The sequence below is a fragment of the Rhizobium yanglingense genome (genome assembly GCF_977109285.1).
The window spans coordinates 171042-215725 of record NZ_CDSAWY010000001.1 but is presented as its reverse complement, the minus strand read 5'-3'; the positions used below and the strand labels follow the sequence as shown (position 1 = coordinate 215725).

The window sequence follows — 44684 nt, the reverse complement described above, 5'->3', positions numbered from 1 at the left end:
GTGTTGCGCGCCTTTGCTTCCTTCCACACGAGGAACAGGACGCCGCCGAAATAGCCCAACTGTAGTAGAACGGCACAGATCACCGTGTCTATCAGTGTCGTTGTCAGTGAGCCGTTCAGCCAAATAAGTCGCAACCGCAAAAACGGCCAAAGCGCCGATCATGCTTACGAAAACGCGAGGTGCATACATAACCGTGCCTCCCTTGGGGAGGTTCGTTCAATGAACAGTCATTGAATCGGGCGTCCCTCCCTAAGGTCCCTTTATTTATATATTTTAGAAGGCCTTTTGTTTCAACCGAACGAGGGCATTCTTTTTCATCCGTCGTCTGTTTATCTACAGTATTCGGTTTAAGGTTTCCTTCCGGCTTTGGGTAAAATCGACGAAGCCTCGTTAAGGAATGCCGTGACGGGGATTCGGGTGCAAATGTGTCGATTTTACTTCAGGTTGTACTAATTATGACATTGCACGTGGAACTTTGCGTCACATTTGCCGACCCAACGAACGCATGAAAGCCAAATGCGTTCAACTTTTATTACAAAGTTTTCATCTAAATCGATTTGAGTGTGCAGCGCAAAATTGATGGTGCGATGCAATAAATTCCGCGATAAGACAATATAGTTGACCTACTCTCTGCAGTGCCCGCATGGCTTAGCCAAATGTCACCCGAAGGCGTAGAAAGATTTATTCTTCAATCTTTTTCGCGATGTGTAAACACCAAGACCTTTAGTGCGCCGCACAGAGTTTATTCAAAAACATTGCATGCTTTGCATATGTAGTTTAGAGAACCCTTAAAAAAGAAATGTGATAAAGACACGTCGGAAACGGGCCGTTACACAATCGCCATGAAATTGTGGCTTAAAAAAACAAATTCCGCCCATACACTCCTCATTCGTCAGCGCTAGCTTAGCGGCCTGGGCTTACCGACCAAACGGCAAACATAAGTGGAGTTAACTCTATGAAGTCTGCGACGAGATCGGACAGTACGCCATTTTTTGGCGTGGTTCATGCGAATGTGTTTCCGCCGACTGGCGGGATCATGAAGCGGGCATTCGATATCACGGCTGCCTCGCTCGGGCTCCTTTTCCTGAGCCCGATTTTTTTGATGGTGATGCTGCTTGTAAAGCTCTCCGACAAGGGGCCGGCTTTTTATGGGCATCGCCGTATCGGCCACAACGGCCAGGAGTTCCGTTGCCTGAAGTTCCGGACCATGGTCGTCAACGGCGACAAGGTCCTGCAGGAGCACCTGCGCAACAATCCAAAGGCGATGGAAGAATGGCGTGCAACGCGAAAACTGCAAGACGATCCGCGGGTCACCACGGTCGGGAAGGGCTTCGCAAGCTCAGCCTTGATGAACTGCCACAGCTCATCAACATCCTTCGCGGCGAAATGAGCGTTGTCGGGCCGCGGCCCGTCGTTCTTGATGAACTGGAACTCTACGAGTTTTGGCCCGTCATGATTACAGGCGCGTCCGGGTCTTACCGGACTTTGGCAGATCAGCGGCCGCAACGACGTGTCCTATGCTGCCCGCGTGGCTTTCGACACCCACTACGTCGAAAACTGGTCGCTTATCCGCGATGTGAATACTATTGCACAGACGATCCCCGCCGTCTGCATGCAGCGTGGTAGCTACTGACAAGCCGCTTCCATATACGCCAAGTAACGTACGGTACTGCTTTTGGCTTGCCGTGCCGATCTACGAGGAAGACTGAATGAGAGAAATCCTGTCGCGCGGCAACCTGCTTGGAAATTCCTTTATGCACGGCCTCGCTTTCGTTGCGGGGCTTAGCATATTCGTATCCGGGCTCCGGCTTCGCCCGGGCTGCCGACTACCAGCTCGGCACCATGGACAAGCTGCGCATCCGCGTTGCCGAATGGCAAACGGCGGAAGGCGCGATCCGCGACTGGTCAGTGGTGAGCGGCGATTACACGATCGGCCCCTCAGGCAGTCTCTCACTGCCGTTCGTCGGCGACCTCCCGGCCTCCGGAAAGACGACGGATGCAATCGCCAAGGAAATCGGCGTCGCGCTGCAGAAGCAGTTCGGCCTCAAGGACCGGCCGTCGGCGTCCGTCGAACTTGCTCAGTTCGGCGGCTTTCTGACCGGCGATGTGGAAAACCCCGGCGAGTATCCCTTCGCACCCAATTTGACAGTCGTGAAGGCCGTCAGCATCGCTGGCGGCCTGCGGCGGGCTGATGCCGGCCAGCGCTTTGCCCGCGATTTCATAAACGCCAAGGGCGACGCCGTCGTCTATACGACGGAGCGCAACCGGCTCATTGCCCGCAAGGCGCGGCTGCAGGCGGAAACCTCCAAGAGCGATACGATCGAAATGCCGCAGGAGCTCAAGGAGCTGCCCGAGGCAAAAGCCCTGCTCGCCAGCGAAATGGCGTTGATGAACACGCGTAAGAAGCGGCTCACGCTGCAGCTTCAGGCGCTCGACGACCTGAAATCGCTGTTGCAGGCCGAAATCGAATCTCTCGGCAAGAAGACCGAGACACAGACGCGCCAGCTCGAGCTTGCCAAGCAGGACGACAAGGTCGAAAACCTGGCCGAGAAGGGCCTTGCGCTCAGCGCCCGAAAAATGGCCGCCGAACAGCGCGCCGCTGATACCGAGGCTACCCTTCTCGATATCGATACCAACATCTTGAAGGCCAAGCAGGACATCAGCCAGGCCAATCAGGACGAGATCACCCTGCGCAACGACTGGGACGCCAAGCTGTCGCAGGAACTGCAGGACACCGAATCCGAACTCGACACGCTCAACCTGAAGATTTCCACCAGCGATGCGCTGATGTCGGAAGCATTGGCGCAATCGAACGATGCCGCGCGTTTCGACCCTCAGAATGCCGCCAGCATCAGCTATTCCATCGTGCGTGAGGTTGACGGCCAGCAGAAGGAAGTTCCGGCCACGGAAAATAGCACATTGCAACCGGGCGACCTGATCAGGGTCACGGCCGGGGTTGCGATGAGATAGCGGAGACCCGCATGCGGATCGCCAAATCGGTGCTGATAAAGCCAGGTGAGAACGAGCTTTACGCCATTCCGGCGGTTGCGCTTTCTCTCTTCTGCTTTGCTTACTCGATCCGCTTCGGGCAGGTGGCGATCCTGTTTTACTATGCCTTGTGGCTGCCGCTCGTCGCCGTCAATTATCGCAAGGTGCTCGGCAGCTACAGCCGCTTCATCTGGCTGTTCGCCTTCGCCGTTTTCGCCTTCCTCTCCGTCTTCTGGTCCGCCGTGCCGAGCGTGTCGCTGAGGGCGAGCATCCAGTATCTGACGCAGGTGATCTGCGCGCTGATTGCCGTGCGCGTGCTTGATGTCCGGACCCTGACGCTCGGGGTCGTGGCAGGCGCGGCGGTCGTGCTGCTTTTTTCGATCCTCTTCGGCTACTACGAATATGACGTTCTGGACGGGACCTACAGTTTCGTTGGCGCCTTCGCGTCGAAGAACCAGCTCGGCTTTTTATGCGTCCCTGGGCATCATCTTCGCCTTTGCCGCCGTCTTCATTTACGGCGAGCGCCGTTTCTGGATGATGACGTCGGGCACGGTTGGCCTTATGGCGGCCTATCGCCTGCTTGCCTCGCAATCCGCCACCTCGGTCATCACGACGGCGGCGATCGTTGCCCTGTTGATAGGGTTTCGCGTCGTGCTCATGCTGTCGCCGCAACAACGCAAGCTGCTGGTGGTCGGCGGCGGCGTCGCGGCTGTCATCCTGGTGGGGGTGGTGGGGGCGTCTATTTAGGCGCTGTCGACGCGGTCTTGGGCATCTTCGGCAAGGATTCGACCCTGACGGGCCGCACCTATCTCTGGCAACAGGGTATTGAGGCTGCGGCGCAGAACCCGGCCATCGGCATCGGCTATCAGGCTTATTGGGTTCAGGGCTTCGCAGAGCCTGAGCGGCTATGGAAGGAATTCTTCATCGCCTCGCGAGCCGGTTTCCATTTTCACAATACCTACATCGAGACGGCCGTGGAACTCGGTCTGATCGGCGTGCTCATCCTTGCTGTTACGTTCATCGCGACGCTTTGGGGGCATCTGCGCCGGCTGATCGAGGATGTGCGCAATGATGAATCCTATTTCCTTTTCGGCATCACCGTGCTGCTTCTGATCCGTTCTTTCGTGGAGATCGACGTTTTGACGCCCTATAACGTCGGTTCCTTCCTTCTTTATTTTTTCCGCAGGCAAGCTTGTCGGCGCGCGCCAGCGCTCGGCGATGGCCGGCCTGCACCATTACCAATCTGCTAAGCCTGTTCGTTCCTGATTTTTTTCACGTACGCCGCAAAGAAGCGGAGCAACCGAGGATATGCATGAAGACCCCCTTTACGGGATCCAATATTTGCGTGCCTTTGCGGCACTGGCCGTCGTCGTTTTCCATGCGGCAGAAAGAAGTGGCGGGCACTTCACGATCCGCGCTGCCGGCGTCGACGTCTTCTTCGTCATCAGCGGCTTCATCATGTGGGTGATTAGCGACCGCAAGCCGCTGACGCCGCATCGCTTCCTTGTTGACCGCATCCGCCGCATCGCACCCTCATACTGGCTGGTGACGCTCATCATGATCGGTGGAGCGATGGCAGGATTGTTTCCGAACCTGCAGCTCGACGCAGGCCACGTCCTGGCCTCGTTCGTCTTTGTTCCTGTGCACTCGCCGAGCACCGGCGAGATTTGGCCGATCCTGGTCCAGGGCTGGACGCTCAATTTCGAGATGTTCTTCTATGTCCTATTTGCCGGCGCCTTGTTCCTGCCGCGCCAATGGCGGCTGCCTTTCCTCTCCGTTGCGTTCGGCTTCTTCTTCGTGGCCGGCCTGATCTGGAAGCCGTCTTCGCCGATGCTCGCCACCTATACGCGGCCAATGATCCTGGAGTTCCTCGGCGGCGTCTTCATTGCCGAACTGTGGTTGCGGCGCTGGACCGCCGGCAATAGTCTCGGGCTTGGCTGCGTCGGCGCCGCACTCTGCGGTTTTGCGGCGATTCACCTGATGGGTGCCGGGTTCGACGAATTCATATGCGGACCGCTGGCGATGGCGCTGGTGTTCGGCATGGTCTCGCTGGAGGCCGACGGCAGCATCGGCCGCGTGCCGCTGCTGACCTATCTCGGTGATGCATCCTATTCCATCTATCTGTGGCATACGCTTGCGGTATCGGTTGCCATCAAGGCTGCAGGAATCCTCGGAATTCCGGGCGGCGTTGCCGTCGTTGCGGCCATTTTTGGTGGAACGTTGCTCGGGATTGCGGCCTATGAGATGGTCGAGAAGCCGCTGCGCAAGCTCCTGTCCAACGAAGCACCCAACCGCCGCCCGCTTGAGCAGCGCCCTTCGTAAAGATCAAGCTGTTTCTTCGACCGGTTGCCCTTTCGGCGCGACTTTGCGGCGGCGCGCGCGCAGCACGACGTAGAAGGTCAGGGGTGAAGATCAGGCCGAACGATCGTAACGCCGAGCATGCCCGAAGAAGACCGCGGTGCCGAGCGCCTGGCGCAGCTCCGCGCCCGGCCCCGCTCGCGATCATCAGCGGCACGCACGCCGAGGATGAAGGCGAATGCTGGTCATCAGGATCGGGCGCAGGCGCAGATGCGCGCGGCCTCGACCGCCGCCTCGACCGGCGTCTGACCGTCCTCTTCCTCGGCCTGCCTTGGCGAATTCGACGATCAGGATCGCGTTCTTTGCCGCAAGGCCGATCAGCACGATGAGGCCGATCTGGGTCAGGATGTTGTTGTCCATCCCGCGCAAGATGCACGCCCGAGCATCGCCGCAAGCAGGCGCGATCGGCACGATCAGGATGATCGCAAGCGGCAGCACCCAGGCTTTCATATTGCGCCGACGAGCACCAGGAAGACGAAGACCACCGCGAGCGCGAAGACGATACCGGCCGTGTTCGCCGGTGCCGCGCTTCTGCTGGAAGGCGATGCCCGGTCCAGTTCGAAGTGCCGTATCCCGCGGGCAGCAGTTCGAACCCGCGAGCTTCTCCATCGCTCGTCGAGCGGCGGCGCCCGGTCGACGACACCCGCCGCCGGATGTCGCCATCGATCGCGTACCGAGGCATACAGGTTGTAGCGCTGTGACAAGCGCCGGACCGCTCCGGTCCTGGACTTCGATGAGGGTTCCCGAACGGCACGAGCGCGCCCGTCGCCGAACCGGACGCGTCCGCAGGGTCAAGCGATGTCGGCCACGCTCGAGGCGGATAGGGCTGCATCGGCCTGCGCCCGCGACGCTGATAGGCCCGGCCGAGCAGCGTTGAAGTCGTTGACGATACGCCGTGCCCAGATAGACCTGCAGAGCGCTATCGAACACACGCTCGGGTCGGGACGTCCAGCATGCGTCGCCTTTGCCGCGGTCGATATCGGCAATAAACGCGCGGGCTCGATCGGGTCGAAGGACGTGAAGACGCTCGCGTCAGACCCGGGCGTCTGGTTGGCGGTACCCGATCAGATCTGCTCGGCACGGGCGCAGAGCCCGCCGCATGTCGCCGCTTCCCGCCGCGATCCATCAGCTGCATCATCCGGTAGCCGCCCGCCGAATTGCCGATACCCCTGGACCGAGCGGCGGCGGGATGGCAATGACGATCTGCGCCTCCGGTGATGCTCGGCAGGTGTTTGGCACGCGCCTGACTCGATGATCCGGCCGGCGCAATCAGACGCCGAGCTTCCCGCCTGTGTCCTCGAAGGATGTCGAGCGGGAAGCGAAGACGGCGGCCTTGATTCGGACGCGTAGCGTCTGACGGCGGCGCCGCTCGAAGCCCGCGAATGCATCACCGCGTCCGAGGACGCCGGGCGTGATGCGGCATGCACGCGGCCCGCCGACCTGCTGCACGCACGCGCATCGGTGCGGTTCGACCGAGGCGCCCTGCGGGCAGCTTGGCGGACGACGAGAGCATAGCCCTGGTCCATGCGCCGGGATGAAGCCGCTCGGGACGATCGACCCATGTAACAGTCGATCCCAGCGGTCCCGGCAGATACCAGCAGCGCCACAGGTGATCAGGGCGGTCTTCTTCGGACGCGCGCGCCGGCCGGACGGTGAGCCGCGCAGTAGCCGTTGCTCAGCTTCGGTCGAAAGCCGCGATTGAAGCCGTTCGCGCGGCGCGGCGGCCGCAGTCGCCGTCAACCGGATTTCGCGTCTTCTTCGCATGTTCTTCATGCGGCCTGCAGCACGAGCGCAGCGATGCGCTGGCGACAATGTCAACGAGTTGACCGCGCGAGATTGACCGTTGCGACCGAGATCGTCACCGCAAACTGCCGGTAGAACTGCGCCGGTACATGCCTGGTGATGAAGGTTGTCGGGACGAACACGGCGCATGAGTACCAGGGACGATCGCGATGACCGCCGTTCCGACACTTCGTCCATGGTCACATGCGCCGCTTCCCTCGGCGCTCATGCCCTTGCGCCAGGTTTCGCTCGACGTTCTCGACGACGACGATCGCATCGTCTACCACGATGCCGATAGCGAGCACGAGCCCGAAGAGCGTCAGCATGTTGAGGCTGAGAAGCCGAAGGCGAGCAGGACAAGCGAAAGTGCCGATCAGCGACACCGGGATCGCGACGCATCGGGATGATCGCCGTGCGCCAAGATCTGCAAGAAAGACCAGCACCACGATTGACGACCAGCACGGCCGCTTCGAACAATGGTCTTGTAGCACCTCTGATCGATCGACTCGGAAATGAACTCGGTCGGATTGTAGACGATGTCGATAAGCCAGGCCCTGGGGGAAAGTCCTTGGCGATGCTGTTGCCATGTTCGGCCTTGATTTCGGCTGTGCGGTAGCGAGCGCGTTCGTACCCGGACGCTGAGAAGATCGCCGAGCGCCACCGCCGGCTTGCCCGTCGAGGTAGCTGTTGGTGACGTATAGTCCTTGGCGCCAAGCTCGATGCGGGCGATGTCCTGACACGCTGTACGAGGCGGCCGTCGGCATCTGTCGCTGTTCACAATGACGTAGCGGAACTGCCTTGCGCATCGGAGAACCTGTCCCTGCGTCGTCGACGGTGTAGTTGGAATGCGTTGCTGCCGTCGAAGCGCGGCGGCCCGCCGATCGAGCCACCCGACAACCTGCACGTTTTGTTCGCCGCAAGCGCAGCCACAACATCGTTCGGGGTCATGCTATCGAGCGCGCCAGCGCTGTTGCGGATCGAGCCAGATGCGAAGGGCATATTCGCGGCTCGCCGAAGATGGTGCAGGTCTCCGACGCCGTCGAGACGCACCAGGCACATCGCGGATGCGGCTGCGGGCGTAGTTTGAGACGTAAAGCTGATCGTAGCGGCTTGTTCGGACGACAGGGTATGCACGACCATCATCAGGTCGGGTGAACTCTTCGCGCGTCGTGACCCCGAGTCGGCGCACCTCATCGGGCATGCGCGGTTCGGCGATCGCGACCCGGTTCTGCGACCGAGAACCTGCGCCGTATCCGAGATCGGTGCCGAGCTTGAAGGTCGATTGTCAGCGACGATCGACCCGTCGTCGGTCGAGTAGGCGGATCATGTAGAGCATGTTCTCGACGCCGTTGATTTCCTGCTCGATCGGCGTTGCGACCGTGTCGGCGACCGTCTGGGCGTCTGCGCCGGGATAGTTGGTGCGCACGACGATGGTGGGCGGTGCTATTTCGGGAAACTGCGCCACCGGCAACTGGAAATAGGCGAGGCCGCCGAGAATGAGCAGAACTATGGAGAGGACGGACGCGAAGATCGGCCGGTCGACGAAGAAATGCGCGAACCTCATTGCGCGAACTCCATGCCTGCGGCTTCCGGCGGGATGTCCTCGCGGCTCTGCGGCAGCTCGGTCATCTGCGGCGTGATCTTGGCTCCGGGGCGAGCCCGCATCAAACCGTTGATGACGATGGTTTCCTTGCCGTCCATGCCTTCTCGGATGGCGCGGTAGCCGTAAAGCCGCGGGCCGGGGCGCACGGGCTTGGTGGAAACCGTGCCGTCTTCGCCGACGACATAAACGACGCGCTGGTTCTGGTCGGTGCCGATAGCCTCGTCCGGCACCAAAATGGCTTTGTAGACGTTGGACGCCTCCACCTGCACACGGCCGAAAAGGCCCGGCTGGAGCACGAAGCCCGGGTTGTCGAAGCGGGCGCGGACCCGCATCGTGCCGGTCTGGCTGTCGACCCGGTTTTCGGCGAAATCGAGCTTGCCTGTGAACGGCTTTTCGTTTGCATCCGTGATGCGGACCTGCACCTCAAGACCGCCGCCGCCCTGCTGAAGGTCGCTGCCGCGCGCACGCGCCGTCTGCGCGAAGTTCAACAGCCGGCGCTCGTCGACGTCGAAATAGAAGTCGATCGGATCGAGCGAAACGATCGTCGTCAGCACCGACTGGTCGGCTTGCACAAGGTTGCCGGCCGAGATCAGCCGCCGCCGGTCGATGCGGCCGCTGATCGGGGCGGTAATCCTCGTATATGTCGAGATCGAGCGTGGCCCGGTCTGCCGTTGCCTGGGCGCCGCGGACATTGGCCTGAGCGGAAACCCACTCGCGGCGCCGGTCATCGAGCGTCGAAACCGACTGGCTGCCGCTGGTGGCGAGTGATTTTGCGCGTTTGAAGCTGCGCTTCAGCGTAGATCAGTGTCGATTTCGCGACTCTCAAGCGCAGCGGTTGCTTCATTGAACGCAGTAACAAAAGGGCGCTGATCGATAACGAAGAGCAAGTCGCCTTTCTTGACCATCGCGCCATCGGTGAAATGTACTTCCTGCAGGTAGCCGCCGACGCGCGATCGCACGGAGACCTCGTCGACTGCCGCGAAGCGGCCGATGAACTCGTCGCTGTCCACGACATCGCGAACAACGGGCTTTGCAACCGTGACGGGCGGAGCAGGCGGAGCGTCCTGGGCAATGACGACTGCGGGAAAAAGGACAAGGTAAGTAAGAGCAAGGGCTTTACGAAGAGAGTAAGGCATAACGATCCCCCATTCTGGGCGGCCGGTATGCCGCCAAACTTATGCGGTAACGATGCGATTTATGTCTGCTGTCGAACCCGGCTTTCCCGCCTTCGCCTTGCTGCTCTTGTCACGCACCCAGCCTGTTGGCAGGGGTGCCAGCTTGGCCTCGCCAGGCGTTCTGCTCCGGTAACTCTATGAAATCGGACTATAAACGTCAGTAGGCAAAAATTGCAAACGCCAATCGCCGGGAGCTTGAGAATTTGACCCGGATCAGGGGCTTCGACTGTAGAGTTCTTGCCAGACGTGCTTCCAATCCGAAAATTTCTGGTTCTGAAAGCCGGTCGTAACCGCGCCCTGCGGCATTTTGGCCGCCACTGCTAAAATCTGCCGGCCGATGCCCTTGTGCAGTTGCACATGCTCACTATACTCTACCGATATTATAAGCACGCTTATAAATAGCTGGTCACAGGCTTTCATGAGCGCCCACTCCGACCCTCGGTTTCCTTCTCCACGACGTCGCCCGGCTGCTGCGCAAGCGGTTCGAGCAGCGGGCGAAGTCCCTTGGGCTGACCCGCTCGCAATGGCAGACGCTTGCCTATCTCGCGAACAACGAGGGTATCCACCAGGGCGGCCTCGCCGAGATCCTCGAAGTCGAGCCGATCACGTCTGGTGCGCATTCTCGAGCAAGCTCGCCGAACGCGGGCTTGATCGAGCGCCGCCAGCACCCGGCCGACCGGCGCGTCTGGCTTGCTTTACATGCGCGACGAGGCGTCGCCCGCTGCTTGCACGAAATGCGCGGTGCTCGGCGACAGCCGCCCGCGCGCGAAGCCCTGCGACGGCGTCTCGCGCCGAGCAGCGCGAACAGCTCTTTCCACATCCTATCCGCTGATGAAGACGAACCTGGTGCAGGCGTGCCGCAGCACCGGCCGCCGGGAATGAGCACGAACCATGGCTGAACAATCCCCCCTCCGCGTCGTTGCCGACGCCAACGCCAAGAAGCCGACCGATAGACGAAGAATCCGATCGAAGTCTCCGAAACCGCAGGAAACGGTAGCCGAAGCGCCTTCATCCAATTCAGCGCCGGCCGCCGCCGTGGCTGCGTCCTGGCGGCAACAAGGTCCGCCGCCGGCGCAGCCTCACCCGCCCCGTCCTGTTTGCGCTTGCTGCCGGTGGCCCTCGTCGCCGGCGGCTATTATCTACGTCAATGGCGGCCAGGTCATGTCGACCGACAATGCCTATATCCAGGCGGATATGGTCGGCCTGACGACGGATGTTTCGGGCATCGTCGACCAGATCAACGTTCACGAGAACGAAACGGTCAAGGCCGGGCAGGTGCTCTTCAGCCTGAAGATCCGACAGCTTCAGGATCGCGCTCGACGGCGCAAAGGCCGCAACTCGGCGTCCAGCGCAACCAGATCGATAAACCTCAAGGCCAGCTACCGGCAGTCGCTTGCGGAAATCACGCAGGCGCAGGCCGACATGCCCGTATTATCCAGGCGCAGTTCGACCGTCAGCAGAGCCTCGTCAACAGTTCGGCAGCGCGACGCAGTGCGGCCTACGACGAAGCCAAGCACGACCTTGACGCTGCCCAGCAGAAGGTGGCTGTCGCCAAGGCGGAAGCCGCCGACCACCCTGCGCGCAACTCGGCGACGATGCCGAACCAGCCGGTCGAACAGAACCCGCTCCTATCTGCAGGCGCAGTCGGCGGTAGACAATGCCGAGCGCGACCTCGATCGCATGCATTGTGCAGGGCGCCGTTCGACGGCATCGTCACCAATGTGAGTGCGCTGCAGGTCGGCGCCTACCTTCAGGCTTCGCAATCAGGCCTTCTAGCCGTTGTGTCCACGACCCACATGTGGATCGCCGCGAGCCCGAAAGAAACCGAACTCACCTATGTCACGCGAGGGCCAGCCGGTCGCCATCAGCGTCGACACCTATCCGGGTGTCGAGTGGAAAGGCAAAGTTTCCAGCATCAGTCCGGCCTCCGGCTCCAGTTTCTCGCTGCTTCCGGCGCAGAACACCACAGGGAACTGGGTCAAGGTGGTCCAGCGCATTCCGATGCTCGTCAGCATTGATGACATGGCGGATAAGCCTCCGCTTGCGCATCGGCATGAGCGTGACTGTCGGTGTCGATACCGGCCATGCCGTCGCAGTTCCAGGCGCCGCACCGGTTATTGCCAATCGTGGAGCAATAACGGCCTGCGTCATCCTTGCGGTGATCATGCAGGCGCTCGATACGACGATCGCCAATGTGGCCCTGCCCTACATTCAGGGCAGCGTCTCGGCAAGCGCCGACCAGATCAACTGGGTGCTCACCTCCTACATCGTCGCCGCGGCGATCATGACGCCACCGTCTGGCTTCCTCGCCGCTCGGTTCGGCCGCAAGAACGTGCTCCTCACCGCCATCGTCGGCTTCGTCGTCGCGTCCGTCCTGTGCGGCCTTGCACAATCGCTGCTGCAGATCGTCATCTTCCGTCTGATGCAGGGTCTGTTCGGCGCTTCGCTTGTTCCCCTGTCTCAGGGCATTCTGCTTGACATCTATGCAGTGGAAGAGCGCGGCAAGGCCATGGCGCTTTTCGGCGTCTCAGTCATGGTCGGACCTGTTCTGGGGCCAGTCATAGGCGGCTGGCTCACCGACAACATCAGCTGGCGCTGGGTATTCTATATCAACGTGCCTATCGGAATGCTGGCATTCTTTGGCATCGTGGCCTTCGTCTCGGAAACTACGCGCCAGGTAAGCGCAAAACTCGACTGGTTCGGCTTCGGCATGCTCAGCCTTGCTATCGCAACGCTGCAGCTTTTCCTCGACCGCGGCGAGCAGCTCGACTGGTTCTCCTCCACCGAGATTCATGATCGAAGCGTTGATCTGCGCCAGCTCGTTCTATCTTTCCATACGGTCACTGCGAAGAATTCGTTCGTCAATCCGCGGTTGTTCCTCGACCGCAACTTCTCCGTGAGCATGTTCTTCATCTTCGTCATCGGCGTGACTTATCTGGCGTCGCTTGCCCTGATGACCCCCTATTTGCAGACGCTCACGGGCTATTCCGGTCATCACGGCCGGCATCGTCATGGGGCCGCGTGGCATCGGCACCATGGCTTTGCATGTTCATCGTCGGCCGGATTGATCGGCAAGGTCGACACCCGCAGCGCTGCTTGATCTTCGGTCTCGGCCTGACCGCCTGGGCAATGTACGACATGACCGGCTGGATGCCGGACGTCTCGCAGTGGACGATCGTCTCCGTCGGCTTCGTCCAGGGTGCCGGGCTCGGCTTCCTGTTCGTGCCGCTGACGACCATCGCCTTCGCCACCCTGCCGGCCCATATGCGCGGCGACGGCACCGGCCTCTACAATCTTGTCGCGCAACATCGGCTCGAGCGTCGGCATCGCCGATCGTCACCGGCTCTGATCGCCGAGAATATCGCAGAGCAATCACGCGTCGATCGCGGCCTATGTCACGCCGTTCAACCGGGCCTTTGATGGCGCCGCCGCGCAGTCGCTCAGCCCGCTCACCGCGGCAGGCCGGGCGTCGCTCAACGAGCTCATTACGCTGCAATCGACGATCATCGCTTACATGGACGACTTCAAGCTCCTGATGCTGATGTCGCTTGCGGTGATGCCGCTGGCGCTCATCTTGCGCAAACCCAAGGCGGCGCCCGCATCAACGGATCACAGCGCCGTCATGGAGTGATCAGCGGAACGGCTTGCTCAGATATCGCGAGCCCTGAATGCCGAAGCGCCATGGAACTTCGGCATTCTTCGTTATGCCGATCCGCGTGCCCGAGGCGATCGCAACCGGCGCCGAGGGAAAGATCGCAAATGGCGGGCGGTCGAGCAGGCGGTCGTTGATCGCGATATCGATATCGAGCGCCTGGCAGAGCTTGCCGGGACCGCTGCAGAGCCGGGTGAGCACATCGGTGCCGCGGCGCTCGATCATTCCAGCGATACCGCTTTGCGGCTCCAGCGCGCGGATGAGGACGGCCGAGCCCGGCGTGCAGACGAAGTTCAGGCACCAGTACATGCCGTAGATGCGGTAGATATAGACGTTGCCCGGCGGGCCGAACATCGCGCCGTTGCGCCTGGTTGGCCCGCGGAAACTGTGCGAGGCCTCGTCGTGCGGGAAATAGGCCTCCGTCTCGGTGATGCGCCCGCCCGCATCGTTGACGAGCAGGTGGCAGCCGACGAGATCGCGCGCGACGGCGATCGCATCGCGCTCGAAGAAGCCTCGAAGGTCACTCCCGGTCAAGGGAGCGTTTCCAATGGCACTTGTGTTCGTCATTCAAGTTCCCGTCGTTTGATTCCGGCCGATATCATCGCGCGTCAAATGCGACTACCCGAAACTTGCCCGCTGTTGCCCAAAGAGCTTCACCAGCCAGTCTATGAAGACGCGGACGCGCGGCGAAAGCTGACGATTGCGCGGATAAAGAAGCGAGACCGGCGTCTCGGTCGGCGGGAAGTCTTTCAGGATCTGAACCAGCTCGCCGGAAGCGATGTAGCGTTCGGCGTGGTAGCGCGGCACTTGGATGATGCCCAGGCCGCAGCGTGCTGCCGCATGGAGGCTCTCGGCCGCATTGACCGAGACGATGGCTGGGATCGACATTTTGCGGACCTGCCCGTCGATGACGAATTCGAGCGGCAGCAGCCCGCCCGTCGCGCTGGACCGGAACCCGACCATGCGGTGGCCGTCGAGCTTGTCCGGATGTTCCGGTATGCCATGGAGTTCGAGATAGCCGGGTGAGGCGAGGGTGATCTCTTCCAGCGTGGCCACGCGACGGGCGATCATGTCGCTATCCTGCGGCACGCCGACGCGCAACACGCAATCGATGCCTTCGCGGACGAGATCGACCAGACGATCGCCTTCGCTCATGTAGAATTCGATATCCGGATACGTCTCCAGGAAGGATGGCAGGCTCGGCAGCACGAAATGCCGGGCAAGCGTACCGTGCACATCGACCCGCAACATGCCCTTCGGTTTGGCGCCGACAAAGGCACCTTCGGCCTCCTCGATGTCGGCGAGGATCGAAAGGCAGCGCTGGTAATAGGCCTCGCCGTCGAGCGTCGGGCTGACATGGCGGGTGGTGCGCTGGCAGCAGTTGCACGCCGAGGCGCGCTTCCAACTGCTTGACGGCATCGGTCACCGTCGAGCGGGGCAGGGCCGTATCCTCGGCGGCGAGCGTGAAGCTACGGCGTTCCACGACGCGGCAAAAGACCCGCATGGCATCAAATCGGTCCATGGTATTTGTTCGCATTTGTCGGATAGTGATGCCGAAGAATGCATGATTATCCGCATCATGGAAAGTATCATCTTCTCCTCATCGAAACGCGCTGCGGCGCAAGGAACTGAAGGAGAAGGAAAATGGCCAGCAATGACAAGCCAAGGTCGCGCTAGTCACAGGCGCATCCCGCGGCATCGGTGCCGCCATCGCCGAACGTCTCGCCAAGGACGGTTTTACCGTCGTCATCAACTATTCCGGCAATGCCGCTCCCGCCGAAGAACTGGCCCAGCAAGATCGAGCAGGCCGGCGGCAGGGCGCTGACGGCGCAAGGCCGATGTCAGCCGATCCCGAAGCGGTGCGCCGCATGTTCGATGCTGCGCGAGACCGCCTTCGGCGGCATCGATGTGCTCGTCAACAATGCCGGCATCATGATGCTGTCTTCGCTCGCCGATGCCGACGATGCCAACTTCGACCGCCAGGTCAGCCGTCAACCTGAAGGGCACATTCAACACGCTTCGGGAAGCCGCGTAAGCGCCTGCGCAACGGCGGCCGCGATCATCAACCTCTCGACCAGTGTCGTCGGCGTGAAGCTCGAAACCTACGGCGTCTATGCCGCCACCAAGGCGGCGGTGGAAACGTTGACGGCGATCATGTCGAAGGAAATGCGCGGCCGCAACATCACCGTCAACGCGGTCGCTCCCGGCCCGACCGCCACCGATCTCTTCCTCAACGGCAAGTCAGACGAACTCGTCGCCCGCATGGCGAAGATGAACCCGCTCGAACGCCTCGGTAGGCCGCAAGACATCGCCGCTGCCGTTGCGTTCCTCGCTGGTCCGGACGGCTGCCTGGATCAACGGACAGGTCCTGCGCGCCAATGGCGGCATGGTCTAATTCCATGGCATTGTTCGCGGCTCAGTGGCGGCATTGTTCCGTTTTTCTGAACGGTGATGCGCGAAGTTGCGCCTTACATTCGGTCCGGATGCAATTATATTCCTTGGTAAGGGGCCAACGGAAATCCCCCGTTCCGGCGCCAAACCTCCAAAAGCCCGCCGCATCATTTTCCCTGGTGATGCGGCGGGCTCGATATTCGAAGTTGAGCCGATCGCGGCCCGGAAGGTTTTTCTGCCTTCCGGGCCGCTTCCATTTCAAGCGTCGTTGAGCTTGGCGTCGGCAAGCAGCTTGACCATCCAGTCCACAAAAACGCGTACCTTGTTGCTCAGGTGCCGGTTCGGCGGGTAGACGACGTAGAGAGGCAGCGGATCGCGCTTCCATTCCGGCAGAACCTGGACGAGTTCGCCTCTTGCAAGCGCGCTGCGCGCCATGAAGCGGAGCGTCTGGCCGACGCCGAGGCCGGTGGTGAGGGCGCTCATGAAGGTTCTGCCGTCATTCACCGAGACGATATATCTCGGGTTTACCTCGATCGCTTCGTTGCCATTCTTGAATTCGAACGGGATCGTGCGGCCGGTCTGTGCGCGGAAATAGCTGATGCCGTAATGGCTGCTTTCGAGCTCTTGCGGGTGCGCGGGCATGCCGAATTTCTCGATGTAGCGGGGCGATGCGCAGGTGACCATTTCGATTTCGGATACACGTCGTGCGATCAACGATTGATCGGCGAGGGTGCCGGCACGAAGGGCGCAGTCGACGTTTTCCGCAAGGTAGTCCACAGTGCGGTCGCTGACACCGAGATCAATACGGATATCGGGATATTTCAGGTAGAAATCGCAGAGTGCGGGCACGACGATGGTGTCGGCAAAAGCGCCCGCCATTTCAACGCGTAAGCGGCCGCTTGGAAGGCTTTGGGAGTTGGAAAGACTGCCGTCGAGCTCTTCCAGTTCGGAAACGATCTGCGAGGCGCGTTCGTAATATAGTGCGCCGTCCGTCGTCACCATGACGCGCCGCGTCGTACGGTTGAGAAGCTTGGTGCGCAGATGCGCTTCCAAGCCCTGGATGAGATTGGTGATTGTCGCTTTGGGCATTGCGAGCGTGTCGGCCGCCCGTGTAAAGTTGCCCGTCTCAACGACGCGTATGAAGGCGCGCATTGCCGAGAGCTGGTCCATCGGAGATCTCCACAGTTTGCACTGCGATATTATTCGAAAATCGGAACAGTGTAATCATAATACAGCTTCTTATTCCGCGATGTGAATAACAATATCTTTTTTATCAGAATGGCAAGCTGTAGGTGCTTACCACGCGTTATCTTCGATTGAGCGAAAGCCGGACCGATGACGGTGCAGGTGAAAGACATGGTGCTGGAGAAGGTGGGTATCGGCCCCGTTTCCGCGCGCGTCTATCAAGGCGCCGAGTTCGGTAAGGGGGCGCCGATCGTTCTGTTCTTTCACGGCGGCGCCTTCCTGGAATCGGGCATTCAGGCCGGCATCAAGGAAAGTGCGATTGCTGAGAGCATGGCGAAAGCCGGTGCGATTGTTGCGATCCCTGACTACAACGCGCCGCTCGGCAACGTCTTTCCAAAGCCGCTGGAAGTCGGCTATTCCCTTTTTTCCTATCTTGCCAACAAGCGCGCCTCCGGCATTGGCGATCGCAACTCGCTGCTTCTGATCGCTGGCGAAGAGGCTGGCGGCAATATTGCGGCGGGTGTAGCGCTGAAGGCACGCGATCACTATGCCGACGCGCTCGACGGCCAGATCCTGATTTCGCCGCTCCTCGATCCGTTCATGGGCACCTCCTCCATCCGCGAGGCTGACGGCATCGGCATGCGCCAGCGCTGGACGGAAGGATGGAGCCATTATCTCAGCGGCGGGGGCTGCCACCCCTATGCGGCGCCCTGTCTCTGTTCGCGCATTGCCGGCGTTGCGCCGGCGCTGATTTTCACGGCGGAGGACGACCCTCTGCGCGACGAGACCGTCGGTTATGCCGCCCGCCTCAAAGCGGCAGGCGTCGAGGTCCGCCAGCATATCCTCCCCGCCGGGACAGGCTGGCCATCTATTTACGGCGGGAAAACGGACGGCACCTCGAACTGGCAGGAGAACGTCAGCCGCCAGTTCAGAAGTTTCGTTCAGGAGTTAAGCGTTCAACACCAATTGCATTGAAAACGAACTGATTATCGTCGGCCGTATAAGGCCGTAAGGAGAGTACCAATGACGTCCAGAAAGAAGCGCTGGGCCCTGGCGGGCGCTGGCATAGGGCTTGTTGCGTCTGTTTCAGCAGCCGCCATCGTTTTTGAATTGCCGATGGGCACGGCTGCTACGGCCGCTTCCGCCCCCGCACAAGCTCCCGCTGTGCCGGTGACGGTTTCCGTCGTCGCAAGCCGTGATGTGACGACCTGGGAAGAGTTCTCCGGCCGTCTCGAAGCGGTCGACCGAGTTCAGCTACGCTCCCGCGTTGCGGGCGCCATCCAGTCGGTCCACTTCCGCGAAGGTGCACTGGTGAAGGCCGGCGACCTGCTCTTCACAATCGATCCGGCCCCTTACCAAGCGGCGGTTTCTCAAGCCGAAGGGCAGGTTGCCTCCGCCGAGGCCAAGGTCAGCCTGGCGCAGATCGAGCTTGAGCGTGGCCGCCGGCTTTCGGATAGCCGCACGATCTCGCAGAGCGATATGGACCAGCGCCAGAGCGCCTTTACCGAGGCGCAGGCAGGGCTCCGTACCGCGCAGGCGGCGCTGCAGTCGGCTCAGCTCGATCTCGGTTACACCGAGGTCCGGGCTCCGGTTTCTGGCCGAGTGGGCAAGCTGGAGATCACCGCCGGCAACCTTGTTGCTGCGGGTTCGGCTTCGCCCAGCGCTCACGACGCTCGTTTCGATCGATCCGATCTATGCGAGCTTCAACGCCAGCGAAGAGATGGTGACGAAGGCGCTGTCGCAGCTTCCGGCCAATGACAGTGCAGTCCGCGCCCTCGAACAGATCCCGGTCGAGATCGGCACGCTTGCTGATGAAGGCACGCCGATCAAGGGCAAGCTCCAGCTCGTCGACAATCAGGTCGATGCTGCAAGCGGTACGATCGGCGTCCGCGCCGTGTTCGACAATCCGGGCGGCAAGCTGATCCCCGGCCAGTTCGTTCGCGTCCGAATGGGCCAGCCGAAAGCCGAGAATAACGATTCTCGTCAGCGAACGTGCGATCGGCACCGACCAGGACAAGAAGTTCGTCTTCGTCGTCGACGGCGAGAACAAGGTCAGCTATCGGCCGGTCCAGCTCGGTACGGTAAGTGAAGGCCTGCGCGTCGTCGAAAGCGGTCTGAACCCGGGCGAGAAGATCGTCGTCAATGGCTTGCAGCGCATCCGTCCAGGTGCCGTGGTCGAGCCGCAGATGGAAGAGAAAGTGGCGGCCAAGTAGGGCCGCCAGAGCAATTCCCCTTCTCCCCGGCGGGGAGAAGACGTCCGCAGGACGGATGAGGGGGTGAGCGACGAAGGGGCGAACGTCTGGGCCAAAAGCGAAGACGACACCTGCCGAGCCTCCCCGTCGTTCGGCCCTTCGGGCCACCAACGAAATGATTTGACCCGCCAGCGGCATCCCAACTGCTTGAGAAGGGTTTTGCATCCAAGTTCATCCCGGAGAGGGCTTTGAAATGAACATCTCCAGATTCTTTGTGGACCGCCCGGTATTTGCCGGCGTGCTTTCGGTCCTCATCCTCGTAGCCGGTCTGATCGGCCTCAGGGCACTGCCGATTTCCGAATATCCGGAGGTCGTGCCGCCGTCGATCGTCGTGCGTGCCACCTATCCGGGCGCCAATCCGGACGTCATCGCGCAGACGGTGGCGACACCGCTCGAAGAGCAGATCAACGGCGTTGAGGACATGCTCTACATGTCCAGCCAGGCGACTTCCGATGGCGTCATGACGCTGACGGTAACCTTCAAGCTTGGCACCGACCCCGATAAGGCGCAGCAGCTGGTTCAGAACCGTGTTTCGCAGGCCGAACCTCGCCTGCCGGAGGAGGTGAAGAGCATCGGCATCACCACCGTCAAGAGTTCTCCCGACCTGATGATGGTCGTCAACCTGATCTCGCCGGACAACCGCTACGACATCACCTATCTGCGCAATTACGGCGTCCTGAACATCAAGGACCGCCTGGCGCGCATCGATGGCGTGGGCCAGGTGCAGGTCTTTGGTTCGGGCGACTATTCGATGCGCGTCTGGATCGATCCGCAAAAGGCCGCCGAGCATAATCTCGCTGCCAGCGATATCACCAATGCGATCCGCGAGCAGAACGTTCAGGCCGCTGCCGGCACGATCGGCGCTTCGCCGAGCCTGCCAGGCACTGAGCTGCAACTGAACGTCAACGCTCAAGGGCGCTTGCAGACGCCGGAGCAGTTCGGCAACATCATCGTCAAGTCGGGGGCCAACGGTGAAATCACCCGCCTTCGCGACGTTGCACGCATCGAACTCGGCGCTGCCGACTATTCGCTGCGCTCGATCCTCGACGGCAAGCCGGCGGTCGCCATCCCGGTCTTCCAGTCTCCGGGCTCCAACGCCATCACCATCTCTGACGAAGTCCAGAAGACGATGGACGAGCTGAAGATCGCAATGCCGGACGGCGTCAGCTACGAGATCGTCTATGACACGACGAAATTCGTCCGTTCGTCGATCGAGAAGGTCGTCGATACGCTGCTTGAAGCCATCGCTCTTGTCGTTCTCGTCGTCATCCTGTTCCTGCAGACGTGGCGTGCCTCGATCATCCCGTTAATCGCCGTTCCGGTATCGATCATTGGTACTTTTGCGGTGATGTACGTCTTCGGCTTTTCGATCAACGCACTCAGCCTCTTCGGCCTGGTGCTGGCGATCGGTATCGTGGTGGATGATGCGATCGTCGTCGTCGAAAACGTCGAGCGCAACATCGAGAATGGGCTCAGCCCGCGCGATGCGACCTACAAGGCCATGAAGGAAGTTTCCGGCCCGATCATCGCGATCGCACTGGTGCTCGTCGCCGTCTTCGTGCCGCTCGCCTTCATCAGCGGCCTGTCAGGGCAGTTCTATCGTCAGTTCGCGCTGACGATCGCCATCTCGACGGTTATCTCGGCCTTCAACTCGCTGACCCTGTCTCCGGCGCTGGCAGCCCTCCTGCTTAAGGGCCACGCACGCCAAGCGTGACTGGCTGACGCGCGGCATGGACTTCATCTTCGGCTGGTTCTTCCGCGGCTTCAACCGCGTTTTTGGTGCAGGTTCGAAAGCCTACGGCAAGGGCGTTGGCGGCCTGCTGTCGCGCAAGAGCATCGTCATGGTCATCTACCTGGCGCTGGCTGGTGCGACCTATGGCCTCTTCAATGCCGTTCCGGGCGGTTTCGTGCCGGCACAGGACAAGCAATATCTGATCGGTTTTGCCCAGCTGCCGGATGCCGCAAGTCTTGACCGGACCGAAGACGTCATCAAGCGGATGAGCGATATCGCCATGGCTGAGCCCGGCGTTGCCCACGCAATCGCCTTTCCCGGCCTGTCGATCAACGGCTTCACCAACTCTTCAAATGCCGGCATCGTCTTCGTGACGCTGAAGGATTTTGACGAGCGCAAGTCGCCGGCGCTTTCCGGCGGTGCGATCGCCATGTCCTTGAACCAGAAGTTCGGGGCGATCCAGGATGCCTTCATCGCCATGTTCCCGCCGCCGCCGGTCAATGGCCTCGGCACGACGGGCGGCTTCAAGATGCAGCTCGAAGACCGCGCCGGTCTCGGCTACCAGGCGCTCGACGAGGCCAACAAGGCAATGATCGCCAAGGCCTACCAGGCGCCGGAGCTGACCGGCATCTTCTCTGCTTACCAGATCAACGTTCCGCAGCTCTTTGCTGACCTCGATCGCGCGAAGGCCGAACAGCTCGGTGTCTCGGTGACCGATGTCTTCGAAACGCTGCAGATCTATCTGGGTTCGCTCTATGTCAACGACTTCAATGCTTTCGGCCGCACCTACAGCGTCCGGGTGCAGGCCGATGCGAAGTTCCGCGCCCAGGCGGACGACATTGGCCAGTTGAAGGTTCGTTCGGCATCGGGCCAGATGATCCCGCTGTCGGCGTTGCTGAAGGTCAGCGCGACGACCGGGCCGGAGCGGACCAACCGTTATAACGGTTTCCTCTCCGCCGATATCAACGGCGGTCCTGCTCCGGGCTTCTCCTCCGGCCAAGCGCAGGCCGCGATCGAGAAAATCGCCAACGAGACGCTGCCGAAGGGCATCAGCTTCGAGTGGACGGATCTGACCTATCAGCAGATCCTGGCAGGCAATTCCGGCGTGATCATCTTCCCGCTGGCGCTGCTCCTCGTCTTCCTCGTGCTAGCTGCCCAGTATGAAAGCCTGACGCTGCCGCTTGCGATCATCATGATCGTGCCAATGGGTGTGCTGGCCGCCTTGACGGGCGTCTGGCTGACGGGCGGAGATAACAACATCTTCACGCAGATTGGTCTCGTGGTCCTTGTCGGTCTCTCGGCGAAGAACGCGATCCTGATCGTCGAATTCGCCCGTGAACTGGAGTTCGAAGGCCGTACGCCGGTCCAGGCGGCGATCGAGGCAAGCCGTCTGCGTCTTCGCCCGATCCTGATGACCTCCTTGGCCTTCATCATGGGTGTCGTGCCGCTGGTCGTCTCCACCGGTGCTGGTGCGGAAATGCGCGCCGCCATGGGTGTCGCGGTCTTTGCCGGCATGATCGGCGTGACTTTCTTCGGCATCTTCATGACGCCGGTCTTTTATGTGCTGCTCCGCAAGCTGACGGGCAACCGTCCGCTGGTGCAGCACAACGACAATCGTCCGCCGTCGGAAGAGGCCGCCATTCGGGTCGCAGCGGAGTAAGCGAAAACATCATCAAATCAAGAGGCGGGACATCCAGTCCCGCCTTTTTTATTTGCATGGAGGCGTCGCAGGTTTATGTCTTGATGAACGTACATCGGATGGACGGAGCCACTCGGGAAGATATGCCGACTGCCCGTTCTGGAGGAAAGAATGAACGATTACAAGCCGTCGAAGCGCCGCCTGCGTTCGCAGGACTGGTTCGATAATCCTGACCATATTGACATGACGGCGCTCTATCTGGAGCGCTTCATGAATTACGGCATCACACCGGAAGAGTTGCGCTGCGGCAAACCGATCATCGGGATTGCCCAGAGCGGCAGCGATCTGACGCCCTGCAACAGGGTGCATGTCGAACTTGCCAAGCGGGTGCGAGACGGCATCCGCGATGCCGGCGGCATCCCGATCGAATTCCCGACGCATCCGATCTTCGAAAACTGCAAACGTCCGACGGCCGCACTCGACCGCAATCTCGCCTATCTCGGGCTCGTCGAAATTCTCTACGGCTATCCGCTCGATGGCGTCGTGCTGACCACCGGCTGCGACAAGACCACGCCTTCGGCGATCATGGCGGCTTCCACCGTCGATATTCCCGCCATTGTACTTTCAGGCGGGCCGATGCTTGATGGGTGGCACGAGGGCGAACTGGCGGGATCGGGAACTGTGATCTGGCGCATGCGGCGCAAATACGGTGCCGGCGAAATCGACCGCGAAGAGTTCCTTCAGGCCGCGCTCGATTCCGCACCATCCGTCGGCCACTGCAATACGATGGGCACGGCTTCGACGATGAACGCGCTTGCCGAAGCACTTGGCCTGTCGCTGACGGGTTGTGGCGCCATTCCGGCGGCTTACCGCGAGCGCGGCCAGATGGCCTACCGCACCGGGCGCCGTGCCGTCGAGATCGTGTTCGAAGACCTGAAGCCGTCGGATATCCTGACGCGCGAGGCTTTCCTCAACGCCATCCGCACCAATTCGGCGATCGGTGGTTCGACCAATGCGCAGCCGCATCTGGCGGCCATGGCGAAGCATGCCGGTGTCGAGCTTCATCCCGACGACTGGCAGGTCCATGGCTTCGATATCCCGCTGCTTGCCAACGTCCAGCCGGCAGGCGCCTATCTCGGCGAGCGCTATCACCGGGCAGGCGGCACGCCTGCGGTCATGTGGGAACTGCTGCAGGCCTCTAAGCTCGACGGCAACTGTCGGACCGTCACCGGCAAGACGTTGGCCGAAAACCTGGAAGGCCGGCAGGCAAGCGACCGTGAGGTCATCCGGCCGTTTGCGGAACCTCTCAAGGAGCGGGCTGGCTTCCTCGTACTCAAGGGCAATCTCTTCGATTTCGCGATCATGAAGATGAGCGTGGTCTCGGACGATTTCCGCAGACGCTACCTGCAAGAGCCTGGACATGAAGGCATATTCGAGGGCAAGGCGGTCGTCTTCGACGGTTCCGAGGACTATCACACGCGCATCAATGATCCGTCGCTCGATATAGACGAGAATACGATCCTCGTCATCCGCGGGGCAGGGCCGATCGGTTGGCCGGGTTCAGCCGAAGTCGTCAATATGCAGCCGCCGGACCACCTCTTAAAACGCGGCATCAGCAGCCTGCCGACGATCGGCGATGGCCGCCAATCCGGTACGGCGGACAGTCCTTCGATCCTCAATGCCTCGCCGGAAAGTGCCGCTGGCGGCGGTCTCGCCTGGCTTCGCACCGGTGACATCATCCGCATCGATTTCAATCTGGGCCGCTGCGATATGCTGGTCGACGACGCCGAGATCGAATTCCGGAAAGAAAAAGGCATCCCGCCCGTACCGCCGGACGCGACGCCATGGCAGCGCATCTACCGCCGGTCGGTCAGTCAGCTTTCGGAAGGGGCTGTGCTTGAAGGGGCGGCAGACTTCCGCCAGATTGCAAGGGTTCCGCCGCGCCACAATCATTAAGCGAATATTTCCTGCGGGAGTAAGGAAGGGTACTCCCAATAGCCAGCTCGGTAATCCATAAAAGGCTTCGTTAATGTGGGCTTGAGACAGTATTATGATTTCTCGCACCTGCTTAAGTCTGAGACACCGAATTGCCGAAAAGGACACCGACCCGGTCGGAACAGGAATTCCAGGATCTGTTAAGGCGCCTCGAGCTTGCGCTCGATGCGTCGCAGATCGGCGTTTGGGAGCACGATGTGCGCACCAATCAGATCCTCTGGGATGCGCAAATGCACCGGCTCTATCAAACGGGCGAGACCATGCGGGTCCTTCCCACATCGTTCTGGTTTGACGCGGTTCATCCGGAAGACCGGCAACGCGCAGTGCAGGAATTCGACGAGGCGATCGCCAGGCGTGGCGCCTATAATTCCGAATTCCGTATTATCCTGCCGAACGGCGAAATCCGGCATTTGCGCTCGCGGGCGCATTTCTACCTCAGCGAGGAAGGTGCTCCCTCATTCATCGGCGCCGAGTGGGACGTCACGGCCGATGTCTTGCTGAACGCCGAACTGAAGCGTCAGCGGCAGGTCGCCGAAGCGCGGGCAAGGGCGCTCGAGGAAAGCAACGCACGGATCGAGTATGCTGCCGAACATGACTATCTGACTGGGCTGCCCAACCGCCGCCTGTTCGACAGGCGGTTTGTCGAACTGCATGCCGACAAGTCGATCTCGACGCTTGCGATCCTTCACCTTGGTCTCGACCAGTTCAAGCAGATCAACGATAGCTACGGCCACGCCGCAGGCGACGCCGTTTTGCGTGCGGCCGCGCTGCGGATGACGGCCGCCGTTCCAGGAAACAGCCTCGTTGCGCGCGTTAGCGGCGATGAATTCGTCATTCTGCTGTGGAATTTCGCAGGTGTCGAAGAGCTCAAGCGCATTGCCGCGGATGTCCAGCAGCGGCTGCGAAAGAAGATCCGGTTCGGCCAGGAATTGCTGCAGTCCGGTACCTCGATCGGAATATCATGGAGTGCCGGCCGGCGGACGCGCAATCTGTTCACCGAGTCCGATCTTGCGCTCTATCAGGCGAAGAAACTTGGGGTAAACCGCATCGAATTCTTTACCCGGCAGTTGCGCGAGGACCTGCTCGGCAAACGGCGTCTCGCCGAAGAGCTGAAGCGCGGGCTGGAGCGCGGAGAGATTGTTCCTCATTACCAAGTGCAGTTCGACGCCAAGACGCGGGCGATTTCCGGCCTCGAAGCGCTTGCCCGCTGGATTCATCCAGAAAGGGGTGTGCTGTCGCCGGCCGTCTTCTTGAAGGCCGCGGATGAGAATGGGCTGTCGGCGGATATCGACGCGGCAATTTTGAAAATGGCGCTGGAGGATCGCCGGCATTGGCAGGATCGGGGTGCCGCCATTCCGCGCATAGCGGTCAATATTTCGAGCGCGCGTCTGTTCGATCCGGCGCTGCTCGACAGCCTGCGGGCGCTCAAGGTTCCTCCTGGCGAATTCTCTTTCGAACTGGTGGAGACGATCTTTCTCGACGATCCCGATGACAAGCTGCTGAGCAACATCGATCAGATCAAACAGATGGGCATCGATATCGAGATCGATGATTTTGGTTCGGGGCACGCCTCGTTGATCGGGTTGGCAAGGCTGCGCCCAAAATGCCTGAAACTCGACCGGCAACTGGTGACTGACATCGTCGAATCCGAGGAGCAGCGCTGTGTCGTCAGCTCGATCATCGACATCGCCAAGGCGCTCAATGTGGGCGTGATCGCTGAAGGTGTTGAAACGGAGGGCCATGCTGAAGCGTTGACGCAGCTCGGCTGCGACATGCTGCAGGGGTACGCGCTCGGCTATCCGATGCCGGCTGCGGAGATCGGCAGGTTCATTTCGCCGGCCGGCCGGACCCCGGCCAGATCAGGCGCGGGCAGCCGGATGCTGGCAGTTACGGCTCCAGCTCCCGGCGGGCTTCCAGATACCATTCGACAAAGGCCCTGACGCCGGTTTCAAGCTTCGTATCGGGTTTGTAACCCGTCAGGGCGACAAGCAGGTCCGGGCTGGCGAAGGTGCGCGGCACGTCGCCCTTCTGCATCGGCAGCATTTTGCGCTCAGCCGGCTGGCCGAGCGCTTTTTCCACTGTCTCCACGAAGTCCATCAGGCTGACCGGCTGACCGCCGCCGATATTGACGACACGAAACGGCGCTTGGCGGGACAGCGTCTCGACCTTGTCGTCGGCGATGCGGTTTTCTTCCGAAGGCATAATCGCGGAAAGCCGCACGATCGACTCGACGAGATCGTCGATATAGGTGAAATCGCGGCTCATCTTGCCTTCGCCGTAGATTTCGATCGGCTGGTTTTCCAGCATGCTCTTTACGAACTTGAAGAGCGCCATGTCCGGGCGGCCCCAGGGACCATAGACGGTGAAGAAGCGGAAGGCGGTGGTCGGCAGCTTGTAGAGATGCGCATGGCTGTGCGCCATCAGCTCCATCGACTTCTTGGTCGCGGCATAGACCGTCAGGGGCTCGTCGGCCCTGTCGGTCTCATGGAAGGGAACGGAAGGGTTCGCGCCATAGATCGAAGAAGTCGAGGCCAGCATCAGATGCTGCACATTGTGGCGCTCGGCAGTTTCCAGAATGTTCCAGGAGCCTTCGACGTTCGAGCTCAGATAGGCGCGCGGGTTTTCAAGACTGTAGCGGACGCCGGCCTGGGCCGCGAGGTGGATCAGGATGTCCGGCTTTGCCTTGCCGACCGCATCTTCGAGCGCCTTTTGATCCTCAAGCATGGCGACCACCGGCTTGAAGGCCGGGAACTGCGCCAGAGCCGCATGCCGCATATGCTTGAGCTTGACGTTGTAATAGGGCGTCAGGCCGTCGAAACCGGTAACCCGATGCCCATCCTGCAACAAGCGCCGCGCGAGATGAAAGCCGATGAAGCCTGCGGTGCCTGTTATGAAGTAGTGCATTTTCTATCTCTACTCGGTCTTCTTGCCGACGGCAAAGTGACTGAAGCCGTGGCGCGTGATTTCGGCGACGGGATAGATATTGCGCAGGTCCACGACGACAGGGTTCTTCATCGTGGTCTTCAGGCGCTTGAAGTCGAGCGCGCGGAATTCATCCCATTCGGTAATGAGCACGATGGCATCGGCGCCCTCGGCAATCTCGTAAGGGTCATTGCCGTAGGTCACCGGCCCGAGCATTTCCTTGGCCGCGTGCATGCCTTCCGGGTCATAGACGTGAACCGTGGCGCCGCCGTCGAGCAAGGCCTGGATGATGGTGATCGACGGCGCATCGCGCATGTCGTCGGTGTTCGGCTTGAAGGTCAGGCCGAGGACGGCGATCTTCTTGCCGCGCACGCTGCCGCCGCAGGCGGCGATCACCTTACGCCCCATGGCGCGCTTGCGGTTGTCGTTGATTGCAACCGTCGTTTCGATAAGGCGCATCGGGCTGTCATAGTCCTGCGCGGTCTTGACGAGCGCCAGCGTGTCCTTCGGAAAGCACGAGCCGCCATAGCCGGGGCCGGCATGCAGGAACTTGTCGCCGATGCGCTTGTCCATGCCGATGCCCTTGGCAACCTTTTGCACATCCGCACCGATCTGTTCGCAAAGGTCGGCAATCTCGTTGATGAAGGTAATCTTCATGGCGAGGAAGGCGTTTGCGGCGTACTTGATCAGCTCCGACGTGCGGCGCTCGCAGAAATAAAGCGGTGCCTCGTTGAGGTAGAGCGGCCGGTAGACTTCGCGCATGACTTCGGTGGCGCGCGGCTCTTCGGTGCCGATGACGATGCGGTCGGGGCGCTTGAAGTCGGTGATGGCGGCACCTTCGCGCAGGAATTCCGGGTTCGAGACGACGGCGATGTCCTTGCCGGGGAACTCTTCGCGGAAGATGCGCTCGATCTCGTCGCCGGTGCCGACGGGAACGGTGGACTTCGTGACGACGACCGTGAAGCCGCTGACGGCTGCGGCAATCTCGCGCGCGGCGGCATAGACGTAACTCAGGTCGGCATGGCCGTCGCCGCGGCGCGACGGCGTGCCGACCGCGATGAAGACGACATCGGCGTCTGCAACCGGTGCAGCGAGATCCTTGGAGAAATCCAGGCGGCCGGCGCTGCGGTTGTGCTCGATGATGGCATCGAGGCCCGGCTCGAAGATCGGCACTTCGCCGCGTTCAAGGGCGTCGATCTTCGCTTCGGATTTATCGACGCAGGTGATGTGGTGGCCGAAATCCGCAAGGCAGGCGCCGGAGACGAGACCGACATAGCCCGAACCAATCATAACAATGCGCATGGGATAACCTTCATCAAAAACGATCGCGGCCTGCCGGCGGCAAAACGCGATCGTGTTACAGGCGCACCGTTATAAATTCAAGACGGCCCCACTTCTCAGCTGCGCCCAAACTCGTCGACGATGCGGATGATATCGTCCTCGCCGAGGTAGGAGCCGGTCTGCACTTCGATCAGTTCGAGCAGGATCTTGCCCGGGTTTGCGAGGCGGTGCACCTCGCCGAGCGGGATATAGACAGACTCGTTTTCCCGCAGCATCTGCACATTCTCGCCGATCGTCACCTCGGCCGTGCCCTTGACGACGATCCAATGTTCCGAGCGGTGGTGATGCTTCTGCAGCGAAAGCTTCTTGCCGGGTGTGACGAAGATGCGCTTCACCTGGAAACGGTCGCCGTTGAAGATCGAGGTATAACCGCCCCACGGCCGGTACGAGGTCGGATGGGTCTCCGTCAGTTTCGACGTCGCGGGCAGGGCGGCGAGCGTCTTGACGAGGTCGCCGACGCTCTGGCTGTCCTGCAGCTTGCCGACATAGACGGCATCCTCACTGGCGATCACCGCGACATCCTCCATCCCCTGGACGGCAAGATGCACGCCGTGGCTCATCACCAGCGAGTTGCGGCTGTTGACAAGCGTCGTATTGGCGGTTGCAACATTGCCGTTCGGGTCGCGCGTCCCGGTTTTCCAGACGGAATCCCAGCTGCCGAGATCCGACCACTTGAAGGGCGAGGGCACGACAGCGGCATTGGCCGTCTTTTCCATGATTGCATAGTCGATCGAGATGCTGGGGGCCTTCGTAAAGGATTGGGCGTCGAGACGGGTGAAGTCGAGATCGCGCGTGGCCTTTGCAACAGCCTCGCTCGCCGCGGCGACGACATCCGGCGCATAATTGCGCATTTCCGCCAGAAGCGCTCCCACCTGGAACATGAACATGCCGGAATTCCAGTAGAAGCCGCCGGCAGCCACCATCTCCTTTGCCTTGTCCAAGGGCGGCTTTTCGATGAAGCGCTTCACGGTCTGTGCGCCTGCCGAAAGGTTCTCGCCGCCTTCGATATAGCCGTAGCCGGTTGCCGGTTCGGTCGGCTTGATGCCGAAGGTCACGAGCTTGCCGCTGGCGGCCGTTTCGCGCGCGGCGCGGACGCTGTCGAAATAGCTTTGATCGGCGACGATCTCATAGTCAGAGCCAAGCACGTGCATGATCACGTCCTTGCCGAAAAGGTCGGCGACGAGGGCGGCAGCGGCGGCAACGGCGGGTGCGGTGTTGCGGGCAACCGGCTCCAGCAGGATCGCCTTCAGCGCGTGATCGAGTTCGCGGGCCTGTTCGGCCACGAGGAAGCGGAATTCCTCATTGGTCAGCACGACCGGTGCTTCGTAGAGGGCCGGATCGGAGACGCGGGCGAGCGTTTCCTGAAACAGCGTCTTGTCGCCGATGAACTGGATGAACTGCTTGGGGGCTGCAGCGCGCGACAGCGGCCACAGGCGTGTGCCCTTGCCGCCTGCCATGATCACGGGAACGATCTTTTGCGTCATCGGGTGCGTTTCCTCAAAATCTTCTGTCTTCAATCAGTTCTGTCCGGCCCACTGCCTGACCCGGCTCAGTCCGGCTTCAAGCAACTGGCTTGCGGCGTGTTCGGTTTCAGCTTCGACGTAGCAGCGCATCTCCGGCGCGTTGCCCGAGGGGCGAAAGTGGATGATGCGCCTGTCGGCCAGCGTGACGCGCAAGCCGTCGATGTCGCTCGCCATGGAGGGGCTTCCAATGGGCTTCAGGAAATCCGCCAGGTTTTCCGGTAGGGCGCGCAGGTAAGCCATCAACTTTGCGCTGGTCTCGACGGGGAAGTTCTCCAGCCGATCGGCGGCGGCGATCGGGAGATTGTAGGAGGCGGCAATGACCGACAGCGGCTTCTTTTGCGCCGCTGCCAGCGAAAGGACTGCCAGTATCGGCAGGAAGCAGTCGCGTGTCGGCAGTGCCTCAAGCGTCCTGCCATTGACGCTGAAATCCGAACCGGTCAGCAGGCCGCCATTGGCCTCGAAGCCCATCACGCGGTCCTTGCCTGCGAAGATCGCCTCCTGCATGCCGGCGATGACGAAGGGTGAGCCGACGCGCGTGCGGGTGACGGCAAAGGCGCCGGCGGCTTCGATGCCGGAGTTGGAGGTGACAGGCGTGACCACGGTCCCGGCATCCAGGAAATTCGCAGTGATCAGCCCCAGCAAGTCGCCGCGCAGCGGCATGCCGTTCTCATCCGTCACCAGTGGCCGGTCGCCGTCGCCATCGGCCGAAACGAGCGCATCAAGTGTCAGGGACTGCGCCCAGTCCTTGAGGAGCGCAACGGTCTTTGCCGAAACGGCTTCGGTATCGACTGGGATGAAGGTCTCCGATCGTCCAAGCGCGATGGCTTCGGCGCCGTAGTGCGACAAAAGCTGCACCATCATGTCGCGGGCAACGGTGCTATGCTGATAGACGCCGATCCTTTGGCCGGAAAGGGCATTTTTGGAGAGAATGCCGGCGTTGCGGGCCATGAAGGCTCTAGCGCAGTCGCCGGACCGGTCCTCGACCTTCGCTTCTCCCGCCATTGCCTCTTCAGGCAGGGAGTTCTCGAGCTTGACTGCAAGATCGGAAATCGCCGCCTCGTCCGCCTTGTCGATCTCGCCATCAGGTCGGTAGAATTTGATGCCGTTGCGGTCCGCCGGGATGTGCGAGCCGGTGATCATCAGGCTCGCGGCTCTATTGCGGGATCCATAAAATGCCAGCGCTGGTGTCGGGACGGTGCCGCAGTCGGCGACCCTGAAGCCAAGCGCGGTCAGCGCGAAAGCGCATGTCGCAGCGATTGCAGGGCTGGAATCACGAAAATCGCGGCCGAGCAGAATGAGGTCGCCTTTTTGCGCCCGCCCGCTCTCAAGAAGATATTGCCCGAACGCTGTCGCGTAGACCACCGACGCCCTGCCTTTCAGATCGGTGGAAAGGCCGCGCAGGCCGCTTGTTCCAAATTTCATGCGTGTTAAGCCTTTGCTGATGCTTGCTTTCCTGCGCGATTATCACCAGTCTAACGATACTTCGTAAATTTTGGCCGCGATAGGTGACTAAAATATTGCGCGCCTCCCTTTTCAAGGCAAACCTATCCCCCCTTCGGTGGAACGAGGACTATCGATGAGCGAACAGACCATCGCGCTCGAAGAGAGCTGGAAGGCGGCACTCGCGACCGAATTTACCAGTCCCTACATGCAGCAGCTCAAGGATTTCCTGCTGGTGCAGAAGCAAAGCGGCAAGCGTATCTTCCCAAAAGGGTCGGAGTATTTTCGCGCGCTTGATCTTACCCCGCTTGCAAAGGTGAAGGTCATCATTCTGGGGCAGGATCCCTATCACGGCCTCGGACAGGCGCATGGGCTCTGCTTCAGCGTTCGACCAGGCGTGCGCATTCCGCCATCGCTGGTCAATATCTACAAGGAGATGGAAACCGATCTCGGTATCAAGCCGCCGCGGCATGGCTTTCTGGAGCATTGGGCCCGCCAGGGCGTGCTGTTGCTGAACAGCGTTCTGACCGTCGAGGAGGCGCAGGCCGCGTCGCATCAGGGCAAGGGCTGGGAGCGTTTCACCGATGCGGTGATCCGCAAGGTCAACGAGGACTGCGAGGCCGTCGTCTTCATGCTCTGGGGTTCCTACGCGCAGCGGAAGGCGGCCTTTGTCGATACCGACCGTCATCTCGTCCTCAAGGCGCCGCATCCGTCGCCGCTTTCGGCGCATAACGGCTTTTTCGGATGTCGGCATTTTTCGAAGGCAAACGCTTTCCTGCAGTCTCACGGCCGCGCGCCCGTCGACTGGGAGTTGCCCGCCAATCCGCAGGATGCCTAGAGTTTTCTGAACACCTTCGGACCGGTGTTCAATAAAAGGAGACAATGCGTTTTGGTCTCTGGGACTATTCCAAATCGCTCCAAGCAATCATCTATGACCCATCAAGGCTCGCCGTTGCGGGCAAGAAAGGGGTCTCGACATGCTCGACCAGATCAAGGGCCTGCACCACGTCACATCGATGGCGGAGGACGCCCGTACAAATAACCAGTTCTTCACAAACGCGCTCGGCCTGCGCCGCGTCAAGAAGACTGTGAACTTCGATGCGCCTGACGTCTATCATCTCTATTATGGCGACGAGACCGGTTCGCCGGGTTCGATCATGACCTATTTCCCGTTTCCCAAGATGGCGCAGGGCCGTCCGGGCACCGGCGAAGTCGGTACGACCGTTTTCTCCGTTCCTGAGGGCTCGCTCGGCTTTTGGAACGACCGTCTCACCAAGCTCGGCGTCAGTGGTCTTAAGGCGGACGAGAGCTTCGGCCAAAAGCGACTGCACTTTGCGGGTCCTGATGGCGACGGTTTCGCGCTTGTTGAAGTCAGGGACGACGGCCGCCAGCCCTGGACGCATGGCGGCATCGGCGAGGATCACGCCATCCGTGGCTTCCACTCGGTTGCCATGCGCCTTCGCGATGAGGGCGCAACGTCCGAACTCTTGAAATTCATGGGCTATGAGGTTCAAGACGAGAAAGACGGCGTAAAGCGGCTGGTGATGCCAGGCGGCAACGGCGCGCATCTGGTCGATCTCGAAACGATGCCGAATATCTCCCGTGCTCTGCCGGGCGCCGGTTCCGTGCACCATGTCGCCTTTGCTGTCGACAACCGCGAAAAGCAGCTCGAGGTGCGCAAGGCACTGATGGACACAGGCTACCAGGTGACGCCGGTCATCGACCGGGATTATTTCTGGGCGATCTATTTCCGCACGCCTGGCGGCATTCTCTTCGAGGTCGCCACCAACGAACCCGGCTTCGACCGGGACGAAGACACGGCTCATCTCGGCGAAGCGCTGAAGCTGCCGCAGCAGCACGCGCATCTGCGGCAACTGATCGAGCAGCACCTGCAACCGCTCGAAGCTTAAGGGGCAGATCGATGAACGACCACAGCTATGTGCACCGGCTCCATGCTGGTGCACCGGGAAAACCCATCCTCTTTGTGCTGCACGGCACCGGAGGGGATGAAAACCAGTTCTTCGACTTCGGACGGCGGCTTCTGCCCGATGCGACGATCGTCTCTCCCCGCGGGGATGTTTCAGAGCACGGCGCGGCACGCTTTTTCAAGCGCACCGGCGAGGGCGTCTACGACATGGACGATCTTGCCAGGGCCACGCAGAAATTGGCGTCTTTCGTGAAAGACATGACGGTCGATCACGGCGCGTCGCACATCCTTGGTCTCGGCTTTTCAAACGGTGCGAACATCCTGGCGAATGTCTTGATCGAAAACGGGCTGTTCGATGCGTCGGTGCTCATGCATCCTCTCATTCCGTTTCGGCCGAAGGCCAATCGGGAACTCCAGGGCCGCAAGGTGCTGATTACGGCAGGCGAACGTGATCCGATCTCTCCGGTCGGGCTGACCCAAGCGCTCGCCGGCTATTTCACCGGGCAGGGGGCTGCGACCGAGACCGAGTGGCACGTAGGCGGACATGACATCCGTCCGAACGAAATCGACGCCGTGCGGCGCTTCTTCGAGCCTTATTTCTAACTACCGGAAGATTGGCGGCAGTGCTTCCGAGACCTCTTTGCCCGGCGCGGGCATCCAGCGTTCGGTCGAAAAATAGGCCCTCGTCCGCATCTGCGCACCGGGTGCCGCCTTGATCGTCATGATAAAATTGAAGCTGTTCTCGCTGCTGAATTCGCGGGAGAAGACGACGCTCGCGCCAAAACCTTCCTCTCTGACATCCTTCAGTTCTCGGATCGCGCTCAAGGCATCGTGAAAATCCAGCCAGTGCGATTGTGCGAGCACCGTTTCGAAAACGCGCATGAAAGACGGATCGAGCCGGCCCGCGCTATCCGTCGCCGGCCCGACGATCTTGGCGCGCATGTTGGAAATCGCGCCTTTGCGATCTCCGCGAATGATCAGAAACAAAGAACTCAGCGGGCGCTCCCCGTCTTCCTTGTAGACCTCTTGAAAAGAGCATTCATAGGCGCTGCTGCCCATCGCGGAGGCACGCCATTGGGTCATCTCTATGCCTGCCTTGCGCAACGTTTCGCACATGTCCGGTCCGGACGTCCGCCACGTCCGCAGGAAATTTCCGGCGAGCTCGGGCTGCGGAACCTCGATCAGCCTCGGCGGGATCTTGACCGACAGCTGCGGAGCAGGCTTTGCAACCTCTACCGGCTGTAGCGGGGGTGGTTCTGGTTGCTGGACCTGCAGGTTGAGACCGTAGCCCGACAAAGCTGCCAGGGTGCGCAGATGGCGCATGTCGTTGGATAGCAGGACCGTGCCGGCAACGAGCGAGATCGAAAGCGTGAGCATCAGCCACAATGCTGCGCGGCGCTTGCGGCGCGGCGGCGGCGTTTTCATATGCAGGCCGGACGGTTGCGTGGCCAAGGCTTTCACTCATTGCAGATGCGCCACTGTAGACAGCATGCTTCAGGTTTGACTTGCAACCAATTTGAGCGCTGGACGGGCTATATTAGCAAAGAATTCACTTGGTTTGCGCTAGGACGGCGGGAAGCGGCCACGCGAACCAATCTGCAGTATCAGCAAAGCGGCGCAGTCATTTACGCTTTGCTGCTTCTGCGAAGTAATTCTCTTGAGATTTCAACGGCGTTGCTTCATGATAATTGTGATGCGAAGATTTTCGTGTCGTGCCTTATGACGATCGATGCAGGTCGTTTCAGCAATGAGCATGTTTCTTCGCACCCGGCAGCGATGCCGCGGTTCAGACTTTAACGCTTTATTCTGCCCTGCAAACTTGAGGCAGGGTTTGCTTGGGAAGGTTGCATGAGTTCGGAATTTGCGGTTCGCGCGATGCGGCCGGGTGAGTTGGAGCTTGTGCTCGAATGGGCAAGGCAGGAGGGGTGGAATCCAGGACTCGACGATTTGCTCGCTTTCCAGGAGGCCGACCCGTCCGGTTTTTTCATCGGTGCGGTTGGTGAAGTTCCGGTCGGTTCCATTTCGGTGGTGAAATACGGCGAACACTTGGCGTTTCTTGGCCTCTACATCGTCCATCCGGATTTCCGTGGCAAAGGCTACGGCAAGGCGCTCTGGAATGCCGGCATGGCGTCTGCGGCAGACCGCACGATCGGTCTCGACGGCGTCGTCGCTCAGCAGGAGAATTATCGCAAGGCAGGCTTCGAACCTGCCTATACGACGATCCGGTATGGCGGCATTCCGGCGGTGTTTCCGCAGTCCTCGCTCTTAGCGCATCCGGTGTCGGACAAGCTGGACGGGCTGTTCCGTTACGATGCCGCGATTTTCACCGAGCCACGCAATGCATTCGTTGCCGCATGGTGCAAGCGGCGGCGCGGGCGCAAGACGGCAATCGCGCGCAAGAGCGGCAAGATCCGCGGCTACGCCACGATCCGCCGCTGTTACGAAGGCTACAAGATCGGGCCGCTTTTTGCCGCCGATACCGATACCGCAGCCGCGCTGCTTGCCGAGTTGCTGCCGGAGGCTGGCGCCGAGCCGGTGTTCATCGATGTTCCCGCCGAAAACAGGGAAGCGATCGCGCTTACCGAAAGCATGGGGCTCGAACCGGTATTCGAGACGGCGCGCATGTATCGCGGCACGGCACCTGCCATTCCGCTGAGGAACGTCTACGGCGTCACGACGCTGGAACTCGGCTGATCTTAGTCCATTGGCGAGGCGGGGGCGGTCGAAGCCGAAAGCTTTGGACGTCCCTTCTCAGCGATCGCAATGCCGCCCAGCGTCAGCACCAGCGAGACGATATGGAAAAGCTGCAATGCTTCGCCAAGCAGCAGCACGGATAAGAGCGTGCCGAAAACCGGAACGAGATTGATGAAGAGGCCGGCCCGGTTGGCGCCGATCCACTCCACGCCTTTGATATAGAGGATCTGCGCAACCAGCGAGGCGAAGATCGCCGTATAGAAAGTGATGATCCAGCCCTTGCCGTCCGGCATCTGGACATTGCCGGCCGCATTTTCCCAAAGCAGCAGGGGCAGCGACGTCAGCGCCGCCGCAAGGGCGGGAAAGGCCATGAGCGTGCGCCAGTCGACCGGCGGCTTCCAGCGCAGAAAGATCGTGTAGATCGAATAGGCGGCGACCGCCACCAGCATCAAGGCGTCGCCGCGGTTGAGGCCGAGCGTAAGCAGCGCCGCGATATCGCCATGGGAGGCGGTCAAGGCCACGCCGACGAGCGTCATGCCGAAGCCGGCGACCTGCGCGGCCGAAACGCCGGTGCGGAAGAAAATCAGATTGAGCAGGAAGATCAGCATCGGAATGCCTGCCTGCTCGATCGCAACATTGATGGCGGTGGTATATTTCACGGCCGAGTAAAGCATGGCGTTGAAGAGCGTATAGCCGACCATGCCGTAGAAAAGCAGCAGTGGCAGCTTCTTGCGGACGACCGGCCAGTCCTTCTTGATCTGCGGAATCGACACCGCGGCGATGAGCGCGGTCGCAATTGTCCAGCGCAGGAACGTCAGCGTCATGGGGCTCACATGGCCGAGCGCCAGCTTTCCGGCGACAGTGTTTCCACCCCAGCACAACGTCGCAATGGCGAGACAAATATAGGCCGTGATATGCAAGGTTGATTCTTTTCCGTCTTCCGAAAAGTAGTTCGCATGGCTGCCGATGGACCGGCAATAGCCCGGGACTGGCTGATTTGTCACGTAAAAAGCCCATTTCGCCCTGATAACAGGGTCGCTTTCCAAAAAACAAAGCTTTATAGATGCGCGGGTTTGAGCAGAGCGCGGATAATCCGCCGGTAACAGGAAGAGTTGGATGACGAACGTAGTCGTGGTCGGTTCGCAATGGGGTGACGAAGGCAAGGGCAAGATTGTCGATTGGCTTTCGGAACGTGCGGATATCGTTGTGCGCTATCAGGGCGGACACAATGCCGGCCATACGCTCGTCATCGACGGCACGAGCTACAAGCTGTCGCTGTTGCCTTCCGGCGTCGTGCGCCCGGGCAAGATGGCGGTGATCGGAAACGGCGTCGTCGTCGATCCGCACGCGCTGATTGCCGAGATCGAGAAGCTCGAAAAACAGGGCGTCAAGATTTCTCCCGACAACCTGCGCATCGCCGACAACGCTACGCTGATCCTCTCGCTGCACCGCGAGCTCGATGCCTATCGCGAAGATGCCGCCTCCAACAGCGGCACGAAGATCGGCACGACGCGCCGCGGCATCGGCCCGGCCTATGAAGACAAGGTCGGTCGTCGCGCGATCCGCGTCATGGATCTCGCCGATCTGGAGGCGCTCCCGGGCAAGGTCGACCGCATCCTCACGCACCACAACGCGCTTCGCCGCGGCCTGGGCGTTGACGAGGTGAGCCACGAGGCGATCATGACGGAGCTGACGTCGATCGCCGATCGCGTGCTTCCCTTCCGCGAAACGGTCTGGCTGCTCCTCGACAAGGAGCGCCGCAAGGGCGCGCGCATTCTTTTCGAAGGCGCGCAGGGCAGCTTGCTCGATATCGACCATGGCACCTATCCCTTCGTGACCTCGTCGAATACGGTCGCCGGCCAGGCTGCTGCCGGCTCCGGCATGGGGCCTGGCTCGCTCGGCTATATCCTCGGCATCACCAAGGCCTACACGACGCGCGTCGGCGAAGGTCCGTTCCCGACGGAACTCAACGATTCGGTCGGCCAGTTCCTTGGTGAGAAGGGCCATGAATTCGGTACGGTGACGGGACGCAAGCGCCGTTGCGGCTGGTTCGATGCGGCGCTTGTACGCCAGTCGGTCGCGACCAACGGCATCACCGGCATTGCGCTGACGAAGCTCGATGTGCTTGACGGTCTCGACGAGCTGAAGATCTGTGTCGGCTACATGCTTGACGGCGAGCAGATCGACCATCTGCCGGCAAGCCAGGCGGCGCAGGCTCGCGTGGAGCCGGTCTACATCGCGCTGGAAGGCTGGAAGGAGTCGACCGTCGGCGCCCGCAGCTGGGCCGATCTGCCTGCGCAGGCGATCAAGTATGTCCGCCAGGTCGAGGAGCTAATCGGCGCGCCTGTCGCGCTTCTGTCCACAAGCCCCGAGCGCGATGACACCATACTTGTGACTGATCCGTTTGAGGATTAATGTCGCGGGTCATTATGGCATCTGGCCCGGCCGCGAATCTGGGCCTCTCGAGAAAAGTAACTAATGGCTGATTTTATTGCAGTTATCCGGCGGGCGGTTGACGGCCTGGCTGAAAACACCCCCGAGATGCGGGCGAAGGTTTACGAGCGTGCCCGCGGCGCGGTGCAGCGGCAGCTCGAAAACATGAAGCCGCGTCCGCCGGAAGCGATGCTGCAGCGCCAGCTCGATAAGCTCGATGCTGCTATCCGCGAGGTGGAGGCCGAGCACTCCGAGGCATTGCCGGACGATGAGGCAGCCATTGCTGCAGCAGAAGCGCCTGTCCATGAAGAGCCTGTTTCCGAGCCGCCAGCAGAGTATGCTGCCGCGCCGGAGCCGGCTGAAGAACCGGTCGCTGAAGAACCGGTCGCTGACGAACCGGTTGCCGCAGAACTTGCTGACGAACCGGTTGCCGCAGAACCGGTCGCAGAAGAGCATCTCGCCGATGCGGATGAAGAAGCGCAATACCGTCACGAAGAGCCGCAGCCTGAACTGCAGGAAGAGCCGGCCCCCTACGAGGAGCCCGCGTCGGTAGCGGCGGTGCCGGAAGAACAAGAAGAAGAACGATGGGACCGCCCGGTCGAGGAAGTTACTGCTGCGGCTGAGGCGGAAGCAGCACCTCCCGAGGAATGGGCTGCGTCGCATCGCGATGAAGTGCCGGCCGAGGAATACGCACTCCCGCCGGAGGAGTATCTTGAGGAGGCGCCCGCCGTCGAGGCCGAACCGGCTGTCGAACCGGCTTCCCTTCCTCCTGCCGGCGAATACAATCCGTCGAACCGGCTCGTAGAGCCGTTCGTCTCTTTCGAGAAGCCGGGGGAGTTCGTCGAGCACAGCCGCGAGGAGCCGCTGCAGGCCGAAACGGTTGCGCATTTCGATCCCGTCTGGGCCGAGCCGGCTGCCGAAATCCCGGCCGAGCCACCGAAGGACGCAGAGGTTGAATGGGCCACGGAGGAGGTCAGGAACTTCTCAGAAAGCGTTCCTCAAGCGGAGTCGGCCAACGACCACGCGCGCGCCTTCGAGGAAGCCATTGCTGGTCTTCAAAACCCGCCGCCGCCCGCGAAGATGCCGGCCGCGAACGAGGGCTTTTCCTGGGAAGCCGCCGCCTTTGACGATCTGCCGCCGATCGAGGCAGGCACCAACAACAAGAAGGCCCCTGTCGCAGCGCACTTCGACGATTCGGACCTGTTCGCCGAGATCCACGGCAAGCCTGCGGCGCCTGCTGCCGACGTTCCGGGCGAAGAGTGGCAGGAAGCCAAGGCCCTTCGGGGCTACGGTCGCCGCGGCGTGGTTGCGGAAGACGACGATTCGGCGCCAGCTACCGATATCGACCAGATCGTTGCCGCCAAACTGCAGAGCAAGAATTTCCGCATGGAACCGAAGCGCCGCCGCTTCGGTATCGGCACGATCATTGCCGTTATCGGCGTGCTGGCAGTGCTGGGCGGCGGTGCCTATGCCGCCTGGATGAACCGTGCCGAGCTGATCGCCATGGTTGACAACCTGGTGAGCGCCGCTCCGTCCAAGACGGCCGAGAGCGAGCCCGCTGCTATGCAGAAACCGACGCCGGCAACCCCTTCGACAAACAACACCGAAGCGGCCAAGCCTGCCGAACCTGGCCGGCAGGTTGCCGCGCTCGATGACGGCTCTTCGGTCAACAACAAGTTCAACCAGCGCCTCATGGCAGACGGTACGGAAGTCGACAGCGGCCCGGCTGCCATGCCCGGTACGCCGACCGCCGAAGGCAAGTCGGTCGCCGAGCAGAATGTGGCATCCACCGCGCCTGCTCCGCCCGTTCAGGCAGGTGGGGCGTCCGCCGAGACGCCGCCGCCGAACGGCCCGGCCGCTGCCCCGCAGCAGGTGCCGGCCGGTGCGAGCGAGAAGATGTTCCTCTATGAGGAGCGGATCGGCCAGAGCTCGCCAACGGCGATCCAGGGGGGCGTCGCCTGGAGCGTCCAGCATGAAGCCGGCCAGGGCGGCAAGCAAGAATTGACGGTGCAGGCCAATGTGACGGTGCCGGAGCGCAATCTTTCGGCTCTCGTGACCTTCAAGCGCAACTCCGATCCGTCGCTTCCGGCGAGCCATCTTGTCGAGATCGTCTTCTCGCTTCCGCCGAATTTCGAAGGCGGCAGCATCGATAGCGTCCAACGCATTTCGATGAAGCGCACGGAGCAGGATCGCGGCGACCCGCTGATCGCGGTTCCTGCCAAAATCACCGATGACTTCCACATGATCGCGCTGAACGATTATCCGGATGCCCGCAAGGCGAACCTCGATCTGCTTTCGACGCGTGACTGGATCGATATTCCGATCACCTATCGCAACGGCCGCCGCGCGCTGATCACGATGCAGAAGGGTCCGACCGGCATAGCAGCCTTCAATACGGCAATCAAAGAATGGACGGCGCTCGGCGACGTGAGCACGAGCCAGTAACGCACTGATCGCCTGGAAAAGCGGCAGCGGGACAACCCGCTGCCGGGCTCATGTCGTTGGCTTTGTGTATTGCATGCTTTTACGCTCGACGATGCGTTGCCACCAGGCGGTGAGGCCGGTGTGCTGCTCAAGCAGCTTCCGCCCTTCGGGAACCGTCAGGAAATAATCCATCATTGGTGCGACGTGCAGATCCGCCAATGTCAGCGTCTCTCCCGCGAGCCAAGGCTCGCCATCCATCAAATCCGCAAGAGCCTGCAGGCAAACAGGCGCTTTGGATCGAGCGATGGCCACCCGCGCCTCATCGCTTGGCTCTCCGCGCAGCGGCTTCGACACCAGTTCCACATACATTCCCCAGACCAGGTTGGAGTAGATGTATCCATCCGCAATGCTGATGATCTGGTTCATCCGGGCGCACGGCCTTGGAGTTGCCGGTTGCAGGCTTGGACCGTTGAATGCCGCATCAATGTAGCGTGTTATCGCTCCGGTCTCATAAAGATTGAAACCCTCATGCTCCAAGGCTGGGATTTTGCCGAACGGCTGCCGGGCGAGATAGGATGCCGGCGGTCCTGCCGCTGCAAAGACATCGACGGGCACCAGATCGTAGTCAACGCCCTTTTCATGCAAGGTGAGCCGCGCGGCCCGCACATAAACGCTGTAATCCGCGCCGAACAGTTTCGGCCGTTGCCTCATCCCGCAAGGTGCCTCTTGCAAACTTAAAATGAAGAAAGCCGCCTGTCGCAATCTGCAGCAAGCGGCTTTCCGATCTCATATCGAGGCGCCAACCCGTTATGCCGTGGCTTCGACGACACGGACGGCGTTTGCCCTTTCCAGCGCTTCCTTGCGCACCGCATCCTGCACCTTTTCGAAGGCGCGGACTTCGATCTGGCGCACGCGTTCGCGGCTGATGTCGAACTCGGTCGACAGATCTTCCAGCGTGACCGGATCGTCGGCAAGGCGGCGTGCTTCGAAGATGCGGCGTTCGCGGTCGTTCAGCACGCCCATCGCCTTCGAGAGCATGCGGCGGCGCGTTTCGAGCTCGTCCTGCTCGATCAGCACGTCTTCCTGGCTGTCGTGGTCGTCCACGAGCCAATCCTGCCACTGGCCGCTGTCGCCTTCGGAGGCCTTAATCGGCGCGTTCAGCGAAGCGTCGCCGGACAGGCGGCGGTTCATCGAAACGACCTCCTCCTCGGAGACGTTCAATTTCGTGGCGATCTCCGCGACATGCTCCGGCTTCAGGTCGCCTTCGTCGATTGCCTGGATCCGACCCTTGAGGCGGCGCAGGTTGAAGAACAGGCGCTTCTGGTTGGCGGTCGTGCCCATCTTCACCAGCGACCACGAGCGCAGGATATATTCCTGGATCGAGGCCTTGATCCACCACATCGCGTAAGTGGCGAGACGGAAACCGCGTTCCGGATCAAACTTCTTGACGGCTTGCATGAGGCCGACATTGCCTTCGGACACGACTTCGCCGATCGGCAGGCCGTAGCCGCGGTAGCCCATCGCGATCTTGGCGACGAGACGCAGGTGGCTGGTGACGAGTTTATGCGCAGCTTCGCGGTCACCGTGCTCGGAATAGCGCTTTGCCAGCATATATTCCTGCTGCGGCTCCAGCATCGGAAACTTGCGGATTTCGTCGAGATAACGATTGAGACCGGCTTCGCCGGCGGTAATGGACGGCAAGGTATTGCGGGCCATGATTGCACCCTCCTATGCAGATTCCGGTTCCCGATGGAACGCGTCCCCGCGTCTGAACTGGCGAACCGGGACGTGCGGCTCAAATCCAAGCCCGCACTAAGTCAACATACAGATAAGTATGGCGGAACAGCGGTTCAAGTCCATCAAAAGCCTTCACGAAGACGTTATACCGTTAACGGCGCAGCGCTTCTGCGAGTTCCACCATATCTGCGGGGAGGGGCACTTCGAAGTGCATGAGTTCACCCGTGCGGGGATGCTCGAACTGCAGCATATAGGCATGGAGCGCCTGACGGCCGAAGCTGTTGACGACTTTACGTGCTTCATCGGGCAGTAGATTGGCCTTGGTTCTGAAATGCGCGCCATAGACCGTATCGCCAAGCAGCGGATGGCCGATATGGGCCATATGGACGCGAATTTGATGGGTCCGGCCGGTCTCCAGATGGCATTCGACGAGGGCTGCAAGCGCTGTTGCATCCGGGCTCTCGTGGAAGCGTTCCAGCACCGCGTAATGCGTGATGGCCTCGTCGGCATCCTGGCTGTCAGGACGCTTGACGGAGCGGCGCGTGCGGTCGCCGGTCGAGCGGCCGAGCGGCGCATCGATCGTGCCTGAGAGCGAGCGCGGCCGGCCCCAGACGATCGCCTGGTAGGCGCGCTTGAGCGGCATGGTGCGGCCGTGATCGGCAAACTGTAGCGACAGGTGGCGATGTGCAATATCGTTCTTGGCGACGACCATGACGCCGGTCGTATCCTTGTCGAGCCGATGCACGATGCCTGGCCGCCGGACGCCGCCAATGCCCGAGAGGCTGTCGCCGCAGTGGTGGATCAGCGCATTGACGAGCGTTCCCGTCCAGTTTCCGGCAGCGGGATGGACGACCATGCCGGCCGGTTTCGAGATGACGATGAGGTCGTCGTCCTCGAAAAGGATGTCGAGCGGGATGACTTCGCCCTTCGGCGTCGGGTCTTCCGGCTGAGGCAGCAGGAGTTCGTAATTGTCGCCGGAGCGCACTTTCTTTTGCGGGTCGAGGACGACGGCGCCGTTCACCAGCAACTGGCCATCCTTGATCAGAACCTTGACGCGGCTGCGGGAAAATTCCTCGCCGAGCTGGGCCGTCAGCCAGGCGTCGAGGCGGCCTTCGGCATTCTCATCGGCAGTCAGGACTTTCCTAATGCCGGATGCTTGTTTAAAGGGGTCGCTCAAGACGCTTCTTCTCCGAAGTATTTCATAGGACACCACGATGACGAAAATCGAGCTGGACGATCAGGAAGAACAGCCCCTTGATCCGGCAATGGAAAATGTCCGGCGCAAGATGGTCCGCCTGCAGATCGTCTCCGGCGCCATCATGTTCGTGAGCCTTATGGCGGTCTTCGGCGCCGTTGTCTACAAGACGATGAAGGCCGAACCGGAAGAAACGACAGCTGTCTCGGGCTCCGGCGTTCCTTCGGATTCGCCGGCCAGATCCACGGTTTCCCTGCCGCTCGGGTTCGCCGTGCAGTCCACGTCGCTCTCCGGCA

Annotated in this window: 32 protein-coding genes and 9 pseudogenes (1 of these 41 only partly in view); 22 read left to right on the top strand and 19 right to left on the bottom strand. The window is 61.0% G+C overall.

Annotation, left to right across the window (positions count from 1 at the left end; translation table 11 throughout):
• Positions 1–189, bottom strand: a pseudogene (locus tag ACW4PC_RS01060) (exopolysaccharide production repressor protein); the annotation flags it as partial.
• Between the two features lie 766 nt (positions 190–955).
• On the opposite strand from ACW4PC_RS01060, the pseudogene ACW4PC_RS01055 reads away from it, so the two are divergent.
• From ACW4PC_RS01055 to ACW4PC_RS01040, 4 genes and pseudogenes are all read left to right on the top strand, one after another.
• Positions 956–1633 (top strand): annotated as a pseudogene (locus tag ACW4PC_RS01055) (sugar transferase).
• Positions 1634–1746: 113 nt separating this feature from the next.
• The gene (locus ACW4PC_RS01050; RefSeq protein WP_455872588.1) at positions 1747–2970 is read left to right on the top strand and encodes a polysaccharide biosynthesis/export family protein; all 1224 of its coding nucleotides are present in this window, start codon (positions 1747–1749) and stop codon (positions 2968–2970) included.
• A gap of 11 nt (positions 2971–2981) precedes the next feature.
• Positions 2982–4254 (top strand): annotated as a pseudogene (locus ACW4PC_RS01045) (O-antigen ligase family protein).
• Between the two features lie 42 nt (positions 4255–4296).
• Positions 4297–5310 (top strand): acyltransferase family protein, encoded by a 1014-nt coding sequence (locus ACW4PC_RS01040; RefSeq protein ID WP_455872575.1) that lies wholly within the window; start codon positions 4297–4299, stop codon positions 5308–5310.
• A gap of 183 nt (positions 5311–5493) precedes the next feature.
• On the opposite strand, the gene ACW4PC_RS01035 is transcribed toward ACW4PC_RS01040, so the two are convergent.
• Complete coding sequence (locus tag ACW4PC_RS01035) at positions 5494–6009, bottom strand: efflux RND transporter permease subunit (RefSeq protein WP_455872574.1); 516 nt, start codon at positions 6007–6009, stop codon at positions 5494–5496.
• 135 nt (positions 6010–6144) lie between these two features.
• Here ACW4PC_RS01035 and ACW4PC_RS01030 point away from each other — a divergent pair, with 135 nt between their 5' ends.
• Positions 6145–6564 (top strand): hypothetical protein, encoded by a 420-nt coding sequence (locus ACW4PC_RS01030; RefSeq protein ID WP_455872573.1) that lies wholly within the window; start codon positions 6145–6147, stop codon positions 6562–6564.
• Between the two features lie 51 nt (positions 6565–6615).
• Here ACW4PC_RS01030 and ACW4PC_RS01025 read toward each other — a convergent pair whose 3' ends face one another.
• From ACW4PC_RS01025 to ACW4PC_RS01005, 5 genes are all read right to left on the bottom strand, one after another.
• The gene (locus ACW4PC_RS01025) at positions 6616–7326 is read right to left on the bottom strand and encodes a hypothetical protein (RefSeq protein WP_455872572.1); all 711 of its coding nucleotides are present in this window, start codon (positions 7324–7326) and stop codon (positions 6616–6618) included.
• Positions 7327–7328: 2 nt separating this feature from the next.
• Positions 7329–7574 carry an efflux RND transporter permease subunit gene (locus ACW4PC_RS01020; RefSeq protein WP_455872571.1) on the bottom strand — a complete coding sequence of 82 codons (246 nt, stop codon included), beginning with the start codon at positions 7572–7574 and terminating at the stop codon, positions 7329–7331.
• Between the two features lie 839 nt (positions 7575–8413).
• Positions 8414–8692, bottom strand: coding sequence for an efflux RND transporter permease subunit (locus tag ACW4PC_RS01015; protein WP_455872570.1), 279 nt, complete (start codon positions 8690–8692; stop codon positions 8414–8416).
• Positions 8689–9423, bottom strand: a complete 735-nt coding sequence (locus ACW4PC_RS01010) for an efflux RND transporter periplasmic adaptor subunit (RefSeq protein ID WP_455872569.1) — start codon at positions 9421–9423, stop codon at positions 8689–8691. The genes ACW4PC_RS01015 and ACW4PC_RS01010 overlap by 4 nt, the downstream gene beginning before the upstream one ends.
• A 99-nt stretch (positions 9424–9522) precedes the next feature.
• Positions 9523–9867, bottom strand: coding sequence for a biotin/lipoyl-binding protein (locus tag ACW4PC_RS01005; protein ID WP_455872568.1), 345 nt, complete (start codon positions 9865–9867; stop codon positions 9523–9525).
• A 506-nt stretch (positions 9868–10373) separates the two neighbouring features.
• On the opposite strand from ACW4PC_RS01005, the pseudogene ACW4PC_RS01000 reads away from it, so the two are divergent.
• The 4 genes and pseudogenes from ACW4PC_RS01000 (at position 10374) to ACW4PC_RS00985 (ending at position 13326) form a co-directional block, all read left to right on the top strand.
• A pseudogene (locus tag ACW4PC_RS01000) lies at positions 10374–10788 on the top strand (MarR family winged helix-turn-helix transcriptional regulator).
• A gap of 9 nt (positions 10789–10797) precedes the next feature.
• A pseudogene (locus ACW4PC_RS00995) lies at positions 10798–12007 on the top strand (HlyD family secretion protein); the annotation flags it as partial.
• 15 nt (positions 12008–12022) lie between these two features.
• Positions 12023–13006, top strand: a complete 984-nt coding sequence (locus tag ACW4PC_RS00990) for a DHA2 family efflux MFS transporter permease subunit (protein WP_455872587.1) — start codon at positions 12023–12025, stop codon at positions 13004–13006.
• Positions 13003–13326, top strand: a complete 324-nt coding sequence (locus ACW4PC_RS00985; RefSeq protein ID WP_455872567.1) for a hypothetical protein — start codon at positions 13003–13005, stop codon at positions 13324–13326. Before ACW4PC_RS00990 ends, ACW4PC_RS00985 begins: the two co-directional genes overlap by 4 nt.
• 211 nt (positions 13327–13537) lie before the next feature.
• On the opposite strand, the gene ACW4PC_RS00980 is transcribed toward ACW4PC_RS00985, so the two are convergent.
• Together ACW4PC_RS00980 and ACW4PC_RS00975 are read right to left on the bottom strand one after the other, a co-directional pair.
• Positions 13538–14125: a DNA-3-methyladenine glycosylase gene (locus tag ACW4PC_RS00980; RefSeq protein ID WP_455872566.1), complete on the bottom strand. Its 588-nt coding sequence runs from the start codon at positions 14123–14125 to the stop codon at positions 13538–13540.
• 51 nt (positions 14126–14176) lie between these two features.
• Positions 14177–15080 (bottom strand): annotated as a pseudogene (locus ACW4PC_RS00975) (LysR family transcriptional regulator).
• 175 nt (positions 15081–15255) lie between these two features.
• Between ACW4PC_RS00975 and ACW4PC_RS00970 the strand changes: the two are divergent.
• Positions 15256–16003 (top strand): annotated as a pseudogene (locus ACW4PC_RS00970) (SDR family oxidoreductase).
• Positions 16004–16207: 204 nt separating this feature from the next.
• Here the strand turns inward: ACW4PC_RS00970 and ACW4PC_RS00965 are convergent.
• The gene (locus ACW4PC_RS00965; protein ID WP_455872565.1) at positions 16208–17119 is read right to left on the bottom strand and encodes a LysR substrate-binding domain-containing protein; all 912 of its coding nucleotides are present in this window, start codon (positions 17117–17119) and stop codon (positions 16208–16210) included.
• Positions 17120–17284: 165 nt separating this feature from the next.
• Here ACW4PC_RS00965 and ACW4PC_RS00960 point away from each other — a divergent pair, with 165 nt between their 5' ends.
• The 5 genes and pseudogenes from ACW4PC_RS00960 (at position 17285) to ACW4PC_RS00940 (ending at position 26692) form a co-directional block, all read left to right on the top strand.
• Positions 17285–18109, top strand: coding sequence for an alpha/beta hydrolase fold domain-containing protein (locus ACW4PC_RS00960; RefSeq protein WP_455872564.1), 825 nt, complete (start codon positions 17285–17287; stop codon positions 18107–18109).
• A 48-nt stretch (positions 18110–18157) separates the two neighbouring features.
• Positions 18158–19347: pseudogene (locus tag ACW4PC_RS00955) on the top strand (efflux RND transporter periplasmic adaptor subunit).
• A 232-nt stretch (positions 19348–19579) separates the two neighbouring features.
• Positions 19580–22778: pseudogene (locus ACW4PC_RS00950) on the top strand (efflux RND transporter permease subunit).
• A 150-nt stretch (positions 22779–22928) separates the two neighbouring features.
• Positions 22929–24713, top strand: coding sequence for an IlvD/Edd family dehydratase (locus ACW4PC_RS00945; RefSeq protein WP_455872563.1), 1785 nt, complete (start codon positions 22929–22931; stop codon positions 24711–24713).
• A 131-nt stretch (positions 24714–24844) separates the two neighbouring features.
• A complete protein-coding gene (locus ACW4PC_RS00940; RefSeq protein ID WP_455872562.1) occupies positions 24845–26692 on the top strand; it encodes a putative bifunctional diguanylate cyclase/phosphodiesterase in 1848 nt (615 codons plus the stop codon).
• Here the strand turns inward: ACW4PC_RS00940 and ACW4PC_RS00935 are convergent.
• The 4 genes from ACW4PC_RS00935 to ACW4PC_RS00920 form a co-directional block, all read right to left on the bottom strand.
• Complete coding sequence (locus tag ACW4PC_RS00935; RefSeq protein ID WP_455872561.1) at positions 26640–27656, bottom strand: NAD-dependent epimerase/dehydratase family protein; 1017 nt, start codon at positions 27654–27656, stop codon at positions 26640–26642. The genes ACW4PC_RS00940 and ACW4PC_RS00935 overlap by 53 nt on opposite strands.
• Before the next feature lie 9 nt (positions 27657–27665).
• On the bottom strand, positions 27666–28976 hold the full coding sequence (locus tag ACW4PC_RS00930; RefSeq protein ID WP_455872560.1) for a UDP-glucose dehydrogenase family protein: 1311 nt from the start codon (positions 28974–28976) through the stop codon (positions 27666–27668).
• Positions 28977–29071: 95 nt separating this feature from the next.
• Complete coding sequence (locus ACW4PC_RS00925) at positions 29072–30499, bottom strand: mannose-1-phosphate guanylyltransferase/mannose-6-phosphate isomerase (protein ID WP_455872559.1); 1428 nt, start codon at positions 30497–30499, stop codon at positions 29072–29074.
• A gap of 33 nt (positions 30500–30532) precedes the next feature.
• Positions 30533–31960, bottom strand: coding sequence for a phosphomannomutase (locus tag ACW4PC_RS00920; RefSeq protein ID WP_455872558.1), 1428 nt, complete (start codon positions 31958–31960; stop codon positions 30533–30535).
• Between the two features lie 154 nt (positions 31961–32114).
• On the opposite strand from ACW4PC_RS00920, the gene ung reads away from it, so the two are divergent.
• From ung to ACW4PC_RS00905, 3 genes are all read left to right on the top strand, one after another.
• Complete coding sequence (gene ung / locus ACW4PC_RS00915; protein ID WP_455872557.1) at positions 32115–32816, top strand: uracil-DNA glycosylase; 702 nt, start codon at positions 32115–32117, stop codon at positions 32814–32816.
• Between the two features lie 139 nt (positions 32817–32955).
• Positions 32956–33888 (top strand): VOC family protein, encoded by a 933-nt coding sequence (locus ACW4PC_RS00910; protein ID WP_455872556.1) that lies wholly within the window; start codon positions 32956–32958, stop codon positions 33886–33888.
• 11 nt (positions 33889–33899) lie between these two features.
• Positions 33900–34508 carry an alpha/beta hydrolase gene (locus tag ACW4PC_RS00905; protein ID WP_455872555.1) on the top strand — a complete coding sequence of 203 codons (609 nt, stop codon included), beginning with the start codon at positions 33900–33902 and terminating at the stop codon, positions 34506–34508.
• Here ACW4PC_RS00905 and ACW4PC_RS00900 read toward each other — a convergent pair whose 3' ends face one another.
• A complete protein-coding gene (locus ACW4PC_RS00900) occupies positions 34509–35357 on the bottom strand; it encodes a DUF6030 family protein (protein WP_455872554.1) in 849 nt (282 codons plus the stop codon).
• A 396-nt stretch (positions 35358–35753) separates the two neighbouring features.
• On the opposite strand from ACW4PC_RS00900, the gene ACW4PC_RS00895 reads away from it, so the two are divergent.
• On the top strand, positions 35754–36599 hold the full coding sequence (locus ACW4PC_RS00895; protein ID WP_455872553.1) for a GNAT family N-acetyltransferase: 846 nt from the start codon (positions 35754–35756) through the stop codon (positions 36597–36599).
• Between the two features lie 2 nt (positions 36600–36601).
• On the opposite strand, the gene ACW4PC_RS00890 is transcribed toward ACW4PC_RS00895, so the two are convergent.
• Positions 36602–37519 carry a DMT family transporter gene (locus ACW4PC_RS00890; protein WP_455872552.1) on the bottom strand — a complete coding sequence of 306 codons (918 nt, stop codon included), beginning with the start codon at positions 37517–37519 and terminating at the stop codon, positions 36602–36604.
• Between the two features lie 196 nt (positions 37520–37715).
• Between ACW4PC_RS00890 and ACW4PC_RS00885 the strand changes: the two genes are divergently transcribed.
• A complete protein-coding gene (locus ACW4PC_RS00885; protein WP_455872551.1) occupies positions 37716–39014 on the top strand; it encodes an adenylosuccinate synthase in 1299 nt (432 codons plus the stop codon).
• A gap of 63 nt (positions 39015–39077) precedes the next feature.
• Positions 39078–41477 carry a hypothetical protein gene (locus tag ACW4PC_RS00880; protein ID WP_455872550.1) on the top strand — a complete coding sequence of 800 codons (2400 nt, stop codon included), beginning with the start codon at positions 39078–39080 and terminating at the stop codon, positions 41475–41477.
• Between the two features lie 48 nt (positions 41478–41525).
• Here ACW4PC_RS00880 and ACW4PC_RS00875 read toward each other — a convergent pair whose 3' ends face one another.
• The 3 genes from ACW4PC_RS00875 to ACW4PC_RS00865 all read right to left on the bottom strand — a co-directional run bounded on the left by ACW4PC_RS00875 (position 41526) and on the right by ACW4PC_RS00865 (position 44370).
• Complete coding sequence (locus tag ACW4PC_RS00875; protein WP_455872586.1) at positions 41526–42167, bottom strand: glutathione S-transferase family protein; 642 nt, start codon at positions 42165–42167, stop codon at positions 41526–41528.
• Positions 42168–42263: 96 nt separating this feature from the next.
• Positions 42264–43172: an RNA polymerase sigma factor RpoH gene (gene rpoH / locus ACW4PC_RS00870; protein WP_039845711.1), complete on the bottom strand. Its 909-nt coding sequence runs from the start codon at positions 43170–43172 to the stop codon at positions 42264–42266.
• A 172-nt stretch (positions 43173–43344) separates the two neighbouring features.
• Complete coding sequence (locus ACW4PC_RS00865; protein ID WP_455872549.1) at positions 43345–44370, bottom strand: RluA family pseudouridine synthase; 1026 nt, start codon at positions 44368–44370, stop codon at positions 43345–43347.
• A 37-nt stretch (positions 44371–44407) separates the two neighbouring features.
• On the opposite strand from ACW4PC_RS00865, the gene ACW4PC_RS00860 reads away from it, so the two are divergent.
• On the top strand, positions 44408–44684 hold the 5' portion of the coding sequence (locus ACW4PC_RS00860) for a hypothetical protein (protein WP_455872548.1). It continues 107 nt past the right edge of the window; only the first 277 of its 384 coding nucleotides appear in the window; it begins with the start codon at positions 44408–44410; its stop codon lies off the right edge, out of view.

Bases quoted from the DNA above. Each gene is read 5' to 3' on its own strand.
- ACW4PC_RS00935 (WP_455872561.1), bottom strand. From the start codon at position 27,656: ATGCACTACTTCATAACAGGCACCGCAGGCTTCATCGGCTTTCATCTC.
- ACW4PC_RS01005 (WP_455872568.1), bottom strand. From the start codon at position 9,867: ATGCCTTACTCTCTTCGTAAAGCCCTTGCTCTTACTTACCTTGTCCTT.
- ACW4PC_RS01015 (WP_455872570.1), bottom strand. From the start codon at position 8,692: ATGAGGTTCGCGCATTTCTTCGTCGACCGGCCGATCTTCGCGTCCGTC.
- ACW4PC_RS00960 (WP_455872564.1), top strand. From the start codon at position 17,285: ATGACGGTGCAGGTGAAAGACATGGTGCTGGAGAAGGTGGGTATCGGC.
- ACW4PC_RS00910 (WP_455872556.1), top strand. From the start codon at position 32,956: ATGCTCGACCAGATCAAGGGCCTGCACCACGTCACATCGATGGCGGAG.
- ACW4PC_RS00965 (WP_455872565.1), bottom strand. From the start codon at position 17,119: ATGGACCAGCTCTCGGCAATGCGCGCCTTCATACGCGTCGTTGAGACG.
- ACW4PC_RS00980 (WP_455872566.1), bottom strand. From the start codon at position 14,125: ATGACGAACACAAGTGCCATTGGAAACGCTCCCTTGACCGGGAGTGAC.
- ACW4PC_RS01030 (WP_455872573.1), top strand. From the start codon at position 6,145: ATGTCGGCCACGCTCGAGGCGGATAGGGCTGCATCGGCCTGCGCCCGC.
- ACW4PC_RS00945 (WP_455872563.1), top strand. From the start codon at position 22,929: ATGAACGATTACAAGCCGTCGAAGCGCCGCCTGCGTTCGCAGGACTGG.
- rpoH (WP_039845711.1), bottom strand. From the start codon at position 43,172: ATGGCCCGCAATACCTTGCCGTCCATTACCGCCGGCGAAGCCGGTCTC.
- ACW4PC_RS00880 (WP_455872550.1), top strand. From the start codon at position 39,078: ATGGCTGATTTTATTGCAGTTATCCGGCGGGCGGTTGACGGCCTGGCT.
- ACW4PC_RS01025 (WP_455872572.1), bottom strand. From the start codon at position 7,326: ATGGACGAAGTGTCGGAACGGCGGTCATCGCGATCGTCCCTGGTACTC.
- ung (WP_455872557.1), top strand. From the start codon at position 32,115: ATGAGCGAACAGACCATCGCGCTCGAAGAGAGCTGGAAGGCGGCACTC.
- ACW4PC_RS01040 (WP_455872575.1), top strand. From the start codon at position 4,297: ATGCATGAAGACCCCCTTTACGGGATCCAATATTTGCGTGCCTTTGCG.
- ACW4PC_RS01010 (WP_455872569.1), bottom strand. From the start codon at position 9,423: ATGTCCGCGGCGCCCAGGCAACGGCAGACCGGGCCACGCTCGATCTCG.
- ACW4PC_RS00905 (WP_455872555.1), top strand. From the start codon at position 33,900: ATGAACGACCACAGCTATGTGCACCGGCTCCATGCTGGTGCACCGGGA.
- ACW4PC_RS00875 (WP_455872586.1), bottom strand. From the start codon at position 42,167: ATGAGGCAACGGCCGAAACTGTTCGGCGCGGATTACAGCGTTTATGTG.
- ACW4PC_RS00895 (WP_455872553.1), top strand. From the start codon at position 35,754: ATGAGTTCGGAATTTGCGGTTCGCGCGATGCGGCCGGGTGAGTTGGAG.
- ACW4PC_RS00930 (WP_455872560.1), bottom strand. From the start codon at position 28,976: ATGCGCATTGTTATGATTGGTTCGGGCTATGTCGGTCTCGTCTCCGGC.
- ACW4PC_RS00925 (WP_455872559.1), bottom strand. From the start codon at position 30,499: ATGACGCAAAAGATCGTTCCCGTGATCATGGCAGGCGGCAAGGGCACA.
- ACW4PC_RS01035 (WP_455872574.1), bottom strand. From the start codon at position 6,009: ATGGCGACATCCGGCGGCGGGTGTCGTCGACCGGGCGCCGCCGCTCGA.
- ACW4PC_RS00885 (WP_455872551.1), top strand. From the start codon at position 37,716: ATGACGAACGTAGTCGTGGTCGGTTCGCAATGGGGTGACGAAGGCAAG.
- ACW4PC_RS00920 (WP_455872558.1), bottom strand. From the start codon at position 31,960: ATGAAATTTGGAACAAGCGGCCTGCGCGGCCTTTCCACCGATCTGAAA.